The 55,917-nt window shown below is 74.1% G+C and carries 52 protein-coding genes and 2 pseudogenes (2 of these 54 cut by a window edge); 26 read left to right on the top strand and 28 right to left on the bottom strand.

Annotated elements, in window-relative coordinates; translation table 11 throughout:
- The 6 genes from JAO84_RS04580 to JAO84_RS04555 form a co-directional block, all read left to right on the top strand.
- Window positions 1-201, top strand: partial view of a DUF3037 domain-containing protein gene (locus JAO84_RS04580; protein ID WP_265866846.1) — the 3' portion only. The gene continues 183 nt to the left of window position 1, outside the view; 201 of the gene's 384 nt are visible here — the last part of the coding sequence; its start codon lies off the left edge, out of view; it ends in the stop codon at window positions 199-201.
- 220 nt (window positions 202-421) lie between these two features.
- On the top strand, window positions 422-1,183 hold the full coding sequence (fabG, locus tag JAO84_RS04575; RefSeq protein ID WP_265866845.1) for a 3-oxoacyl-ACP reductase FabG: 762 nt from the start codon (window positions 422-424) through the stop codon (window positions 1,181-1,183).
- Window positions 1,184-1,220: 37 nt separating this feature from the next.
- A complete protein-coding gene (locus tag JAO84_RS04570) occupies window positions 1,221-1,988 on the top strand; it encodes an SDR family oxidoreductase (protein WP_370410636.1) in 768 nt (255 codons plus the stop codon).
- Window positions 1,989-2,136: 148 nt separating this feature from the next.
- Entirely contained in the window at window positions 2,137-3,717 is a 1,581-nt protein-coding gene (locus JAO84_RS04565; RefSeq protein ID WP_370410634.1) for an ABC transporter substrate-binding protein, read from the top strand.
- A gap of 105 nt (window positions 3,718-3,822) precedes the next feature.
- A complete protein-coding gene (gene ung, locus JAO84_RS04560) occupies window positions 3,823-4,509 on the top strand; it encodes a uracil-DNA glycosylase (RefSeq protein ID WP_370410632.1) in 687 nt (228 codons plus the stop codon).
- Window positions 4,510-4,615: 106 nt separating this feature from the next.
- A complete protein-coding gene (locus JAO84_RS04555) occupies window positions 4,616-5,101 on the top strand; it encodes a hypothetical protein (protein WP_370410630.1) in 486 nt (161 codons plus the stop codon).
- Between the two features lie 13 nt (window positions 5,102-5,114).
- Here JAO84_RS04555 and JAO84_RS04550 read toward each other — a convergent pair whose 3' ends face one another.
- The 3 genes from JAO84_RS04550 to JAO84_RS04540 all read right to left on the bottom strand — a co-directional run bounded on the left by JAO84_RS04550 (window position 5,115) and on the right by JAO84_RS04540 (window position 6,906).
- Entirely contained in the window at window positions 5,115-5,603 is a 489-nt protein-coding gene (locus JAO84_RS04550) for a hypothetical protein (protein ID WP_370410628.1), read from the bottom strand.
- Between the two features lie 112 nt (window positions 5,604-5,715).
- Complete coding sequence (locus JAO84_RS04545; RefSeq protein ID WP_370410626.1) at window positions 5,716-6,255, bottom strand: DinB family protein; 540 nt, start codon at window positions 6,253-6,255, stop codon at window positions 5,716-5,718.
- Window positions 6,256-6,288: 33 nt separating this feature from the next.
- Window positions 6,289-6,906 (bottom strand): TetR/AcrR family transcriptional regulator, encoded by a 618-nt coding sequence (locus tag JAO84_RS04540; RefSeq protein ID WP_370410624.1) that lies wholly within the window; start codon window positions 6,904-6,906, stop codon window positions 6,289-6,291.
- A 146-nt stretch (window positions 6,907-7,052) separates the two neighbouring features.
- Between JAO84_RS04540 and JAO84_RS04535 the strand changes: the two genes are divergently transcribed.
- The gene (locus tag JAO84_RS04535) at window positions 7,053-8,321 is read left to right on the top strand and encodes an FAD-dependent monooxygenase (RefSeq protein ID WP_370410622.1); all 1,269 of its coding nucleotides are present in this window, start codon (window positions 7,053-7,055) and stop codon (window positions 8,319-8,321) included.
- A 72-nt stretch (window positions 8,322-8,393) separates the two neighbouring features.
- Window positions 8,394-9,299 carry a Gfo/Idh/MocA family protein gene (locus JAO84_RS04530; protein ID WP_370410620.1) on the top strand — a complete coding sequence of 302 codons (906 nt, stop codon included), beginning with the start codon at window positions 8,394-8,396 and terminating at the stop codon, window positions 9,297-9,299.
- Here the strand turns inward: JAO84_RS04530 and lnt are convergent.
- The 4 genes from lnt to JAO84_RS04510 all read right to left on the bottom strand — a co-directional run bounded on the left by lnt (window position 9,223) and on the right by JAO84_RS04510 (window position 13,131).
- The gene (gene lnt / locus JAO84_RS04525) at window positions 9,223-11,106 is read right to left on the bottom strand and encodes an apolipoprotein N-acyltransferase (protein ID WP_370410618.1); all 1,884 of its coding nucleotides are present in this window, start codon (window positions 11,104-11,106) and stop codon (window positions 9,223-9,225) included. The genes JAO84_RS04530 and lnt overlap by 77 nt on opposite strands.
- Window positions 11,107-11,158: 52 nt before the next feature.
- Entirely contained in the window at window positions 11,159-11,596 is a 438-nt protein-coding gene (locus tag JAO84_RS04520; protein ID WP_370410616.1) for a nuclear transport factor 2 family protein, read from the bottom strand.
- Window positions 11,597-11,691: 95 nt separating this feature from the next.
- Window positions 11,692-12,567: an undecaprenyl-diphosphate phosphatase gene (locus JAO84_RS04515; protein WP_370410614.1), complete on the bottom strand. Its 876-nt coding sequence runs from the start codon at window positions 12,565-12,567 to the stop codon at window positions 11,692-11,694.
- Window positions 12,568-12,669: 102 nt separating this feature from the next.
- Window positions 12,670-13,131 (bottom strand): helix-turn-helix domain-containing protein, encoded by a 462-nt coding sequence (locus JAO84_RS04510; RefSeq protein WP_265866832.1) that lies wholly within the window; start codon window positions 13,129-13,131, stop codon window positions 12,670-12,672.
- A gap of 114 nt (window positions 13,132-13,245) precedes the next feature.
- On the opposite strand from JAO84_RS04510, the gene JAO84_RS04505 reads away from it, so the two are divergent.
- Complete coding sequence (locus JAO84_RS04505; RefSeq protein ID WP_370410611.1) at window positions 13,246-14,415, top strand: acetyl-CoA C-acyltransferase; 1,170 nt, start codon at window positions 13,246-13,248, stop codon at window positions 14,413-14,415.
- Between the two features lie 17 nt (window positions 14,416-14,432).
- On the opposite strand, the gene JAO84_RS04500 is transcribed toward JAO84_RS04505, so the two are convergent.
- Window positions 14,433-15,152, bottom strand: coding sequence for a TVP38/TMEM64 family protein (locus JAO84_RS04500; RefSeq protein ID WP_370410609.1), 720 nt, complete (start codon window positions 15,150-15,152; stop codon window positions 14,433-14,435).
- Between the two features lie 88 nt (window positions 15,153-15,240).
- Between JAO84_RS04500 and JAO84_RS04495 the strand changes: the two genes are divergently transcribed.
- The 4 genes from JAO84_RS04495 to JAO84_RS04480 all read left to right on the top strand — a co-directional run bounded on the left by JAO84_RS04495 (window position 15,241) and on the right by JAO84_RS04480 (window position 19,310).
- Entirely contained in the window at window positions 15,241-15,942 is a 702-nt protein-coding gene (locus JAO84_RS04495; protein WP_370410607.1) for a DNA alkylation repair protein, read from the top strand.
- A gap of 279 nt (window positions 15,943-16,221) precedes the next feature.
- Window positions 16,222-17,394 carry an elongation factor Tu gene (gene tuf, locus JAO84_RS04490; RefSeq protein WP_370410606.1) on the top strand — a complete coding sequence of 391 codons (1,173 nt, stop codon included), beginning with the start codon at window positions 16,222-16,224 and terminating at the stop codon, window positions 17,392-17,394.
- Window positions 17,395-17,481: 87 nt separating this feature from the next.
- Window positions 17,482-18,342 carry a patatin-like phospholipase family protein gene (locus JAO84_RS04485; RefSeq protein WP_370410604.1) on the top strand — a complete coding sequence of 287 codons (861 nt, stop codon included), beginning with the start codon at window positions 17,482-17,484 and terminating at the stop codon, window positions 18,340-18,342.
- A 122-nt stretch (window positions 18,343-18,464) separates the two neighbouring features.
- Complete coding sequence (locus JAO84_RS04480; protein ID WP_370410602.1) at window positions 18,465-19,310, top strand: spermidine synthase; 846 nt, start codon at window positions 18,465-18,467, stop codon at window positions 19,308-19,310.
- Here the strand turns inward: JAO84_RS04480 and JAO84_RS04475 are convergent.
- Window positions 19,272-20,606, bottom strand: a complete 1,335-nt coding sequence (locus tag JAO84_RS04475) for an MFS transporter (RefSeq protein ID WP_370410600.1) — start codon at window positions 20,604-20,606, stop codon at window positions 19,272-19,274. The two genes, JAO84_RS04480 and JAO84_RS04475, sit on opposite strands and share 39 nt — an antisense overlap.
- Window positions 20,603-21,712 (bottom strand): hypothetical protein, encoded by a 1,110-nt coding sequence (locus JAO84_RS04470; protein ID WP_370410598.1) that lies wholly within the window; start codon window positions 21,710-21,712, stop codon window positions 20,603-20,605. The genes JAO84_RS04475 and JAO84_RS04470 overlap by 4 nt, the downstream gene beginning before the upstream one ends.
- A 94-nt stretch (window positions 21,713-21,806) precedes the next feature.
- Here JAO84_RS04470 and JAO84_RS04465 point away from each other — a divergent pair, with 94 nt between their 5' ends.
- Entirely contained in the window at window positions 21,807-22,268 is a 462-nt protein-coding gene (locus JAO84_RS04465) for a DUF4442 domain-containing protein (RefSeq protein WP_370410597.1), read from the top strand.
- A gap of 47 nt (window positions 22,269-22,315) precedes the next feature.
- Here the strand turns inward: JAO84_RS04465 and JAO84_RS04460 are convergent, their stop codons facing one another.
- Window positions 22,316-23,263 carry a DUF4232 domain-containing protein gene (locus JAO84_RS04460; protein ID WP_370410595.1) on the bottom strand — a complete coding sequence of 316 codons (948 nt, stop codon included), beginning with the start codon at window positions 23,261-23,263 and terminating at the stop codon, window positions 22,316-22,318.
- A gap of 167 nt (window positions 23,264-23,430) precedes the next feature.
- Here JAO84_RS04460 and JAO84_RS04455 point away from each other — a divergent pair, with 167 nt between their 5' ends.
- A complete protein-coding gene (locus JAO84_RS04455; protein WP_370410593.1) occupies window positions 23,431-24,108 on the top strand; it encodes a DedA family protein in 678 nt (225 codons plus the stop codon).
- Window positions 24,109-24,121: 13 nt separating this feature from the next.
- Here the strand turns inward: JAO84_RS04455 and JAO84_RS04450 are convergent, their stop codons facing one another.
- The gene (locus JAO84_RS04450; RefSeq protein ID WP_370410591.1) at window positions 24,122-24,667 is read right to left on the bottom strand and encodes a gamma carbonic anhydrase family protein; all 546 of its coding nucleotides are present in this window, start codon (window positions 24,665-24,667) and stop codon (window positions 24,122-24,124) included.
- A 147-nt stretch (window positions 24,668-24,814) separates the two neighbouring features.
- Between JAO84_RS04450 and JAO84_RS04445 the strand changes: the two genes are divergently transcribed.
- Window positions 24,815-25,588 carry an acyltransferase gene (locus JAO84_RS04445; protein ID WP_370410589.1) on the top strand — a complete coding sequence of 258 codons (774 nt, stop codon included), beginning with the start codon at window positions 24,815-24,817 and terminating at the stop codon, window positions 25,586-25,588.
- Between the two features lie 292 nt (window positions 25,589-25,880).
- On the opposite strand, the gene JAO84_RS04440 is transcribed toward JAO84_RS04445, so the two are convergent.
- Entirely contained in the window at window positions 25,881-26,750 is an 870-nt protein-coding gene (locus tag JAO84_RS04440; RefSeq protein ID WP_370416657.1) for an EamA family transporter, read from the bottom strand.
- 104 nt (window positions 26,751-26,854) lie between these two features.
- Between JAO84_RS04440 and JAO84_RS04435 the strand changes: the two genes are divergently transcribed.
- Both JAO84_RS04435 and JAO84_RS04430 read left to right on the top strand, forming a co-directional pair.
- Window positions 26,855-27,427, top strand: coding sequence for a helix-turn-helix domain-containing protein (locus JAO84_RS04435; protein WP_370410587.1), 573 nt, complete (start codon window positions 26,855-26,857; stop codon window positions 27,425-27,427).
- Between the two features lie 44 nt (window positions 27,428-27,471).
- The gene (locus JAO84_RS04430; protein ID WP_370410585.1) at window positions 27,472-28,032 is read left to right on the top strand and encodes a YbaK/EbsC family protein; all 561 of its coding nucleotides are present in this window, start codon (window positions 27,472-27,474) and stop codon (window positions 28,030-28,032) included.
- Window positions 28,033-28,086: 54 nt separating this feature from the next.
- Here the strand turns inward: JAO84_RS04430 and JAO84_RS04425 are convergent, their stop codons facing one another.
- Together JAO84_RS04425 and JAO84_RS04420 are read right to left on the bottom strand one after the other, a co-directional pair.
- Window positions 28,087-28,488 (bottom strand): nuclear transport factor 2 family protein, encoded by a 402-nt coding sequence (locus tag JAO84_RS04425; RefSeq protein ID WP_370410583.1) that lies wholly within the window; start codon window positions 28,486-28,488, stop codon window positions 28,087-28,089.
- Window positions 28,489-28,551: 63 nt separating this feature from the next.
- Window positions 28,552-28,962 (bottom strand): CoA-binding protein, encoded by a 411-nt coding sequence (locus JAO84_RS04420; RefSeq protein ID WP_265866888.1) that lies wholly within the window; start codon window positions 28,960-28,962, stop codon window positions 28,552-28,554.
- A 155-nt stretch (window positions 28,963-29,117) separates the two neighbouring features.
- On the opposite strand from JAO84_RS04420, the gene JAO84_RS04415 reads away from it, so the two are divergent.
- The 3 genes from JAO84_RS04415 to JAO84_RS04405 all read left to right on the top strand — a co-directional run bounded on the left by JAO84_RS04415 (window position 29,118) and on the right by JAO84_RS04405 (window position 34,081).
- Window positions 29,118-29,744 (top strand): YigZ family protein, encoded by a 627-nt coding sequence (locus JAO84_RS04415; RefSeq protein WP_370410581.1) that lies wholly within the window; start codon window positions 29,118-29,120, stop codon window positions 29,742-29,744.
- 108 nt (window positions 29,745-29,852) lie between these two features.
- Window positions 29,853-31,028, top strand: coding sequence for an exonuclease SbcCD subunit D (locus tag JAO84_RS04410; protein WP_370410579.1), 1,176 nt, complete (start codon window positions 29,853-29,855; stop codon window positions 31,026-31,028).
- A complete protein-coding gene (locus JAO84_RS04405) occupies window positions 31,025-34,081 on the top strand; it encodes an AAA family ATPase (RefSeq protein ID WP_370410578.1) in 3,057 nt (1,018 codons plus the stop codon). The genes JAO84_RS04410 and JAO84_RS04405 overlap by 4 nt, the downstream gene beginning before the upstream one ends.
- Here JAO84_RS04405 and JAO84_RS04400 read toward each other — a convergent pair.
- The 3 genes from JAO84_RS04400 to JAO84_RS04390 form a co-directional block, all read right to left on the bottom strand.
- Complete coding sequence (locus tag JAO84_RS04400) at window positions 34,071-34,520, bottom strand: Lrp/AsnC family transcriptional regulator (protein ID WP_370410576.1); 450 nt, start codon at window positions 34,518-34,520, stop codon at window positions 34,071-34,073. The genes JAO84_RS04405 and JAO84_RS04400 overlap by 11 nt on opposite strands.
- 92 nt (window positions 34,521-34,612) lie before the next feature.
- Entirely contained in the window at window positions 34,613-36,370 is a 1,758-nt protein-coding gene (locus JAO84_RS04395) for a DUF885 domain-containing protein (RefSeq protein WP_370410574.1), read from the bottom strand.
- Window positions 36,371-36,419: 49 nt separating this feature from the next.
- Complete coding sequence (locus tag JAO84_RS04390) at window positions 36,420-36,917, bottom strand: Lrp/AsnC family transcriptional regulator (RefSeq protein WP_265866808.1); 498 nt, start codon at window positions 36,915-36,917, stop codon at window positions 36,420-36,422.
- 66 nt (window positions 36,918-36,983) lie between these two features.
- Here JAO84_RS04390 and JAO84_RS04385 point away from each other — a divergent pair, with 66 nt between their 5' ends.
- On the top strand, window positions 36,984-38,195 hold the full coding sequence (locus tag JAO84_RS04385; RefSeq protein ID WP_370416656.1) for a PLP-dependent aspartate aminotransferase family protein: 1,212 nt from the start codon (window positions 36,984-36,986) through the stop codon (window positions 38,193-38,195).
- Here the strand turns inward: JAO84_RS04385 and JAO84_RS04380 are convergent.
- The 5 genes from JAO84_RS04380 to JAO84_RS04360 all read right to left on the bottom strand — a co-directional run bounded on the left by JAO84_RS04380 (window position 38,131) and on the right by JAO84_RS04360 (window position 47,173).
- Window positions 38,131-39,600 (bottom strand): GNAT family N-acetyltransferase, encoded by a 1,470-nt coding sequence (locus JAO84_RS04380; protein WP_370416655.1) that lies wholly within the window; start codon window positions 39,598-39,600, stop codon window positions 38,131-38,133. The genes JAO84_RS04385 and JAO84_RS04380 overlap by 65 nt on opposite strands.
- A 100-nt stretch (window positions 39,601-39,700) precedes the next feature.
- Window positions 39,701-42,382, bottom strand: coding sequence for a DUF6493 family protein (locus JAO84_RS04375; protein WP_370410572.1), 2,682 nt, complete (start codon window positions 42,380-42,382; stop codon window positions 39,701-39,703).
- Between the two features lie 41 nt (window positions 42,383-42,423).
- Window positions 42,424-43,830, bottom strand: a complete 1,407-nt coding sequence (locus JAO84_RS04370; RefSeq protein ID WP_370410570.1) for an SWIM zinc finger family protein — start codon at window positions 43,828-43,830, stop codon at window positions 42,424-42,426.
- 118 nt (window positions 43,831-43,948) lie between these two features.
- Window positions 43,949-45,559 carry an alkaline phosphatase gene (locus JAO84_RS04365; protein WP_370410568.1) on the bottom strand — a complete coding sequence of 537 codons (1,611 nt, stop codon included), beginning with the start codon at window positions 45,557-45,559 and terminating at the stop codon, window positions 43,949-43,951.
- A gap of 201 nt (window positions 45,560-45,760) precedes the next feature.
- A complete protein-coding gene (locus JAO84_RS04360; RefSeq protein ID WP_370410566.1) occupies window positions 45,761-47,173 on the bottom strand; it encodes a PLP-dependent aminotransferase family protein in 1,413 nt (470 codons plus the stop codon).
- Between the two features lie 90 nt (window positions 47,174-47,263).
- On the opposite strand from JAO84_RS04360, the pseudogene JAO84_RS04355 reads away from it, so the two are divergent.
- Window positions 47,264-48,160 (top strand): annotated as a pseudogene (locus JAO84_RS04355) (DMT family transporter); the annotation flags it as partial.
- Window positions 48,161-48,241: 81 nt separating this feature from the next.
- Here JAO84_RS04355 and JAO84_RS04350 read toward each other — a convergent pair.
- On the bottom strand, window positions 48,242-49,084 hold the full coding sequence (locus JAO84_RS04350) for an alpha/beta fold hydrolase (RefSeq protein WP_370410564.1): 843 nt from the start codon (window positions 49,082-49,084) through the stop codon (window positions 48,242-48,244).
- Window positions 49,085-49,250: 166 nt separating this feature from the next.
- Here JAO84_RS04350 and sigJ point away from each other — a divergent pair, with 166 nt between their 5' ends.
- Both sigJ and JAO84_RS04340 read left to right on the top strand, forming a co-directional pair.
- Window positions 49,251-50,132, top strand: a complete 882-nt coding sequence (gene sigJ, locus JAO84_RS04345; protein ID WP_370416654.1) for an RNA polymerase sigma factor SigJ — start codon at window positions 49,251-49,253, stop codon at window positions 50,130-50,132.
- Window positions 50,133-50,411: 279 nt separating this feature from the next.
- Window positions 50,412-51,152 (top strand): GntR family transcriptional regulator, encoded by a 741-nt coding sequence (locus JAO84_RS04340; protein ID WP_265866802.1) that lies wholly within the window; start codon window positions 50,412-50,414, stop codon window positions 51,150-51,152.
- Window positions 51,153-51,219: 67 nt separating this feature from the next.
- Here JAO84_RS04340 and JAO84_RS04335 read toward each other — a convergent pair whose 3' ends face one another.
- Complete coding sequence (locus JAO84_RS04335; RefSeq protein WP_370410562.1) at window positions 51,220-52,377, bottom strand: ROK family protein; 1,158 nt, start codon at window positions 52,375-52,377, stop codon at window positions 51,220-51,222.
- Window positions 52,378-52,529: 152 nt separating this feature from the next.
- Here JAO84_RS04335 and JAO84_RS04330 point away from each other — a divergent pair, with 152 nt between their 5' ends.
- Window positions 52,530-52,967 (top strand): hypothetical protein, encoded by a 438-nt coding sequence (locus JAO84_RS04330; protein WP_370410560.1) that lies wholly within the window; start codon window positions 52,530-52,532, stop codon window positions 52,965-52,967.
- A gap of 56 nt (window positions 52,968-53,023) precedes the next feature.
- Here JAO84_RS04330 and mug read toward each other — a convergent pair.
- The 3 genes and pseudogenes from mug to JAO84_RS04315 form a co-directional block, all read right to left on the bottom strand.
- Window positions 53,024-53,541, bottom strand: a pseudogene (gene mug, locus JAO84_RS04325) (G/U mismatch-specific DNA glycosylase).
- A 65-nt stretch (window positions 53,542-53,606) separates the two neighbouring features.
- Window positions 53,607-55,049 carry an adenylosuccinate lyase gene (gene purB / locus JAO84_RS04320; RefSeq protein ID WP_370410558.1) on the bottom strand — a complete coding sequence of 481 codons (1,443 nt, stop codon included), beginning with the start codon at window positions 55,047-55,049 and terminating at the stop codon, window positions 53,607-53,609.
- A 158-nt stretch (window positions 55,050-55,207) separates the two neighbouring features.
- On the bottom strand, window positions 55,208-55,917 hold the end of the coding sequence (locus JAO84_RS04315; RefSeq protein ID WP_370410556.1) for an MFS transporter. It continues 790 nt past the right edge of the window; the window shows 710 of its 1,500 coding nt (coding positions 791-1,500); its start codon lies beyond the right edge, outside the window; its stop codon occupies window positions 55,208-55,210.

Genomic DNA, 55,917 nt, shown 5'->3' with positions numbered 1-55,917 from the left:
CGGGCCGCGCTGCACGCCGTCGAGGGCGTCTGCACCGGCGGCGAGGCCGCGGGGCAGGCGTCCCGGGACGACGCGGGCCGGCGGTTCCGCTGGCTCATCGCCCCGCGCTCCACGGTCGTCCAGCCCGGACCCGTGCACACCGGCCTGACCGCCGACCCCGAGGCCGAGGTGGAGCGGCTGCTCGACCTGCTCGTCCGCTGAGCCCGGCCCCGGCCCGCCCCGGCCGGGTCAAGGCGCGCGCCGCGTGATCCGGTGCACCCGGTGGGGCGTTGACACCGGGTGCCAGGGCTTCTAGCGTCTCGTCTGCGGGCAATACTAAGCGGTCGCTCACCTCCCGGCACGAGGGTCACCGGGTGAGAGCGGGCGGGCCGCCGGGTAGGCACCGCATCCAAGGGACGAGCCAAGGGCGAGGAGAACAAGCATGTCCACCACCGAGCAGCGGGTAGCCGTCGTCACCGGTGCGGCGCGGGGCATCGGCGCCGCCACCGCGATCCGGCTGGCGGCCGAGGGCCGCGCCGTCGCCGTACTCGACCTCGACGAGGCGGCCTGCAAGGACACCGTCGAGAAGATCACGGCCGCGGGCGGCACCGCGCTCGCCGTCGGCTGCGACGTCTCCGACGCCGCCCAGGTGGAGGCGGCCGTCGCGCGGGTCGCCGCCGAGCTCGGCGCGCCCACCATCCTCGTCAACAACGCCGGCGTGCTCCGCGACAACCTGCTCTTCAAGATGTCCGAGTCGGACTGGGACATCGTGATGAACGTGCACCTCAAGGGCGCGTTCCTGATGGCCAAGGCCTGCCAGAAGCACATGGTGGACGCGGGCTTCGGCCGGATCGTCTCGCTCTCCTCGTCCTCGGCCCTGGGCAACCGCGGCCAGGCCAACTACTCCGCCGTCAAGGCCGGTCTGCAGGGCCTGACGAAGACCCTGGCCAAGGAGCTCGGCAAGTTCGGCATCACCGCCAACGCCGTCGCCCCCGGCTTCATCGTCACCGAGATGACCGCGCAGACCGCCGAGCGCGTCGGCATGGGCTTCGAGGACTTCCAGGCCGCCGCCGCCTCCATGATCCCGGTGCAGCGGGTCGGCCGCCCCGAGGACGTCGCCAACGCCATCGCGTTCTTCGCGGGCGACGACGCCGGCTTCGTCTCCGGCCAGGTCATGTACGTGGCCGGCGGCCCGCTCAACTGACCCGCGGGGCGAGAGAAGAGGCGGGAGGAACATCCCCATGAGCAGCAAGGAACTGCCCGAGCTGTCGGGCAAGGTCGCGCTCGTCACCGGCGCGAGCCGGGGCATCGGCTACGGCGTCGCCGAGGCCCTGGTCGCCCGCGGCGACCGGGTCTGCATCACCGGCCGCGGCGAGGAGGCCCTGAAGGAGGCCGTGGAGCGGCTCGGCGCCGACCGGGTCATCGCCGTCCCCGGCAAGGCCCACGACGAGGCCCACCAGGCCGCCGCGGTCGAGGCGACCATGGAGGCCTTCGGCCGGGTCGACTTCCTGATCAACAACGCGGGCACCAATCCGGTCTTCGGCGCCATCGCCGATCTCGACCTGAACGTCGCCCGCAAGGTCTTCGAGACGAATGTGGTCTCGGCGCTCGGCTTCGCCCAGCAGACCTACCGCGCCTGGCAGAAGGAGCACGGCGGGGCGATCGTGAACATCGCCTCGATCGCCGGCGTCTCCGCCTCGCCGTTCATCGGCGCGTACGGAATCAGCAAGGCCGCGATGATCAATCTCACCCTCCAGCTGGCGCACGAATTCGCCCCGCTGGTGCGCGTCAACGCGATCGCGCCCGCCGTCGTGAAGACGAAGTTCGCGGCGGCCCTGTACGAGGGCCGGGAGGCCGAGGCGGCCTCCCGCTACGCGCTCGGCCGGCTCGGGCAGCCCGAGGACATCGGCGGCGCCGCCGCCTTCCTCACCTCGTCGCAGTCGGACTGGATCACTGGTCAGACGCTCGTCGTCGACGGCGGACTTTTCCTGAACGCCGGTGTCGAGTGACCGGTATCCGGACACTCTGCTGAATTCTTGACCGGTTTGGCCCCGGTTATCCATCGAATGCCACAAGTGCCCCGCCAGGGTCGAACATTGACCTGGCGGGGCGCTGCGGTATGGTCGGCCGACCCCAGGCTGAACGAGGAGCGTGCACGTGTTCAACCGGACCAGTCTGCAGGCCGCTGCAGCCCTTGCGTCCATATCCCTCCTGTCCGGATGCGGTGTGTTTTCGGACAGTGAATCCGCAGCGGACCAGAGAATCGTCGTGGGGACGACGAGTTCTCCCAGCACCCTCGATCCGGCGGCCGCCTGGGACAATTCCTGGGAGCTTTTCCGGAATGTCTTCCAGACGCTCGTGGCATTTCCCACCGGGAGTACGACTCCGCAGCCGGACGCCGCCGACTGCGCCTTCAAGCAGGGCTCGTCGAGCCGGGTCTACGAGTGCCGGATCCATGACGGCCTCACCTTCTCGAACGGGCACAAGCTGGACGCCGAGACGGTGAAGTACTCGATCGAGCGGATCCGCACGATCAACGTCGAGGGCGGACCGAACGGCATGCTCGGCTCGCTCGACAAGATGGACGTCACCGACCCCCAGACCATCGTCTTCCGGCTCAACAAGCCCGACGCGACCTTCCCCTTCATCCTCGCCACCCCGGCCATGTCGATCGTCGACCCGGCCGAGTACCCCGCGGACAAGCTCCGTGAGGACGGCAAGCTGGTCGGCTCCGGCCCGTACTCCCTCGACTCCTACACCGAGGGCGACAAGGCCGAGCTCACCCGCAACCCCAGCTACAAGGGCTTCGCCGACCGCAAGAACGGCGGCGTGACCATCCGGTACTTCAAGGAGTCCGAGCCGATGGTCGCCGCCCTCAAGAAGAAGGAGATCGACGCCACCTACCGCGGTCTGACCGCCGAGGAGGTGGTCGACCTCCAGGCCGACAAGCCGGAGAACGAGAACCTCCAGCTCGTCGAGTCCACCGGCGCCGACATCCGCTACCTGGTCTTCAACGCCAAGGACCCCTCGGTCGCCAAGCCGGCCGTCCGCCGGGCCATCGCCCAGCTGGTCGACCGCGACGAACTGGTCAACAGGGTCTACCAGGGCACCGCCGAGCCGCTGTACTCGATGGTCCCCAAGGGCATCGCCGGCCACACCACCAAGTTCTTCGACCGCTTCGGCTCGCCCGACGCGGCCAAGGCCAAGAGCATCCTGCGCCAGGCCGGCATCACCGACACCGTGAAGCTGGACTTCTGGTACGCCACCGACCGCTACGGCTCCGCCACCGGGCCCGAGTTCGTCGAGCTCAAGCGCCAGCTGGAGGCCTCCGGGCTGTTCGAGATCACCCTCCACGGCAAGCCGTGGAAGGAGTTCCAGGCCGCCTACCAGAAGGGCCAGTACCCGGTCTTCGGCCGTGGCTGGTTCCCCGACTTCCCGGACGCCGACAACTTCATCGCCCCCTTCGTGGGCAAGAAGAACGTCCTCGGCACGCCGTACGTCAGCCCGCGGATCACCGACGAGCTCCTCCCCAAGTCCCGGCGGGAGAGCGACCGCGGCGCCGTCACGGACGAGTTCACCGAGGCCCAGGAGATCATGGTTCAGGACGTGCGCCTGCTGCCGCTGTGGCAGGGCAAGCTCTACATCGCCGCGAGCGAGGACATCGGGGGCGGCGAGCGGGCCCTCGACCCGCAGACCGTCATGCAGATGTGGGAGCTCAGCCGCCGTACCAGCTGGTAGACGGTGGCCGGAAGTCGCCCGGGACCCGGGCGGCGGACGGTGTTGTCAGTGGGGCCCGGTAGGTTCTCGTGGAGATCAGACGAACGCCCACCGGAGGTTCCCGACGTGACCGACACCGACCTGCTGCCCGAGTCCTGGCGCGGCGTCCTCGGCGAAGAGCTGGCCCAGCCCTACTTCAAGGAGCTGACCGAGTTCGTCGAGGAGGAGCGGGCCAAGGGGCCGGTCTACCCGCCGCGCGAGCAGGTCTTCGCCGCCCTCGACGCCACCCCGTTCGACCAGGTCAAGGTCCTGATCCTGGGCCAGGACCCGTATCACGGCGAGGGCCAGGGCCACGGCCTGTGCTTCTCCGTCCGGCCGGGCGTCAAGACCCCGCCCTCGCTGCGCAACATCTACAAGGAGATGCAGGCCGAGCTCGGCCACCCCATCCCCGACAACGGCTATCTGATGCCGTGGGCCCAGCAGGGCGTCCTGCTGCTCAACGCGGTGCTCACGGTCCGCGCCGGCGAGGCCAACTCGCACAAGGGCAAGGGCTGGGAGAAGTTCACCGACGCGGTCATCCGCGCCGTCGCCGCCCGCCCCGACCCGGCCGTCTTCGTGCTGTGGGGGAACTACGCGCAGAAGAAGCTGCCGCTCATCGACGAGGAGCGGCACGTGGTCGTGAAGGGCGCGCACCCCTCGCCGCTGTCGGCGAAGAAGTTCTTCGGCTCGCAGCCCTTCACCCAGATCGACGCGGCGGTCGCCGCGCAGGGCCACGCGCCGATCGACTGGCGCATCCCGAACCTGGCCGGCTGACCCCTCGGGGCCGGCTCGGAGCCCGCTCGGATCCGGCGCGCCGGAGGCACACCTCGGGCGCCGGATCCGGCAGGCTCGGAGCGGGACCGAACACGGGGAGGCCGTGATGACCGGGCAGCAGGTGGCGGACGACGCCGTCATGACCAGGATCGGGCAGGCGGTCATGCTGCTCCACGGCGGCGACCGGGAGGAGGCCCGCAACCGCTTCGGCGCGATCTGGGACCAGCTCGGCCCCGACGGGGACCCGCTGCACCGCTGCACCCTCGCCCACTACATGGCCGACGCCCAGGACGACCCGGACGTCGAGCTGGCCTGGGACCTGCGCGCCCTGACCGCCGCCGAGAGCCTCGACGAGGACCGGCTCGCCCGCCACGACGCGTCGGTCGCGCTGCGCGCCCTGGCCCCCTCGCTCCATCTCAACCTGGCCGCCGACTATGTGAAGCTGGCCCGCCCCGACGCCGCCCGGATCCATCTGGACCGGGCCCGCGCCGCCGCCGAATCCCTGGACGACGACGGCTACGGCAACGGGGTGCGGGCCGCGATCGACCGCCTCGAACGGCGGCTGCGGGGCGGCTTCCCGGGCCCGGCCTAGCGGGACAGCGGGCTCAGCGCCCGTACGCGCCCTGGCAGATCCGCGCCTGCGGACTGTCCGGGCTCCACCCGCCGTACGACTGCCCGAGGGCGCACACGCCGGCCCGGTCGCGCGGGATGTCCGGCACCTTCGGCCCCTTGGGCCCCTTCGGCAGATGGAGCTCGGGGGTCCGGTGGCGTTGTTGCTGCTGCGGTACGGCGGAGGGGCGCGGGTGTTCGGCGCGGCGCGGCCGGGCGGGGGCCGGCGGGCCGTCGTCGGTGCGCCGCCGCTCCACCGCCGTCTGCGGCTCCGGGGGATCGGGCAGCGCCGCCTCCAGGGCCTCACGGGCGGGCCCCTGCACGATCTGCGGGGCCACGTCCTGGCCGTCGGGCGAGGCGGCGCTGCCGGCGGAGGCGGCGGGCGCGGGGGCCGTGGGCGGCGGGTCGACGGCGACACAGCCCGTCAGGGCGGCGGCCATGGCCACGCCGGCGAGCAGCGTCACTGTGGTTCGGGTTCCATGCACCCGCGCAACTCTGCAGGTCGGGACGGCTTTCGCGTACCCCTACTCGCGGGGAATGCCCCGCACGAGTGATCACCCCGGCCCGGGCTGACCGGCGCTCGGGAACCAGATGCGGTCAGGCGCCGGTGGCGCCGTCGATGCGCTCGCGGATCAGGTCCGCGTGGCCGTTGTGGCGGGCGTACTCCTCGATCATGTGGAGATAGATCCAGCGCAGGTTGATGAGCTCGCCGGTGCGGTGGTGGGTGCCCGCGCAGAGGTCGTCCAGAGCGCGCCCCTCGGCCAGCTTCCGGGCGTGGCCGATCTCCGCCTGCCAGGTGGCGAACGCCTCCGCGTAGCCGTCGCCGTCCGTCGTGTGGATGCCCCGGTCGAAGTCCTCGTCGGTGGCGTAGAGCCACGGGGCCGCCTCGCCGCCGAGGACCTTGCGGAACCAGCCGCGCTCGACGTCGGCCATGTGCCGGACCAGGCCGAGCAGATTGAGCTCGGAGGGCGGCACGGACACGGTGCGGAGCTGCTCGTCGCTGAGGCCCGCGCACTTCGCGGCGAGGGTCGCGCGGTGGAACTCGAGCCACTGCTCCAGGGCCTGGCGCTCACCCGTGGTGGTGTCCGGGTAGACGCGCTCGGGTGCTGCCGTGTGATCGGTCGTCATGAAGGGCATCGTCGCGGACGGCCGGGCCCGAGTGCCAGCGCTTTAGGGCTGCCCGCCGAGCATGCCCCGCAACAGTTCGTCGAAGCCGGTGCGCAGTTCCGCGCGGCTGGGCACGGCGGCGTGGAAGGAGCCGGCCGCGCACGAGAACATCAGCCCCTCGCACCAGGCGATCAGGGAGAGCGCGTGCCGCTCGGGCTCGGCCGAGCCGGCCGCGCGCATCATCGCGGTCACCGGGCCGTGGAAGACGGCGCCTGCGGAGTCGAAGAAGGAGCGCAGTTCGGGCCGCCGGGTCGCCTCCAGGGCCAGTTCGTAGCGGGAGACGAGCAGCGACCGGTGGTCCGTCAGATAGCGGTGCAGCGCCAGCGCGAGCGCGTCGACCAGGGCCTCGGGCGCGGCGCCGGGTCCGGGGAGCTCGTGCGGGGCGAGGACGCCCGACTCCCGCTCCACCTGGCGGCGCACCGCCGTTTCCAGGAGCGCCTGGCGGGTGCGGGCGTGGTTGGACGTGGAGCCCTGGGGGAGACCGGCCCGTTCGTCGACGGCGCGATGGGTGAGCCCGCGCATCCCGCGCTCCACGAGCAGATCGAGCGCGGCGTCGCCGATCCGCTCGGCGCGGGTGGGCGGTGCGTCGGGGGCCGGGGCCGGGGCGGGTGCTGCGGTCATGGGGACAACCTATGCGACCCGTGCCGCCCGCAATGCCCTCGCGACTACAGCTGTAGTACGGTGAAGGAGTGAGCTCACTACACCTGTAGTGCGGCTTGTGCTCTGCCGTCCGCCGTCCTCATCTGCCGTCCCTTCGAGGGGGAGTCATGGAACAGCACCGCGCCGTCGTCGTCGGATCCGGCATCGGCGGTCTCACCACCGCCATCGCCCTCCGCGCCCACGGCTGGGACGTCACCGTCCTGGAACGCGCCGCCGACCTCGCGCCCGTCGGCGCCGGCATCGGCCTCGCCCCCAACGCCCTGCGCGCCCTCGACGTCATCGGCCTCGGCGCACCCGTCCGCGAACTCGCCGCCTGGCAGGGCGACGGCGGCATGCGCCGCCCCGACGGACGCTGGCTCGCTCGTACGGACGCCCGGGCCGCCGCCGCCCGGTTCGGCGACCCCCTGGTCCTGCTGCACCGCGCCACCCTGGTCGGACTGCTCACCGCCGCCCTGCCCGACGGCACCGTCCGCACCGCCACCCCCGCCGCCCTCGCGCACCCCGGCGACGCGACCGTGCCCGCCCGCGTCACCACGCCCGACGGCGAGCTCGAAGCCGAACTCGTCGTCGCCGCCGACGGCATCCGCTCCGCCACCCGCGCCGCCCTCTTCCCCGCCCACCCCGGCCCGCGTTACTCCGGCTTCACCACCTGGCGCACCGTCATCCCCGCCCCCGAACGCCCCTTCGCCCCGCACGAGACCTGGGGACCCGGCCGCCTCTGGGGCAGCCAGCCGCTCAAGGACGGCCGGGTCTACGCCTACGCCATGGCCGCCGCGCCCGAGGGCGCGCACGCGCCGGACGGCGAGAAGGCCGCGCTTGAGCGCCTGTTCGGCAGCTGGCACCACCCCGTGCCCGCGATCCTCGCCGCCACCGAGGAGAGCGCCGTCCTGCGCCACGACGTGCACCACCTCATCGACCCGCTGCCCGCCTTCCACCACGGCCGCACCGCGCTGCTCGGCGACGCCGCCCACGCCATGCAGCCCACCCTCGGCCAGGGCGGCAACCAGGCGATCGAGGACGCGATCGTCCTGGCCCACCACATCGGCGCCGGGCGGCCGGTGCCGGCCGCCCTCGCCGCGTACACGGCCGACCGGCTGCCCCGTACCACCGCGCTCGTCCGCAAGGCCGCCCGCACCGGCCGGCTCGCGCTGCTCTCCGCCCGGCCCGCCGTCGCCCTGCGGAACGCGGCCGTGACCGCCGTCTCCCGCTTCGGCCCCGGCCTCGTCCTGCGCGGCTTCGACGGCATCGCCGACTGGCGCCCGCCCACCGACGGACGCCCGAACACCGGGCGCCCGGAAGGGAGTCCGGCCGGGGGTCCGACCGGCGGCCCCACGGGCGATCCCGCCGGGAGCCAGACCCACAGCCGCCCCGCGTAAGCTGACCCGCGCCGTGCCGGCCCGACCGCCGCGCGCGGCGACGACGAGGCGACAAGGGCAAGGAGACACCCCGTGAAGGTTGGCTGCATCGGACTGGGCGACATCGCGCGCAAGGCCTACCTGCCCGTCCTGACCGCCCTTCCCGGCGTCGAACTCCACCTGCAGACCCGCAGCCGCGCCACCCTCGGCGAACTCGGCGACACCTACCACCTGCCCGCCGCCCGCCGCCACGCCGACCTCGACTCACTGCTCGCCGCCGGACTCGACGCCGCCTTCGTGCACGCCGCCACCTCCGCCCACGCCGAGATCGTCACCCGGCTCCTGGAGGCCGGCGTGCCCACCTACGTCGACAAGCCGCTCGCCTACGAGTACGCCGACTCCGAGGCCCTGGTCGCTCTCGCCGAGAAGCGCGGGGTCGGCCTCGCCGTCGGCTTCAACCGCCGCCTCGCCCCCGGCTACGCCCAGTGCGCGGACCACCCGCGCGAACTGATCCTCATGCAGAAGAACCGCATCGGACTCCCCGAGGACCCGCGCACCTTCGTCCTCGACGACTTCATCCACGTCGTCGACACCCTGCGCTTCCTCGCCCCCGGCGAGATCGAGCACACCGATGTGCGCGCCCGGGTCCGCGACGGACTGCTGCACCACGTGGTGCTCCAGCTCTCCGGCGACGGCTTCACCGCCATCGGCATGATGAACCGCCTCAACGGCTCCACCGAGGAGATCCTGGAGGTCTCCGGACAGGACACCAAGCGCCAGGTCATCAACCTCGCCGAGGTCGTCGACCACAAGGGCCAGCCCAGCGTGCGCCGGCGCGGCGACTGGGTGCCGGTGGCCCGCCAGCGCGGCATCGAACAGTCCGTGACCGGCTTCCTCGACGCCGTGCGAGCGGGCCGGACGCTCAGCGCCCGGGACGCCCTGCGGACCCACGAGCTGTGCGAGTACGTGGTGCGCCAGGTGCTCGCCCAGGCCTCCTGAGCACCGGCGCCCGCCGCCACGGCCGCCCGCCGAGGCAGGCCAGGACGATCACGGCGAACGCCCCGTACACCGCCCAGTCGCCCGTCCGCTCGTACAACGTCGGCCCCCCGCCGAGCGGCAGCGCGTAGACGGCCGTCGTACTGCTGCCGGTGCCGAGCTCGGGCCCGATCCGCCGCCCGTCCGGACCGTACGCGGCGCTGATCCCGGTCAGCGTCGCGTGCACCACGGGGCGGCCCGTCTCCGCCGCCCGCAGCGCGCCCAGCGAGGCGTGCTGCGCCGGAGCCCAGGAGTGCTGGAAGGTCGAGGTCGACGACTGGGCGACAAGCACGTCCGCGCCGTCCCGGGCGAGCCGCCGGCTCATGTCGGGGAAGGCGGTCTCGAAGCAGATCAGCGGCCCGATCCGCAGCCCCGCGGGCCCGGGACCGGCCGCCGCCGGCAGCGTCATCACCACCGGCGCCGTGCCGCGATGCCGGTCCTCGCCGGCCGCCTTGCCCACCGAGGTCGCCCAGCCGAGCACCGGCCGGGCCGGGATGTACTCGCCGAACGGCACGAGCCGCATCTTGTCGTACCGCTCGCCCGTCGGCCCGTCCCGGCCGATCAGGATCGCGCTCTTGAAGATCCCCGGCCGGTCCGAGCGGCGCGCGTCCACGTTCACCAGGATCGGCGCGTCCACGGCCCGGGAGAGCGTGGTCAGCCGCGCCGTGAGGTCCGGCCGGGTCGACAGGTCGGTGCCGACGCTGCTCTCGCCCCACACCACCAGGTCGAGGCGCTGCCCGGCCAGCGTCCTGGTCAGCTCCTCGCTCCGGTCGAAGCGCAGGCCCGGCGGCGGGATCAGCCCGGGCTGCACCACCGCGATCCGCACCGTGCCCGCGCCGCGCGAGGGCGCGCCGGCCCACCACGCCAGGCCCACAAGGAGGGCGCAGCACAGCAGCCCGGCCACGGCGGTACGGCGCAGCGGCGGTACGGCGAGGAACAGGGCGACGGCCGTGTTCACGGCCACCACGAGCAGCGTCACCAGCCACACCCCGCCGACCGAGGCGAGCCGCAGCCCGGCCGGCACCTGCCACTGGCTCGCCCCGAGCAGCCCCCAGGGCCCGCCGAGCCCCTGCCAGGAGCGGACCAGCTCGACGAGCAGCCAGCCGGAGGGCACGACCAGGAGCGCGGCCGCCGCCCGGCGCGGCGACGGAGTCCCGCCCAGCATCGCCCGTACAAGGCGCCCCCAGGGCAGCCAAAGGAGGCCGAGCAGCGCGGCGATCACCAGGAGGAAGACGTGCAGGCTGGGCAGCAGCCAGTGGTGCACGGCCACCATGAACCCGATCCCGCCGCACCAGCCGTCCAGACCGGCCCGGCGCTGGTCGGGCGCCGTGCGGATCAGCAGCAGCCAGGGGACGAGCGCCAGATACGCCCACCACCACAGGCCGGGCTCGGGGAAGGCGAGCGCGGGCAGCGCCCCGAGGAGGAACGCGAGCCCGGACCGCCACAGGCCGTGGAGCCGGCCGCCCGGCGGGGCCCCGGCGTCGGGAGGAGCCGCAGGAGCGGTCCCGGTGTCCGTACCTGGGCCGGTTCCTGTGTCCGGCCCCGTGTCCGTGCCCGGGCCGGTCCCCGCGTCCGGCCCGGTGTCCGTACCCGGGCCGGCGTCCGTACCCGGGCCGGCGTCCGAACCCGGCCCGGATTTCGTGCCCGGGCCGGTCCCCGCGTCCGGCCCGGCGTCCGAACCCGGGCCGAGCCCCGTACCCGGCCCGGTCTCCGTGCCCGCTCCGGGCGCCGTCCCGGCCGCCTCCGGCCGGTGCGCGAACGGGATCCGCATGCCCTGCCTCCAGGTGTCGCCTCCAGTGTGCGCGCGCCGGTCCCGGCGGGCCTCACATGCGGCGCCACCTCTCCTCGACCACCACGCCGCGCAGCCGCCAGCCGGCGTCCGTACGGAGCGCGGTGAAGGCGTACCGCCCGCCGCACACGAAATCCTCGCCCGACTCGAAGCGCATCGGGTTCACGTAGTCGGCGCGCACGCTGGCCGTGTCACCCGGAAAGCCCCCTCCGTCCGCCACCCGGAACCGGCGGTTGACGATGAGGTGCTGTCGTACGGGAAAGAGCCGCATCGTCCCGGCCAGCCAGTCGGCGACCTCCGCCGCCGGCCCCTCGATCCCTCCCGAGCCCCGGTAGTCGGCGCGGCCGCCCGGGGCGAACAGGGCCCGGTACGCGGTCCAGTCGGAGTCGTCCACGGCCACGGCGTAGCCGGTGACCAGGTCGTCGAGGGCGAGCCGGTCCATCACGCCGGCGAGATCCACACGCTGCGTCATCGGCTCAGTGTCGGGCAGCGGACGCGAGACGCCAAGGGCCCGTACGGCTTCAGCTGTACGGGCCCTCGGCGTCGGCGGGGGTGGTTCCGGTGCGGTCAGCCCGCGGACTCACCGGCGTGCGGGCTGAGCACACCGGTGGCGACCAGCACGAGGAGCACGATGCCGAGCAGAATCCGGTAGATCACGAACGGCATGAAGGACTTCGTGGTGATGAACTTCATGAACCACGCGATCACCGCGTAGCCCACCACGAACGCGATGATCGTGGCGAAGACCGTCGGGCCCCAGGAGACATGGCCGCCCTCGGCCGCGTCCTTGAGCTCCAGGCCGCCGGAGGCGACCACCGCGGGGATGGCGAGCAGGAAGGAGTAGCGGGCGGCGGCCTCACGGGTGTAGCCCATGAGCAGACCGCCGGAGATGGTGGCGCCGGAGCGGGAGACGCCCGGGATCAGGGCCATCGCCTGGCAGACGCCGTAGATCAGGCCGTCCTTGATGCCGAGCTCCGCCAGCGTCTTGCGCTCGCGCGCGGCCCGGTGCCGGCCGCCCAGCTCGTCGCGGGCCGCGAGCCGGTCGGCGACGCCGAGCACGATGCCCATGACGATCAGCGTGGCGGCGGTGAGCCGCAGATCACGGAACGGGCCCTCGATCTGGTCCTTGAGCGTGATGCCGAAGACGCCGATCGGGATCGAGCCGACGATGACCAGCCAGCCCATCTGGGCGTCGTGGTCGGAGCGCATCGCCTTGTCGAAGAGCGAGCGGAACCAGCCCGAGATGATCCGCCCGATGTCCTTGCGGAAGTAGATGATGACCGCGGTCTCGGTGCCGATCTGGGTGATGGCCGTGAACGCGGCGCCCGGGTCCTCCCAGCCGGCGAAGGCGGCGGTGAGCCGCAGGTGCGCGCTGGAGGAGATGGGAAGGAACTCCGTGAGCCCCTGGACGAGCCCGAGGATGAACGATTCGAACCAACTCATGGGGCCAGGGCCGTCCCGAATGTACTTGTGCGGTCATAAGGTCGGTGCGCAGCGTACCGTCCCAAGATGACGCGCCGGCCATGGGGCTGGACCCCCCCCGGGTCAGCCCTCCACCGGGCCCGCCGTGGTCCAGCCCGGCGCCTGCATGTGGTGCTTGAGGGTGGTGGGGTCCGGCGCCGCGCCGCAGTGCCCGCACACCACCCGGGGGTCGAGGACCTCGCCGCAGCTGTGCTCCAGGAGCACCGGCCGGGCGTCCGGGTTGAGGTGGCGGTCGCCCCAGGCCATCAGGGTCAGCAGCACCGGCGCCAGTTCCTCGCCGGACGGCGTGGCCCGGTACTCGTAGCGCTTCGGCCGCTCGCTGTACGCCACCTTCTCCAGGACCCCGGCCTCGACGAGGCGCTTGAGGCGGGCGGTGAGGATGTCGCGCGGGGCGCCGGTGTTGCGGGCAATGCGGTCGAAGCGGCGGACGCCGAGCGAGATCTCGCGCAGCACGAGGAACGAGTACTTCTCGCCGACCAGCGCGAGCGTGTCGGCGATGGAGCAGGGGCGGGGGGCGGCCTTCATGGGCCCAAGCCTAAGGCAGCGAGGGGCGAGAGGGTTTGAAAATCCAACCCACTGGGTTATGTTACCGACGAGTGTTGGTCCAGTTATCCAACCCTGCACCCCAGGAGCCGTGTCATGCGCGACGCCGTCATCGTCGAAGCAGTCCGAACGCCCATCGGGAAGGGCAAGCCCGGCGGATCCCTCGCCGACGTCCACCCCGTCGCCCTCCTCTCCCACACCCTGCGCGCCCTGATCGACCGGGCCGGGATCGACCCCGCCCGTGTCGACGACGTCATCGGCGGCACCGTCGACCAGGTCGGCGAGCAGGCCATGAACACCACCCGGTACGCCTGGCTGGGCGCCGGCCTTCCCGAGACCGTGCCCGCCACCACCGTCGACCGGCAGTGCGGCTCCTCCCAGCAGGCCGTGCACTTCGCCGCCCAGGGAGTCATGTCCGGCGCGTACGACATCGTCGTGGCCTGCGGAGTCGAGTCGATGAGCCGCGTCCCGATGTGGTCCAACGTGCCGCCCGGCGCCGACCCGTTCGGCCCCGGAGTCGCCGCCCGCTACCCCGACGGCCTGGTCCCGCAGGGCATCAGCGCCGAGCTCATCGCCGCCAAGTGGTCGCTGAGCCGCGCCGCCATGGACGAGTTCGCCGCCGCCTCGCACACCAAGGCCGCGCGCAGCTGGGCCGACGGACTCTTCGACGACCAGGTCGTGCCGTACGGGGACGTGCGCCGCGACGAGTCCGTGCGGCCCGCCACCACCCCCGAGATCCTCGCCGGACTCCGGCCCTCCTTCGAGGACCCCGGCTTCGCCGAGCGCTTCCCGCAGATCGACTGGTCCGTCACCGCCGGCAACAGCAGCCCGGTCAACGACGGCGCCTCCGCCGTCCTCGTCATGGCCGCCGACACCGCCCGCGCCCTCGGCCTGCGCCCGCTCGCCCGGCTGCACTCCTTCGCCGTCACCGGCTCCGACCCGCTGCTCATGCTCACCGGCGTCATCCCCGCCACCGAGAAGGTGCTGCGCCGCGCCGGCCTCGACCTCGCGGACATCGACCTCTTCGAGATCAACGAGGCCTTCGCGAGCGTCGTCCTCGCCTGGCAGCAGGAGACCGGCGCCGACCCGGCCAAGGTCAACGTGCACGGCGGCGCCATCGCCCTCGGCCACCCGCTCGGCGCCAGCGGCACCCGGCTCACCACCACCCTGGTGCACGCCCTGCGGGCGCGCGGCGGCCGTTACGGCCTGCAGGCGATGTGCGAGGCGGGCGGCCTGGCGAACGCGATGATCGTCGAGGCGCTGTAGGCCGTATTGGGTCGAGCTCAGGCCGACACCGGCTCCCGCTCCTCCTGCGGAGCCGGGGCGGCCGGGTCGGCCGCGCCCCCGCCCGAGGCCGCCGCCCGGAGGTGGTGCCGCTTGCGCCAGCCCACCACCGCGGCGACCGCCGCCGAAAGCACGATGAAGCCCGTCGAGATCAGGAAGGCGGGGGAGGTCGGCGAGGTCGCCTCGCTGCCCGCGATCACGTACGCCACCGTGTTCGGTACGGAGCCGAGCGCGGTCGCGAGCAGGAACGGCAGGCACCGCATCCGGGAGACGGCGGCCGCGTAGTTCGCCACCACGAACGGCATCCCGGGAAAGAGGCGGATCGCCAGCATCGACCGGAACCCGTGCCGGCTCAGCTGGCCGTCCGCCGCCTTCAGCCACCGGCCCCGTACATAGGGGCGCAGCGCCTCCTGACCGAGCGCCCGGCCCAGCGCGAACGACAGCCCCGCGCCCAGGACCGTCCCGCCGAGCGCCGCCGCGAAGCCCGCCTGGGTGCCGAACAGCGCCCCGGCCGCCAGATTCAGGATCGGCCGCGGCACCAGGGCCGCCGTGCACACCCCGTACGCGAGCCCGAAGACCAGCACCGCGCCCGCGCCGCTCAGCTGCGGCGGCCAGCCCGCGGACAGCAGCCGCTGCGGTTCGAACAGCAGCACCGACAGACCCGCGGAGAGCAGGATCAGGGCGAGATACGCCAGCCGGGCCTTGGGCGAGAGCAGCATTCGGGGAGCGTAACCGACACCGGCCCGTGATCGCCGTCCGAGCGCCGACGCCAGGGCTTTCGGAGTCCACGGCTTCTAGAGTGAAACGGTGACCACGACCGCCGTCCCCGAGAGCACCCTCGCCGACACGGTGCTCACCCGCCTCACCGAGGTCTATCCCGCGGCCGGCGACCCCTTCCGGGCGCAGGAGATGATCGCGTACATGAAGGGCGTCGCACCCTTCCTCGGCGTGCGCACCCCCGAGCGGCGGGCCCTTTCCCGCACCGTCCTGGCCGGCCTGCCCGCCCCCGCCGAGTCCGACTGCGCCGCCGTCGCACTGCGCTGCTTCGCACTGCCCGAGCGCGAGTACCACTACTTCGCCGTCGACTACCTCCGCCGCCACGTCAGGCGCTGCTCCTCCGGCTTCCTGCCGGTGGCCCGCACGCTCGTCACCACCGTCTCCTGGTGGGACACCGTCGACCACCTCGCCGCGCACGTGGTCGGCGGCCTGGTCGCCGCCGACCCGGAGCTGGCCGAGACGATGGACGAGTGGATCGCCGACGAGGACCTGTGGGTGGCCCGCACCGCCCTCCTCCACCAGCTCCGCCACAAGGCGGACACCGACGCCGACCGGCTCTTCTCCTACTGCCTGCTCCGCTCCGGCCACCCCGACTTCTTCATTCGCAAGGCGATCGGCTGGGCGCTGCGCGAGTACGCCAAGACGGCGCCGGGCGAGGTCCGGGCGTTCGTCGCGCAGAACGGCTCGCGGCTCTCGCCGTTGTCGGTGCGCGAGGCGCTGAAGAACCTCTGACGATCCGGCGCTCGAGATCTGGTGCTCGAGTTCTGGGGGGCTCGTAATTCGTTCGACGGCGGGATCCTGACCGGCCATCATCGGACGCATGTCCCGGTACGCCTTCCCCGCAGCGCCGTCCGCAGTCGCGGACGCGCCGAAGGCTGCCGTCTGCGCGCTGCCCGGCGGCGACCGAAGCTGACCCTCCCCGGACCGTCCGGCGGACCCCACAGGGGGAGGGTCGGATCGGCCCCCGGGGTCCCCACTCACGCTTCGAGCAGGGAATCGAGCGACATCGTCATGTCCAAGCAGGTCTACGCCCGCACCAAGCCGCACCTCAACATCGGCACCATGGGTCACGTCGACCACGGCAAGACCACTCTCACCGCCGCCATCACCAAGGTCCTCAGCGAGCGCGGGGCCACCCGCTACGTGGCCTTCGACCGGATCGACCGGGCCCCGGAGGAGGCCCGGCGCGGCATCACCATCAACGTGGCGCACGTCGAGTACGAGACGGACACCCGTCACTACGCGCACGTCGACATGCCCGGCCACGCCGACTACGTCAAGAACATGATCACCGGAGCGGCGCAGCTCGACGGGGCGATCCTCGTCGTGTCCGCGCTCGACGGGATCATGCCGCAGACCGCCGAGCACGTCCTGCTGGCCCGTCAGGTCGGCGTCGACCACATCGTGGTGGCGCTCAACAAGGCGGACGGCGCGGACGACGAGCTGACCGACCTGGTCGAGCTGGAGGTACGGGAGCTGCTCACCGCGCACGGCTACGGCGGTGACGCGGTGCCCGTGGTCCGGGTCTCCGGGCTGCGCGCCCTGGAGGGCGACCCGCGCTGGACGGCGTCCGTGGAGGCGCTGCTCGACGCGGTCGACACGTACGTGCCGGTGCCGGTGCGCTATGTGGAGGCGCCCTTCCTGCTGCCGGTGGAGAGCGTGCTCACCATCACCGGGCGCGGCACCGTCGTCACGGGCGCCGTCGAGCGCGGCACGGTCCGGGTCGGCGACCGCGTCATGGTCCACGGCCCGGACACCGAGACCGTGGTCACCGGCGTGGAGACCTTCGGCCGCCCCATGGAGTCGGCCCAGGCCGGCGACAACGTCGCCCTGCTCCTCCGCGGCGTCCCGCGCGGCGCCGTCCGCCGCGGCCACGTCGTCGCCGCGCCCGGCACCCTCGTCCCACGCCGCCGGTTCACGGCGCGCGTGTACGTCCTCTCCACCCGCGAGGGCGGCCGCGCCACCCCGATCACCACCGGCTACCGTCCCCAGTTCTACCTCCGCACCGCCGACGTCGTCGGCACCGTCGACCTCGGCCCCACCACCCCCACCGCCCGCCCCGGCGACACCCTCACCATGACCGTCGAACTCGGCCGCGACCTCCCCCTGGAGCCCGGCCTCGGCTTCGCGATCCGCGAGGGCGGCCGCACGGTGGGCGCGGGCACGGTGACCGAGGTGCTCTGAGGCCGGTACGGCGTCGGCGGGGCCCGGAAGCACTGCTTCCGGGCCCCGCCGGACACCCCGTCCCACCCCCTCCGTAAGACTCCTCCCATGACCGACACAGCGAGGCGGACGGCACTGGTTCTGGGCGCGGGTGGGATGACCGGGGCCGCTTGGGAGATCGGGGTGTTGTGGGGGCTGGCCGAGGCGGGGGTGGGGCTGGGCGGGGCGGATCTGGTGGTCGGGAGTTCGGCCGGGGCGGTGGTCGGGGCGCAGGTGGTGGGCGCGGGGATGGCGCTCGGGGAGCTGTACGAGGGGCAGTTCGGGGAGGCGGGCGGTGAGCTGCCCGCGCGGCTGCGGGCCGGGCAGGTCCTGCGCTACGCGCTCGCCGTGCTCGGGTCCCGTACGCCCGAGGAGTACGGGCGCAAGCTCGGCCGGCTCGCGAGCGCGGCCGACACCGTGGCGCCCGAGGCGCGGCGGGCGGTCGTGGCCGGCCGGCTCGGGGGCGAGGTGGAGTGGCCGGAGGAGCGGCGGCTGCTGATCACCGCCGTGGACGCCGACGGTGGCGCCCTCACCGCGTTCGACCGGGACGCGGGCGTCCCCCTCGTCGACGCCGTCACCGCGAGCTGCGCCATCCCCGGCGCCTGGCCGGTGGTCGAACTCGCCGGGCGCCGCTGGATCGACGGCGGTCTGCACTCCACCGCCAACGCGCACCTCGCCGCCGGCTACGAGCGCGTCGTGATCGTCGCGCCCAGCGCCGCCGGCAACAGGGCGCTGCACTCCCCGGCCCGCCAGGCCGCCGCGCTCGCCGCCGCCGGCGCCCGGGTCGAGGTCATCACGCCCGACGCCGAGTCCAAGCGGGCCTTCGGCCGCGACCGGTTCGACCTGACCCGCCGCGGCCCGGCCGCGCGGGCGGGCCGGGCGCAGGCGGCGGTCCATGCGAACGCGGTCAGCGCGTTGTGGGCGCTGTGAGCGGGTGAGCGTTCGGATTGTTGTCGTCCGCCTGGCTTGTCGCGGCCTGGCCGCGCGGGCGGGCCGGGCGCAGGCGGCGGTCCATGCGAACGCGGTCAGCATGCTGCGGGCACAATGAGCAGGTGAACGACCAGATTCCCGTCATCCGCGATGTCGACGGCGGCACCGCCCGCCTCATGCCCGACGTGGACACCGAGCACGGCTGGCTGCTGACCGTCGACGGCGCGCCCCAGTCGTACGTCGACCTCGACGACCCGGCCCACCTGGAGTTCGAGTACGCCCAGCGGCTCGCCCACGTCCTGGACCTGGCCGCCGACGAGGGCGCCCCGCTCGACGTCGTCCACCTGGGCGGCGGGGCGCTCACCCTGCCCCGCTACGTGGCGGCCACCCGGCCCGGCTCCCGGCAGCGGGTCGCCGAGGCCGACCTGGGGCTGCTCGACCTGGTCGCCGAGCAGCTGCCGCTGCCGCCGGACTCCGGCATCGCCGTGCACGGCGCGGACGCCCGCGCCTGGCTGGCGGACGAGCCGGCGGACTCGGCGGACGTGCTGATCGCCGACGTCTTCGGCGGCTCGCGGGTCCCCGCGCACCTCACCTCCGTCGAGTACGCCCACGAGGCCCGCCGCGTGCTGCGCCCGGGCGGTGTCTACGCCGCGAACCTCGCCGACGGCGCGCCCTTCGACTTCCTGCGCGGCCAGCTCGCCACCTTCGCCGCCGTGTTCCCCGAGCTCGCGCTCGTCGCCGAACCGGCCGTGCTGCGCGGGCGCCGGTTCGGCAACGCCGTCCTGATCGCCTCCGACCGGGAGCCCGACCTCGCGGGCCTGGCCCGCCGTACCGCCGCCGATCCGTTCCCGGCGCGGGTGGAGTCGGGCGAGGACGTCGTCCGGTTCATCAGGGGCGCGAAGCCGGTGCACGACGCGGACGCCGTACCGTCACCCGTCCCGCCGGACGGCACCTTCGGCATCGGCTGAGGGAGGAGAGGACGGAGAGGACGGAGAAGGAGGAGAGGCAGGAGCGGCCGGACCGGCCCCGGCCTCCGCGGCCGTCACCCTTTTCGTACGCCGCGTCAGATTCCGTACGTCCGGCACCAGCAGCACCAGCGCCGTGACGAGGACGATCAGCGCCGCCGACCCCCACAGCGCCGTACCGCGGCCGAGAACGGTCTCCGCCGGCCCCGCGAGGGCCGTGGAGAGCGGCAGCATCGCCGTGGAGCCGAACCAGTCGTAGGCCGAGACCCGGGACAGCTTCTCCTCGGGGATCTCCTGGTGCAGCGTCGTCATCCAGGACACGCCGAACACCTCGATCGCGACCCCGCTGACGAACATCGCCGCCCCGAGCCCGACCACGTCGAGCGGCACCGCGAGCGCCGCCGAGGGCAGGGCGATGGGGAAGACGCACAGGGTGCCGACGAGCAGCATCCGGCGCGGTTTCCAGCGGGCCATCAGGAGCGCGCCGGCCAGCGTGCCGACGCCGAACGCGGCGAGTGCGAGGCCCCAGGGCCGGGCGCCGCCCAGCTCGTCCCGGGCGACCAGCGGCCCGTACACCGACTCGGCCGCGCCGACGAGCGCCACCACGATGGAGAACTGGGCGACGATCGACCACAGCCAGGGGCGGCCCGCGAACTCGTCCCAGCCCTCCCGCAGATCGGCGAGCAGCCCGCCGCCCGGCGCCCGCTCGGGGATGTGCCGCACGTCGAGGAAGGCGCGCAGCGCGCCCGCCACGGCGAAGGCGGCGGCGTCGATGACGAGCACCCAGCCCGGTCCGAAAGCGGCGATCAGCGCGCCGCCGAGCGCGGCGCCGCCGATGCCGGCGCCGTTCATCGCCATCCGGAAGAGGGCGAAGGCGCGGCCGGCCTGCTCGCCGTCCACGCTGGACATCAGCATGGCCTCGGCGGCCGGGTTGAAGAACGCCTGCCCGGTGCCGCACAGCGCGGTCAGCAGCATCATCTGCCACAGGCGTGCCTCGCCGGTGAGGACGAGGACCGCGAACACGGCCTGCGAGACGCAGTTGAGGGCGTTCGCGGCGACCATCACCCGGTGCCGGGGCACCCGGTCGGCGACCGCGCCGCCGATGAGCAGGAAGAGCACGAGCGGGAGGGTGCGGGCCATCGCCACCAGGCCCACGTCGCCGCCGTCGCCGCCGGACTGGAGGACGGCGAACGCCGCCGCGATCAGGGCACCGTGGGTGCCCAGGTTGGTGACGATCGCGGCGGCGGTCAGCAGCAGGTAGTTCCGGCCCGCCCAGCCGGGTATGCGAGCGGGGATCACGACTCCGGCGACTCGGGGGCCAGCCGAACGGTGGAGACGATCTTCTTGATGGTGTCGTCCGACAGCTCGTCCTTCACGCCGTCGGCCCCGTACAGCACGAAGGTGGAGAAGTCGCCCTTCGCGTTCTTGAAGGAGAAGGCGACGGACTTGCCGTCCGACTCGCACTTGTTGCGCTTCTTGATGCCCGGCGCGACGGCGGTCGCCATGCTGCCCTGCAGGCCCGAGGCGGAGGTGAACGGCACGGCCTTGGTGATCTTGATGGTGCCCTTGGGCATGTGCTGCGCGTAGCCCGCCCACACCCAGTTGCCGGCCTCGTTGTACGCCGCCTCCGCGGTGTCCTTGGCGCCCTGGGCGCCCTTCGTGCCGGCCGTGCTGAGGCCCCAGGTCTCCTCGGAGCCGTTCTTGTCGGTGTCGTACGCGCACCAGTTGCTCTTCAGGTGCGCGGGCGCGGACATGACGACGACGGGGGAGCCGTCGCCCTTCTTCTCGTCCTCGAAGCCGGTGACCATGCCGGGCTTCGAGACCTCCCAGTCCGGCGGCACGTCGAACAGGGTGCCGTACTTCGGGTTGTAGGCGACCTTCCAGCCGGGGATCGTCGGCTGGTGCTCGGCGCCGTTGCGCGGGTTGTCGATCGGCGGCGCCGAGGCGCTGCCGCTCGGCGTGCTGCTCGACGACTGCGAGGCCTTCGGGTCGGCCGCCTGGTCCTTCTTGTCGTCGTCCTTGCCGACGACGAGGAAGGCGGTCACGCCGGCGGCCGCGAGGACCGCCACGGCGGCGACGATCGCCACGATCGTCGTCTGCTTCTTCTTCCCGCCGTCACCGCCGCCGGGCTGCGCCGGGCCGGGCATCCCGTACTGCGCCACCGTCGGCTGCTGGTACGGGTTCGGCTGCCCGTAGCCGGGCTGCTGCCCGGGCTGCGCGTACGGGTTGGGCTGCTGGCCGTACGCGGGCTGCGGCACGGTCGGCTGCTGGTACGGATTCGGCTGTCCGTAGCCGGGCTGGGCACCGGGCTGGGCGCCCGGCTGCTGTCCCGGCTGCGCGTACGGGTTCTGACTCTGGTCCTGCGGGTTCTGCTCGCCCCCGGGCGGCTGCTGTCCTGGCCACATGGGCCGTAACGATAGAGGGGTGGCGGGTGCGGGGCTACGGCCGCCCCCGTGCGGGGATGGCGAAGACTACTACTCGTGGGTAACATCACGGCCCATGAGCGCAGACCAGATGACCATCGGCGAGATGCTCGCCGCCACGGTGCCCATGGCCCGGACCCTCAACCTGGAGTTCCTGGAGACCACCCCCGAGCGCGCCGTCGTGCGCCTCCCGGACCAGCCGGACTACCACAACCACGTCGGCGGCCCGCACGCCGGCGCCATGTTCACGCTGGCCGAGTCCGCCAGCGGCGCCATCGTCCTGGCCGCCTTCGGCGACCAGCTGGGCCGCGCCGTCCCGCTCGCCGTGAACGCCGACATCGCCTACAAGAAGCTCGCCATGGGCGTCGTCACCGCCACCGCGACCCTGGGCCGCCCGGCCGCCGAGGTCGTCGCCGAGCTCGACGAGGGCAGCCGTCCCGAGTTCCCCGTCCACATCGCGATCACCCGCGAGGACGGCGCCGTCACCGGCGAGATGACGGTCCTGTGGACCCTGCGGCCCAACGGCCAGGGCAAGTGACCTCCTGACGTCCCCCCCCCGTGGGCCCCGGATCGCCCGGGGGGACGTCACCCGGCGGACGCTCCTGCCGAGCGCTCCGCCTTCTTCCACGGCCGGACCCCGAGCCGGCCCGTCGTGCCGAGATCGAGCTCCGGCGTCACGATCACCGGAGCGGCGCCCGCCTTCGCCCGGACCCGCACATGGGGGACGGTCACCGGCGTGCCCGCCTCCGTCGTGTTGCGCCAGACCAGGCTCGCGGTGGCCGCCTCGGCGGGTCGCAGCACGACCCGCCGCGGCGGCTCGTCCGGACCGGCGCCGGTGGTGATCTTCCCGCTGCCCTTCAGCACCTCGATGCCGCCGACCGGCTTCATGCCGGAGTCGAGCAGCTCCAGGAGCGGATAGCCCTCCACGGTGTAGTCGCGGGTGCCGCAGTTCTCCAGGTGCAGCCCCACGACGCGCAGCCCCATGGCCGCGTCGCCCCGGTCCGCGTAGACCCGGATGCCGGAGGCGGGGCAGGCGCCGTCCTCCGCCGGGGCCTCGCCCGCCGGCACCGTGGTCACCTTGAAGACCTTCGCCCCCGTCACCCGGGGCGTGCTCGGCGGCAGTTCCCCGGCCCGTACCGTGCCGCGCACCGTCTTCCCCGGGCCGACGTCCCGCACGGTCACGGTCTGGTTGGACATCGCCCCGCCGGCCGCGTCCGTGAAGGTGACGATCACCGTGAAGGTCAGGGTCTCGGTGCCGGTGTTGGTGACCTCGTACGTGGCGGAGATCCCGGAGTCCGAGGACGACGGCGAGGACGAAGGCGAGGACGACGGCGAGGGCGAGACCGGCGGCAGGGTCAGCGAGGTGATCCGCACCCCGTCCTTGCCCGGGTCGTCCACCGGCCTGGACGATGGTGCGCCCGGTGCGCGTCCGCCCGCCTCGACGTCCTCGATGCCCGCGGGCTGCGTGCCACAGGCGGTGAGCAGCAGGGCGGCCGCGGCGAGGACCGGCAGGACAGGGGTGCGCGTCGTCATCCGGTCATCCCATCAGCGCGAACGCCCGACGCCTGTGAGGGAAGCCATAGTTCCGGTCACAGGGATGTCACAAGCGGAGCCCGGCTGCCCTCCGGGGTTCAGAACTCGCTCAGTGCCGCCAAGGTAGGCTTCCCTGAATCGCGCCACCCAACGGGAGAGGAACCCGCGTGCACGTCCAGGAATGGCTGGAGACGATCCCCGCGGTCGCCGTCTACGCACTGGTCGGGGTGGTGATCGGGGTCGAGAGCCTGGGCATCCCGCTGCCCGGCGAGATCGTCCTCGTCAGCTCCGCGCTGCTCGCCTCCCAGCACGGCGACATCAACCCGTACGTCCTGGGCGCCTGCGCCAGCGTCGGCGCGATCGTCGGCGACTCCATCGGCTATGCGATCGGCCGCAAGGGCGGCCGGCCGCTGCTCACCAAGCTCGGGAAGAAGTTCCCCAAGCACTTCAGCGAGGCCAACATCGGGCTCGCCGAGCGCTCCTTCGAGAAGTGGGGCATGTGGGCGGTCTTCTTCGGCCGCTTCGTCGCCCTGCTGCGGATCTTCGCCGGCCCGCTCGCGGGCGTCCTGCGCATGCCGTACTGGAAGTTCCTCATCGCCAACGTGCTCGGCGGCATCCTCTGGGCCGGCGGCACCACGGCCGTCATCTACTCCGTGGGCATCGTCGCCGAGGCCTGGCTCAAGCGCTTCTCCTGGCTCGGCCTGGTGCTCGCCGTGCTCATCGGGCTCGCCTCGATGCTGATCATCAAGAACCGGGCCAAGAAGGCCGCCGCGGCCGCCGAGGCCCGGTCGGCGGCGGAAGCGGAAGCGGAGGCGGCTGCGACGGCGACCGCCGCAGCCGAGTAACCCTCCCGCCGGCCTAGTCGCCGAACGCCTCGGCGTGGCCCTTGGCCAGGTGCAGGTACATCTCCGCGTTCAGCCGGATGCCCGCCTGCTCCTCCTCGGTCAGGGGCCGCCGCACCTTCGCGGGCACGCCCGCGACCAGCGAACCCGGCGGCACCTCCATGCCCTGCGGGACGAGCGCCTGCGCGGCGATCAGCGAACCCGCGCCGATCACCGCCCCGTTGAGGACCGTGGCGCCCATGCCGACCAGCACGTCGTCCTCGATGGTGCAGCCGTGCACGGTCGCGTTGTGACCGATCGTCACCCGCGCGCCGATCCGCACCGGGAAGCCCGGGTCGACGTGCACGGTGCAGTTGTCCTGCACGTTCGCCTCCTCGCCGACCTCGATCGGCCCGCAGTCCGCCCGCAGCACCGTGTGGTACCAGACGCTGGCGCGCGGCCCGAGGGTGACCTCGCCGAGCACCACCGAGGTCGGCGCGGTGAAGGCGGTCGGGTCGACCACCGGCTCCTTGCCGCCCACGCCCTTGATCAACGCTCCGGTCACGTCCGTCGCCTCTGCCATCGTCTCGCTCCTGCTTCGCTCTTCGGTCGTTCGATCGGGTCGGCCGATCGGTCGGTCGCGCCTGCCGCGAAGCGTAGCCGCGGCCCATGACGGACATCACAGCGCACCGCACTGATCAGCGACGACACCGCCGACTACGGTGTCCGGGTGCCCCGGAACCGAAACACGTTCTCTTTCTCCTCGCTGACCGCCTGGCGGCGCCGTGCCGTCGCCCGCGCCCTGCAGGGCGGCTGGCGCCGGATCCAGCAGGCGGGCGCGGTCACCGCCGAGCACCCGGGACGGCTGCGGTTCCGCGCGCTCGGCGAGGGCACCCGGCTCGCGTTCCCGCAGGGCACCGTGTTCGGCGAGCAGTGGATCGAGATCGGCGCCTGCTGCATCATCGCCGAGCAGGTCACCCTGACCGCCGGCATGCTGCCGGACCTCGACCTCGGCACGGAGACCGTGCTGACCCTCGGCGACGGCGTCGTCCTCGGCCGCGGCAGCCATGTCATCGCCGACGCGCCGATCAGCATCGGCTCCGACACCTACTGCGGGCCGTACGTCTACATCACCTCGACCAACCACAGTTACGACGACCCCGACGTGCCGGTCGGCCGGCAGTGGCCGCGCTCCGAGCCGGTCCGCATAGGACCGGGCTGCTGGCTCGGCACCGGCGCGGTGATCCTGCCCGGCGCCCGGCTCGGCCGGAACGTCGTGGTCGCCGCCGGTGCGGTCGTACGCGGCGAGGTGCCCGACCACGCGGTGGTGGCCGGCGCCCCGGCCAAGGTGGTCCGCTCCTACGACCCCGAGAAGGGCTGGCAGCCGCCGCTGCGCACCCCCGCGCCCCGACCGCTCCCCGAGGGCATCACGCCCGAACAGCTCGCCGCCCTCGCGGGCCTGGGCCTCGACGAGCTCGACCAGCTGGCGAACCTGGAGAGCTGAAGGGGGCCCAGGCCTCCCCCCAGAGCGGCGCCTGGGTGTGCCCCCCCGGCACGGCACGCCCCCTGGGCCCTGCGGGCCCGGTGGGGGTACCACCGGCGAAGCCGGGTGTCGGACCCCCGCGCCGCTTCCGCTCGGCCCTGGCGGGCCTGGGGAGACCCCATGCACCAGACGCCGAGGCCTGTTCGGCCCTGATCCGAAAGACGCGGCCCAGCCCTCTTGCCGGCCCGTGGCCTCGCGGCCCGGCGCCTGCCGAGGCCGGCCCCGGCGCACGCGCCGACCTGTCTTCGCGCCGTCAGCCCGTTGCGAGCAGCACCGTGCCGACCAGGGCCAGTCCCGCGCCGGCCGCCTGCACCGCGCGCAGCCGTTCCTTGAGCACGCCGCGCGCGGCGAGCGCCGTCACCACCGGGTAGAGGCTCGCGAGCACCGCTGCCACGGTGACCGGGCCGCGCTGCGCGGCCAGCGCGTAGGTGCCGTTGGCGGCGACGTCCGCAAGGCCGATGAAGGCGAGCGCGGGGAGCGAGGCGGCGATCGCCCGCAGGCCGCCGCCGTCCTCGGGCAGCGCCCGGCCGCCGCGCCGTACGGAGACCCACAGGGCCGCCCCGCCGACCGCGACATTGGCGACGCGCTGCACGAACAGCGCGAGGAAGAGGCCGGTCAGGGTGGTGGACGCCTCGGAGATCAGCGCCATCACGGCGCCGAAGCCGAAGGCCGCGACCAGGGTGAGCAGCACCGCCTGCCGCTGCACGGGGGCGCCGCGCAGTTCGGGGCCGCCCGCGAGAACCACGCCGAGGACGGCCACCGCGATGCCCGCGAACTGCAGAAGCCCGGGCCGGTCGCCGAGCATCAGGCCCACGCCGACCGGGACCACCACGCCCAGCGAGCCGAGCGGCGAGACCACGCCCATCGGGCCGAGCGCGAGCGCCTTGTAGAAGGCGAGCATCGCGACGGGACCGACCACGCCGGCCGCCACCGCGTACCAGAGCCGCGGACCGGCCTCGTCGAAGGCGCCGGTGGCGAGCACCACGGCGCCGAGGACGACGACGGCGATCGACTGCGAGACCACGACCACGGTCAGGGCGGGGAGGCGGCGGGTCAGCAGACCGCCGCCGAAGTCGGCGAGCCCCCAGAGCAGACTGGTGCCCAGGGCGAACAGCGCCGTCAGTGCGGTCATCGGGGGTGCCTCGCAGTACAGTGCGGTGAACAATGGGGTGCACCACACGGTAGTACAGCCTGTTGAACTCTGTCATTCAGAATATTGGACGGTACGTGTCGGACCTCGACCAGCTCACCCAGTCGCTCGCCCGCAACCTGAGGCGCTGGCGCAACGAGCGCGGCTTCACCCTGGACGCGCTCGCCGCCCGGGCCGGAGTCAGCCGCGGCATGATCATCCAGATCGAGCAGGCTCGCACCAACCCCAGCGTCGGCACCACGGTCAAGCTCGCCGACGCGCTCGGCGTCTCGATCACCACGCTGCTCGACTACGAACAGGGCCCGCACGTCCGGCTCGTGCCGCCGGAGCAGGCCGTCCGCATGTGGTCCACCTCCACCGGCAGCCACACCACGCTGCTCGCCGGCACCGAGGCCCGCGGCCCGCTGGAGCTCTGGCACTGGACCCTGATGCCCGGCGACGGCAGTGCCTCCGACCCGCACCCCGACGGCACCACCGAACTCCTGCACGTCACGGCCGGCACCCTCACCCTGGAGGTCGACGGCGCGGACCATGTCATCCCGGCCGGCACCTCCGCCGTCTTCGAGAGCAATGTGCCGCACGCCTACCGCAACGAGGGCACCGAGACCGTCGAGATGACCATGGCCGTCTCTATTCCGCCCGTACGCTGAGACGAAGAGCCGTGCCCCGGCGCGGAGTTGTTACGGTGCCGGGCATGCGCGCTCCCATCGGCACCTTCGACGACGTCCGCCCCGCCCCCGACTGCCTCGACCTGCTCACCGACCCCGTCGCCGCGGCGGTCCGCGCCTGGACCGGCGCCGTGCCCGCCGACCAGCTGCTCTACGTGGACACCGACCCGGACGTGGCGGACACCGCGGTGTTCATCGAGCACTACGGCCCGCGCCTCCTGGACGAGTCCGCGAACTGCGTCATCGTCGCCGGCAAGCGCGGCGAGACCACCACCCTGGCCGCCTGCGTGGTCCGCTCCGCGACCCGGATCGACGTCAACGGCGTGGTCCGCAAGGAGCTCGGCTCGCGCAAGGTGCGCTTCGCGCCCATGGAGACCGCCACCGGTGACACCGGCATGGAGTACGGCGGCATCACCCCCATCGGCCTCCCGGCCGACTGGCCCGTCCTGGTCGACGCCACCGTCGTCGACACGCCGTGGGTGCTGATCGGCAGCGGCCGCCGCCGCGGCAAGCTCATCGTCCCCGGCAAGGCCTTCGCCGAGCTCCCCGGCGCCGTCGTCCTCGAAGGCCTCGGCGTCGAGGTCTGAAGACCGATGCCTGACGGCTGACCGCTGACGAGCCGGGGCGGGGCGGAGCGGGGCTCACACCCCGTCCACCGAGTCCCCGTGCCGGTGCGCGACCCGCCACCGCCCGTCCTCGCGGCGGTAGACCTGCGTCACCCGCAGCGTGTAACGGGAGGGCTCGCCCCGGACCGAGACGGCGGTCTGCTCGAAGCCGACCGTCCAGGCCGCGTCGCCCACCACGTCGTACGCCTTCAGCTCGAAGGCGTACGACGTGCAGTCCGAGAAGCTCTCCGCCAGATGGGCGAAGAGCTCATCGACCTCCCGCTGCCCGAACGCGTTGCGCCAAGCGCCCAGCACCGTCACCGGCTCATCGCGCGACCACAGGGCCCGACGCGGGCCGGCGTCCCCGTTGTGGATCGCCAGCTCCGCCTCGTACAACTCGGTCCGGACCCAGGCCAGGAAGTCTTCGCGCTCGCTCATACCGGCCATCGAACCGCCGGAGCGTGGTGCCCGCCTCCCGGCGCGGGCCGGCCGGGTCAGCGGTCAGCGGCTCAGCTTCGGGATCTCTATCGCCGGGCAGCGGTGCATCACCATGTCGAGACCGGCCGCCCGGGTCCGCTCGTAGGCCGCCTCGTCGATCACGTCCAGCTGGAACCACACCGCCTTGGCGCCGATCTCGACGGCCTGGTCCGCGACGGCGCCCGCGAGCTCGCTGTTCACGAACACGTCGACGACGTCGACCGGGAACGGGATGTCCGCCAGCGACGCGTACCCCTGCTCCCCGTGCACCGTCTCCGCCTTCGGGTGCACCGGCACAATCCGCTTGCCGAAGCGCTGGAGGGTCTGGGCCACCCCGTACGCCGCGCGCATCCGGTTGTTGGACAGGCCCACCACCGCCCACGTGTCGCCGCTCTCGGTGAGGATGCGGCGCACGGTCTCCGCCTCGGTGGTCATGGACTCGACGCTCATCACACACTGCCCTTTCCGTGAAACGATCCGGTCTACGAGGGTGAACACGCCGTGACCCTCGGTCATTCCCGCCCGCCCCGGAGATCCGCGCGGACCGGGGCGGGCGCGGGCGGCGCCCGCCGGGCGCATAGGCTGGCGTGATGCAGGAGCAGTACCGCACGCTCGCCGGCGAGGGCGTCCACGAGTCCGAGATCAACCGATCGCGCTTCATCTGCGCGCTCGCGCCCGCCGCCACCGAGGCGGAGGCGCAGGAGTTCGTCGCCCGGATCCGCCGCGAGCACCCCACCGCCACGCACAACTGCTTCGCATACGTCATCGGCGCCGACGCCTCCCTACAGAAGGCCTCCGACGACGGCGAGCCCGGCGGCACCGCGGGCGTGCCCATGCTCCAGATGCTGCTGCGCCGTGAGATGCGCTACGTCGTCGCCGTCGTCACCCGCTACTACGGCGGCGTCAAACTTGGCGCCGGCGGCCTCATCCGCGCCTACGGCGGCGTGGTCGGCGAGGCCCTCGACGCCCTCGGCACCATCACCCGGCGCCGCTACCGGCTCGCCACCGTGACCGTCGACCACCAGCGCGCCGGCAAACTGCAGAACGACCTGCGCTCCACCGGCCGCTCGGTGCGCGAGGTCAGCTACGGCGCCGCCGTCACCATCGAGATCGGCCTCCCCGACGCGGACGTGACGGACTTCACGGCCTGGCTCGCCGACGCGACCGCCGGCGAGGCGAGCCTCGAACTCGGCGGCGAGGCGTACGGCGATGCCTGACCGGCACCCGTACGGGCACCCGGGCCGAGGCGTGCGCCCGTACCCGCTCCGTACCCCTTTCGCCGTTCCGGCCGGGTCTGTCACACCCCACCGATACGCTCAGGGATCATGAGGCTTCTGCACACGTCGGACTGGCACCTGGGACGCTCGTTCCACCGGGTCGCCCTGCTCGACGCCCAGGCCGCGTTCCTCGACCACCTGGTGGCGACCGTGCGCGAGCGCGAGGTGGACGCGGTGCTCGTCGCCGGCGACGTCTACGACCGCGCCGTGCCGCCGCTCGCCGCCGTCGAGCTCTTCGACGCCGCCCTGCACCGCCTCGCCGAGGCGGGCGTGCCCACCGTGATGATCTCCGGCAACCACGACTCGGCCCGCCGCCTCGGCGTCGCCGCCGGCCTCATCCAGCGCGCCGGCATCCATCTGCGCACCGACCCCGCCGGCGCCGGCACCCCCGTGCTGCTCGCCGACGCCCACGGCGACGTCGCCCTCTACGGCCTGCCCTACCTCGAACCGGCCCTGGTGCGCGAGCAGTTCGGCGCCGCCAAGGCCGGACACGAGGCGGTCCTCGGCGCCGCCATGGACCGGGTCCGCGCCGACCTCGCCACCCGCCCCGACGGCACCCGCTCCGTCGTCCTCGCGCACGCCTTCGTGGCCGGCGGCGAGGCCAGCGACAGCGAGCGCGACATCACTGTCGGCGGCGTCGCCGCCGTCCCCGCCGGAGTCTTCGACGGCGTCGACTACGTGGCCCTCGGCCACCTCCACGGCAGCCAGACCCTCACCGAGCGGGTGCGCTATTCCGGCTCCCCGCTCGCCTACTCCTTCTCCGAGACCGACCACCGCAAGACCATGTGGCTGATCGACCTCGGCCCGGACGGCGCCGTGGACACCGCCGAGCGGATCGACTGCCCCGTGCCGCGCCCGCTCGCCCGGATCCGCGGCCGCCTCGACGACCTGCTCGCCGACCCCGGCCTCGCCCGCCACGAGGACTCCTGGATCGAGGCCACCCTCACCGACCCGGTGCGCCCCGCCGAACCCATGGCCCGGCTCGCCGAGCGCTTCCCGCACGCCCTCCACCTGGTCTTCGACCCCGAGCGCACGGACGACGACCCCGCCCTCTCCTACGCCACCCGGCTGCGCGACCGCAGCGACCAGCAGATCGCGGAGGACTTCGTGGCCCACGTACGCGGCGGCGCCGGCCCCGACAGCGCCGAACGCGGCGTGCTGTACGGCGCCTTCGACGACGTCCGGGTCGACTCGGCCCGCCGCGAGCGCGAGGTGGGCCGGTGAGACTCCACCGCCTCGTCGTCACCGCCTTCGGCCCGTTCGGCACCGCCCAGGAGATCGACTTCGACACCCTGTCGTCGGCCGGCCTCTTCCTGCTCCACGGACCCACCGGCGCCGGCAAGACCTCCGTCCTCGACGCGGTCTGCTTCGCGCTGTACGGCTCCGTCCCCGGCGCCCGCCAGAGCCCCGGGTCCGTGCTGCGCAGCGACCACGCGCCGAGCGGCACCCCCACCGAGGTCACCCTCGAACTCACCGTGGGGGAGCGGCGCCTGGAGATCACCAGGAGCCCGGCGCAGCCGCGCCCCAAGAAGCGCGGCGGCGGCTTCACCACGGAGAAGGCCCAGAGCACGCTGCGCGAGTACGACGCCGGGACCGGCACCTGGAAGGGGCTCAGCAAGTCCCACCAGGAGATCGGCGAGGAGATCACCCAGCTCCTCGGCATGAGCCGCGACCAGTTCTGCCAGGTCGTGCTGCTGCCCCAGGGCGACTTCGCACGCTTCCTGCGCGCCGACGCCGAGGCCCGCGGAAAGCTCCTCGGCCGGCTCTTCGACACCCGCCGCTTCGCCGCCGTCGAGGACCGGCTCGCCGAGCTCCGCAAGGCCGCCGAGCGGGAGGTCGGCGCCGGCGACGAGCGGCTGCTCGCCCTCGCCCACCGGATGGCCGAGGCCGCCGGCCCCGGATCGCCCGCCGCCGCCCCCGTAGAGGAGCGCCCCGGCGAACCCGGCCTCGCCGAGGCCGTCCAGACCCGCGCCGCGCTCGCCCGCAGCGAGGCCCGCGAAGCCCTCGACATCGCCCGGATCCGGCTCGCCGCCGCCGAGGAGCGCCAGGCCGGCGCGCGCGCCGCGTTCGACGCGGCCCGAGAGCTCGCCGACCGGCAGGCCCGGCACGCCGACGCGCTCCGCCGCCAGGACGAGCTCGCCGCCCGCCGACCCGAGTGCGAGCGATGGCAGCAGGCCCTCGACCGCTCCCTCAAGGCCGACCGGGTCGCCCCCGCGCTCGCCCTGCGCGAGGACGCCGAGCGCGCCCACCGCACCGCCGACGCCGCCCGCGACCGTGCCCGCGCCATACTGCCGCCCGACCTCGGCGACGCCGGCACCGAACAGCTCTCCGCCGTCGAGCGCCGGCTGCGCGAGGAGCTCGGCGGCCTGGAGGCGGCCCGCCGCGCCGAGCAGCGTGGCGCCGAACTCGCCGCCGAGCGCGCCGTCCTGGACCGCGAGGCCCGCGCCGACGAGGAGTTCCTCCAGGACGCCGCCGCCTGGCTCGCCGGCTGGGACGCCCGCCGCGAGGGCCTCAAGCGGCACGCCGAGGCCGCCCAGGACGCCACCGCCCGCGCCGAACAGCTCGCCGGCCGCCTCGAACCGGCCCGCCGCCGTCTCGCCGCCGCCCGCCGCCGCGACGCCCTCGCCGCCGAACTCACCACCGCCCGCGACCGGCTGACCGCCGCCCGCGAGCACCGCAACGACGCCCACGAACACTGGCTCGACGTCAAGTCCCGCCGCCTGCACGGCATCGCGGCCGAACTCGCCGCCGCCCTCACCCCCGGCGCCCCCTGCCAGGTCTGCGGCTCCGCCACCCACCCCGCCCCGGCCCGCACCACCGCCGACCACGTCGACCGCACCGCCGAAGACGCCGCCTACGCCGCCTACACCCGGGCCGACGAGGCCCGCACGGCGGCGGAGACGGGCGCGGCGGCGACGGCGGAGGCCTGGGAGGCGGCACGGAAGGAGGCGCTGGCGGGGACGGACGACGCCGATGCCGACGGCGGCTCCGCCGCCGAGCCCGCCGTCGCCGACCTCACCCGGCTCGTGGACGAGCTCTCCCGCGCCCACGCCGAGGCGCACGCGCTCGCCGGGCAGACGCATGCCGCGCGGGAGGCACTGGGCGGGGCCGAGCGGGAGCACGAGGAGCGGGTCGCCGCGCAGCGGGAGGCCGAGCGGCGGGTGGCGGCGCGGGCGGCGCGGCGGGAGGCGCTGGAGCAGCAGCAGGCGGATCTGGAGGCCGAAGTGGCGGCCTCGCGAGGGGAGTCGGGCAGCGTCGCCGAGTACGCCACGCTCCTGGAGCGGCGGATCGGACTGCTGACCGGGGCCGCCGAGGCGGTGCGCAGCGCCGAGGTCGCCGCGCGCGGCCTGAAGGACGCCGACGACCGGCTGGCCGACGCCGCGTTCCGGGCCGGGTTCGCGACCCCGGCGGAGGCGGCCGCGGCGCTCCTCGACGAGCCCGCCCGGCGCAGCTTCCAACAGCGCGTCGACGCCTGGCGGTCGGAGGCCGCGGTCGTCGCCGACCGGCTCGGTGACGAGGCCACCGCGGCCGCCGCCGCGCTCCCGCCGGCCGACCCGGCCGCCGCCGGCGCCGCGCACAGCCACGCCGAGCGGGCGCTGCGCGAGGCCGCCACCGTGCTCTCCGCCGTAACGGAGCGGTGCGAGGCGCTTGACCGGCTGTCCGGGCGGGCCGACGAGGAGGTGCGGCGGCTCGGGCCGCTGCGCGAGGAGTACGAGCGAGTGGCGCGGCTCGCCGGACTCGCCGCCGGGACCTCCGCCGAGAACGAGCGCAAGATGCGCCTGGAGTCCTACGTGCTCGCGGCCCGCCTGGAGCAGGTCGCGGCCGCCGCCACGGCCCGGCTGCAGCGGATGTCCTCCGGGCGCTACACCCTGGTCCACTCCGACGCCCGCAGCGGCGGCCGGCGGGCCGGACTCGGCCTGCACGTGGTCGACGCCTGGACCGGCAACGAGCGGGACACCGCGACCCTGTCCGGCGGCGAGACCTTCTTCGCCTCTCTCGCGCTGGCGCTCGGCCTCGCCGACGTCGTCACCGACGAGGCCGGCGGCGTCCGCCTCGACACCCTCTTCATCGACGAGGGCTTCGGCAGCCTCGACGACCAGACCCTCGACGAGGTCCTGGACGTGCTGGACTCCCTGCGCGAACGGGACCGCAGCGTCGGCATCGTCAGCCACGTCGGCGACCTGCGCCGCCGCATCCCGGCCCAGCTGGAGGTCACCAAGGCCCGGGACGGCTCGGCCGTGCGCCTGCGCACGGGCGGCGACGCGCTCAGCGGCTGATCGGGCGTTGGGGGAGCGGCGAGGAGTAGACGACGCTCGTCGTGACCGAGCCGAGCGCGCCGATCTTCCCGGAGACCTCCTCCAGATGCCGCATGGAGCGGGCGGCGACCTTCAGGACGAAGCAGTCGTCGCCCGTCACATGGTGCGCCTCAAGCACCTCGGGGGTGGCGGCGATCAGGTCGTGGAAGGGCTTGTAGTTGCCGTTGGGGTAGCGCAGCCGGACGAAGGCGAGGATCGGAAGCCCGAGCCGCTCCTGGTCGACGATCGCCGTGTACCCGGCGATCACCCCCGCCTCCTCCAGGCGCCGCACGCGTTCGGTCACCGCCGACGCGGACATGGACACGGCCCGCGCGAGCTCGGCGAAGCTGGCCCGGCCCTGGGCCTGGAGGGCGTCGAGGATCCGCCAGTCCGTGGCGTCCGGGATGTATCCGCTGGTCATGGGCGTGACCTTGCAGGGAAACCCCCGGGAGTTCAAGTCCTCCCGGGGGTATCTCACAGTCCGGCCGCCCGGCTTCCGCGCCCGCGCCGCGCTCAGAGCCGGGAGATCTCGTCCACCAGGTCGTCGAGCCCCAGCGGGCCCTGCGACAGGGCCGCCATGTGCCAGGCCTTCGCGTCGAACGCGTCGCCGTGCTTGGCGCGGGCGTTGGCGCGGCCGAGCAGCCAGGCCCGCTCGCCCAGCTTGTAGCCGATGGCCTGGGCCGGCACTGACAGATAGCGGGTCATCTCGCTCTCCACGAAGGCCGGCGGCCGGCTGCTGTGCCGCTGGAAGAACTCCTGCGCGAGCGCCGGCGTCCACCGCTCGCCCGGGTGGAACGTCGAGTCCGCCGGGATCTCCAGGCCCAGGTGCATGCCGATGTCCACGATCACCCGGCAGGCCCGCATCATCTGCGCGTCCAGATAGCCGAGCCGCTTCTCCGCGTCGCCCAGGAAGCCCAGCTCGTCCATCAGCCGCTCCGCGTAGAGCGCCCAGCCCTCGGTGTTGGCGCTGACCTTGCCGATCGTCGCCTGGTAGCGGGAGAGCCGGTCGGCCACGTGCACCCACTGGGCGATCTGCAGGTGATGGCCCGGCACGCCCTCGTGGTACCAGGTCGACACCAGGTCGTACACCGGGAAGCGGTGCTGTCCGTCCACCGGCAGCCAGGTGCGACCGGGGCGCGAGAAGTCCTCCGACGGGCCGGTGTAGTACGGGGCGGCGGCGCCGCCGGGCGGAGCGATCCGGGACTCCACCCGCCGCACCCGGTCGGCGAGTTCGAAGTGCGTGCCGTCCAGCGCGTCGATCGCCTCGTCCATCAGGCCCTGCAACCAGTCCTGCACCGCGTCCACGCCCTCGATGTGCGCACCGTGCACGTCGAGGTGGGCCAGCGCCTCCCACGGGTCGGAGCCGGGCAGGATCCGGTCGGCCTCGTGCCGCATCTCGCCGAGCAGGCGGTGGTATTCGGACCAGCCGTACGCGTAGGCCTGGTCGAGGTCCAGGTCGGTGCCGTTGAAGAAGCGGGCCCAGCGGCGGTAGCGCTCGCGGCCCACGGTGTCCGGGGCGTCGGCGACCGCCGGCGCGTACACGTCGCGCATCCAGTCCCGCAGCGCGAGCACGGCCGCGTCGGCCGCCGCGCCCGCCGCCGTCAGCTCGGCCCGCAGTCCGTCCGGCAGCCCGCCGTCACCGTCGCCGTCCGGCCCGGTCGCCCGGATCGCCGTGTCGGCGCCGGCCGCGAAGCCCGAGAACCAGCCGCGCGGCGCGCCGTCCGGGCCGGTGCCGCCGCCGGCCGACCACTCGGTGAGCTGCCCGACGAAGGTGGCCGTGGCCCGCGGCCCGCCCCGCATGCCGCGTTCGAGCCCCAGGGTGAGCGAGGCGCGATAGCCCTCCAGAGCCGCCGGCACGGCTCGCAGCCGGGCGGCGGCGGCCGTCCAGTCGGCCTCGGTCGCCGTCGGCAGCATGGTGAAGGAGAGGCGCACGCTGTGCGCGGGCGAGCGCAGGTTGCTCACCGCGCACAGGCCCTCGTCCGCCTCGTGCACCTGGAGCTGGGCGGTCAGCCGCTCGCGCAGCAGCCGGCCGCAGCGCTGCTCCGCCTCGTCCTGGGCGCCGTCCTGCCGCTCCGCCGTGTCGAGCCGTTCGAGCGTGCGCCGCGCCAGGTCGGCGAGGGCTTCCTGACCGGCGGGGGAGAAGTCGGGGAGGCGCCCGGCGCTCTCGCGGACTCCCAGGAACGTGCCGGTGATCGGGTCGAGTTCGATGAGCGCGTCGACGTAGTCGTCGGCGACCTGGCGGGGAAGAGCGGTGCTGGAAGACTCTGGCATGGAGCCAATCCTGGCCCGTGCACGGGGCCCGCGTCACCCTCAATCGATCTCAGTCGGCTGACAAATGAGCGCCGGGGACGGGCGGGAGCAGCGGTCCGCACTCCCACTGCTGGAAGATCAGCCGGGTCTCCACGCGGGCCACCTCGCGCCGTGAGGTGAAGGCGTCCAGGACGAGTCGTTGCAGGTCGGCGGGGTCCGCCACGGCCACGTGGACCAAGTAGTCGTCGGGGCCGGTGAGATGGAACAGCGCCCGGGACTCCGGCAGCGCGCGCACCCGTTCGACGAACGGCCCGATGAGTTCCCGGCGGTGCGGGCGCACCTGGACGAGCAGCAGCGCTTCCAGGCCCCGGCCGAGTTTGGCCGGATTCAGCTGTAGCCGGTGTCCGAGGATCACGCCGGTGCGGCGCAGCCGTGCCACTCGGTCGAGACAGGTGGACGGAGCCACCCCCACCTCGGCGGCGAGCTCCCGGTAGGTGGTCCGGGCGTCGTTCTGCAGCAGGCGAAGAATGTGCAGATCGACCGGGTCCAGTACGACAGAATCAGCCATTGGCCGAACGTAGCACGGCGATTTCCCGCTACCCGGCGGTATCCGTTCAGAGTGCGCCGCATGGACATGACCAGGAACGCCCATGCGTCCTCCGCCGAGTCCGCCCCCACCCGGGCACTCGCCACCGAAGCCGTGCACGCCGGCCGCGACGACCTCGCCGAGCTCGGTCTGCACGCCCCGCCGCTCGACCTGTCCACCACCTACCCGTCCCGCGACGCCCGGGCGGAGGCGGCCCGCATCGACGCGTTCGCCACCACCGGCGTCCTCCCGGACGGCCCGCCGGTCTACGCCCGCCTGGACAACCCCACCACCGGGCGCTTCGAGACCGCCCTTGCCCGCCTGGAGGGCACCGACGCCGCGGTCGCCTTCGCCAGCGGCATGGCGGCGCTCAGCGCCGTGCTGCTCGCCCGCGCGAGTCAGGGTCTGCGGCACGTGGTGGCGGTCCGCCCGCTGTACGGCTGCAGCGACCACCTGCTGAACGCCGGACTGCTCGGCACCGAGGTCACCTGGACCGACCCGGCCGGCGTCGCGGACGCCATCCGGCCCGACACCGGCCTGGTCATGGTCGAGACCCCGGCCAACCCGACCCTCGCCGAGGTGGACATCCGGGCCCTGGCCCACTCCTGCGGCGAGGTGCCGCTCCTGGTCGACAACACCTTCGCCACCCCGGTGCTCCAGCGGCCCGCCGAGCTCGGCGCGCGGATCGTGCTGCACAGCGCCACCAAGTACCTCGGGGGTCACGGCGACGTCATGGGCGGTGTCGTCGCCTGCGACGAGGAGTTCGCCCGTACCCTGCGCCAGGTGCGCTTCGCCACCGGCGGCGTGCTGCACCCGCTGGCCGGCTATCTGCTGCTGCGCGGCCTGTCCACGCTTCCGGTACGGGTACGGGCCGCCTCGGCGACCGCCGCCGACCTGGTCCGGCGGCTGGCCGGCGACCCGCGGATCGCGCGCGTGCACTATCCGCGGATCGGCGGGGCGATGATCGCCTTCGAGGTGTACGGCGACCCGCACGACGTGATCGGCGCGGTACGGCTCATCACGCCGGCGGTCAGCCTCGGCAGCGTCGACTCGCTCATCCAGCACCCCGCCTCGATCAGCCACCGCATCGTCGATCCCTCGGACCGGCGCACCGGCGGCATCAGCGACCGGCTGCTGCGCATGTCCGTGGGCCTGGAGGACGTCGAGGACCTGTGGCGGGACCTCACACAGGCGCTCAGCGCCGGGTCCGCCACCCCGTCGGAGAGCCGGCGGAGTCCGGAGCGGGCCGCGCGGGCGTAGCCACGTCGGACTCCGCCCGGGGGCCGGCGGCGCTCGCCGGGCGGCCGGCCAGGCGGGCGGTGATGACCAGGGTGCCCTCCTCGATCTGGTAGTCGAGGGGCAGGTTCAGCGCCCGCATGGCGGCCACCATGCCGGTGTTGGAGGACTGGGTCACCGCGTAGACGCTGTCGCAGCCGGCCTCCTCCGCGAGCGCCACCAGACGGCCGAGGAGTTCGGAGCCGATGCCGCGCCGCTGCCACTCGTCCTCGACGAGCAGGGCGACCTCGGTCTCGTCGCCGTCCCACAGCAGATGGCCCAGGGCGACGACCCGGCCGGAGGCCGTCTGCACGGCGAGCGTCCGGCCGAACCGGGGGCTGAGCAGGTGGTCGAGGTAGCGGTCGGCGTCGCCGACCGGGCCGTGGTAGCGCAGCGCCAGGGTCCGCTCGGAGCAGCGGTCGTGCATGGCCCGCGCGGCGGCCAGGTCGCGCTGGTCGGCGCGGCGCACGGTGATGTCGTTGCCCTCGGGCAGCGTCAGCACGTCCAGGCCGCGCGGCAGCCGCGGCCCGAGCCGGGCGTCGAGCTCCACCAGGGCGCGGGCCCGGGCGAACTCGGTGGGCGTGAACGGCAGATACGGCCGCTCGATCACCAGCGTCCCGCCGTTCGGGTCGCGCAGCCGCATCGCGGTCTCCTCCAGGACCCCCTCCACCGGGGCGTGGTCTCCGGTCGGGCGGCCGGAGAGGGAGACCGGCGGTACGGAGCGCAGGGTGCAGCGGCCGAGCAGCTGGCGCAGCGCCAGGGGCAGTTCGGCCGCGTCGAGCGCGGTGCGGGTGGCCAGGCCGAGCACCCGGGTCGGGGTGTCGACCAGGTCATGGGCGTCGGCGCGCTCGGTCCAGGTGTCGGTGCCGCCGGCCGCGGCGATCTCCCGCGTGAGCACGCCCGCCTCGAGACCGGCGGGCGCGCGGAGCAGGAACTCGTCCACCGTGCCCTCGGCCAGCGGGTGCGTCTGCAGGGTCAGGATGTCGACCCCGTGCCGGGCGAGCACCGCGCACAGCGCGGCCAGGCTGCCCGGGGCGTCGCGGACCGTGGTCCGCAGCCGCCACAGGCTGGTGGCCGTTCCGGCGGAGTCCCCCACGGGGGTGGGGGCCTCGCCGGAAACCGCGTCCGGCGGCAGCGGGGACGTCACCCCGCTGCCGCCGGGATCGTCGGCGGGCGGCGCATGACTGTGCCGCCGGGCCCACCACGTGTGGAAGGCGGCCGTGGCGACCAGCGCGATCGCCGAGAACACCAGCAGGTAAGGGCCGTCGGGGCCCTTCACCACGGTCTTGGCGATCGAGTCGGCCACCACCACGGCGGTGAACAGGGCCGCCAGCTCGATCAGGTCGTGCCGCCAGTGGTGGAGCCGGCGGGCGTTCTTCCGGTGCGTCATATCGGGCGTCATGACCTCACTGTGACCCAGTGGTGTTGCGTGATCACGAACGCCTTGTGACTGACGGGTTAAGCGCCGATCCGGGGCATTGGTGGCGATTTCAAGCACTTTCCGATCGGGTCTGACCGGCCCGCTGACCGAGCGCGACCGCGAGTCGGCGCGCCTGCGTCACCAGCTGCGTCGTGCCCTTGCGCGCCGCGAGCTCCGCGAGCCCCGGCACCTCCTCCCCGGACCCGCCGGCCCGCTCCGCGCACTCCGCCGCCACCGCGAGCAGCTCCCCGCTCCCGCGGGCCGGCTTCGCGTCGCCGAGCACCGACGGCAGCAGCGCGAGCAGCACGTCGCGCACCGTCCCGTACGCCCCGGTCGCCGCCGCCGTACGAGCCGCGTCCGCCAGCCGGTTCGGCTTCACCGACCCCTCGGCCAGCAACTCCGCGAGCCGCGCCCCGAGCAGCGCCGCGTCCAGCTCGCCGCGCGACGCCAGCACGAGCAGCGCGTCGACGGCGGTCAGCCGGTCCTCGGCGTGGAAGCAGCCGAGCCCGACGGCGAGCGCCAGGTGGACGGCGGGGCCGACGGGGCCGTCGGACTCGGCGAGGGCGGTGAGCGCCCAGGTCGCCCCGCGCTCCTCCCGCTCGACTCCGCCGGCCAGAGTGGGCAGCAACCAGGCGGCCAGGGTCTCCCGGTCGTCGGGGAGGACGGCCGGCCAGAGGGAGCGCTGACCGGACCAGTGGTACGAGCCGCAGCCGCGCGGGGACTCGGTCGGCTCGGTGCCGAGCCATCGGAACGCCGGCGGGAACTCCTCACGGATCACGCGGCGCTCGCGCACCGCGAGCACCACCCGGTCTGCCAGCCACCACTGGCCGCCCCGCTTGTCGCGGCTCCGGGACTGCAGCCGCACCCCGGGCGCGAGCGAGGCGTCCGCCGTCAGCCACTCCGCGAGCCGCTCACCCGCCCGTGTGCCGAGCGCCGCCGCCTCGACTGCCGCCTCGGCCGCCGCCGGACCGCCCTTCCGCACCCGGAGCAGCGCCTGCGCCAGGTCCAGGGGCAAGGGCTGCACCCCAGTGTCTCGGTACTCCCGCAGCCGCTCCACCAGCACGGGTGCGTCGATGGACCCGGTGTGCCAGCTCGGTGCGGCCAGCAGGAACGGCACGCGCTTGCCCTGGGCGAGCTGCCAGGCCGCCTCACGAACCCGCGACTGGAGCACCCAGGCCAGCGACTCGTGCGCACAGGACGGGCGGTGGCCGGCATCGGTGCGGGTGACCCGCGCGGTGCCCACCACGGTGGCGAGCATGTCCGTCAGGCCCCGCGTACCGTCGCCGAGGCGACTCCCCGCCTCCAGCCAGTACGCCCCCGCGAACGCCTCCCGCACCGCCGCCCGCAGCGCCTCACGGTCCCGGTGCGCATGCCGTACGAGACCGTCAAGCGCCCGCTCGAACTCCTCCGGCACCACGTCGTGCGGCCGTCGCTCCAGGGAGACCAGGTCCTCCACGAGTTCCGCCAGCTCGGCCGGAGGCGCCACCGGGCGGCGCTCCGGCGCGGGCGGCAGGACCTCCTCGTACGGCGCGTCGTCGGACACGGCGGCCACGCCGAAGAGCTCGGCCGCGGCCTGCCGGTGCACCGGGCTCAACAGCTCGACGGCGCCGGACAGTTCCGTCCGGGCGGACTCGTCCACGTGCTTCAGATGGCGGCCCACCAGAGCGAGCGCCCGCTCCTGGAGGGAGGTGTCCTCGTGCCCGAAGGCGTCCGTGACCACCGGAAGGAGCTCCGCCGCCGCGCCCGGCTCGCTTCGCAGCACCTTGCCGAGCAGCGTCAACTGCGCCCGTACCAGCTTCTTCTCGCTGCGGAACAGCACCGAGCCCGACATCTCCGCCAGCTCGGTGACCGTGAGGCCGCCGTCCAGCGCGAGCTCGGTCAGGATGGTCTGGGCGTGGCCGGCCACCGGGGACGGTCCGTCCGCCGCCATGCCCAGCCAGTCCGGGATCCGCGCCCGCCGCTCCTCGTCCGTGGTGCCGAGGGTCTGGAGCAGGGCCAGCGGGAAGCGCAGGTCGCGGGCCCGGCCGCCGCGCAGCAGCCGGGACACGCAGCCGTCGACCAGGACCGCGCGGTCGAGCACGCCCTCGTCGGCGAGGGTCTTCAGGGCCGTCGGCCAGTGCGTGGGCGCGTCCGGTCCGACCGACCAGGTCAGCCGGTCCGGGGTCTCGGTCAGCGCCAGGACGTGCGGCAGCAGCACCGGCGTCTGCGGGTCCTCGCGCAGCCGGGCCACCAGCCGGTGGTCCGTCACCGTCCGGGTCCAGCCGCGCAGATAGCTCTCGGTGGTCGGCACCGGACGGCCGGAGCGCAGCACCAGGGTGTGCACCAGGTGGTAGTCGTCGTCGGCGACGCCCGGGCGGTCGGCGAGCCGGCCCGCCACGTCCCCGAGCCACGCGGGGTCCCGGTCCGCCAGGACCTCCAGGACGCCGTCCACGGTGTGCTGGCCCCAGCCGGTCAGATCGCGCGAGGCGATCCAGGCCGCCGCCGCGGCCGCGCCCGTGTGGCAGCCGGCGCCCGCGACCCTCAGCGCCCGGCGGGCCTCCGTCTGCGCGTTCCACTGCTGCCAGTCCCAGCCGCGCACCTCGGTGCGCAGCTCCTTCAGGCGCGGCAGCGCCTTCTTGCGCGCGGCGGCGTCCAGGGGTTCCAGGAGCGCGGGCACCTCGCGGTGCCGCCCCTCCCGTACCGCCGTCAGCAGCGCTTCCGTCGCGGTCTCGACCGTGGTCATGGCCGTGGTCATGGCCGTCGTCCCCGTCATGGTCCCCGTCCCCTTGTCCGTCCCCGTGTCCGTCGCCGTCGTCATCGCGCGCCCTCCGCGACCGCCTCGGCCGTCCCCGCCGACTCGACCGTCATCGCTCCGCGTCGTGCCATCCGTACCGCCAGCGCGTGCTTGCAGGGGCCGCGCCGCCCCCGGTAGTCCGCCCACCAGGTACAGGTGCAGGTCAGACGTCCGTGCGCGGTCTCCCGTACCTGATAGCGGCGCTCGCCGGACGCCACCGTCGCGAGCTCGCCGTCCAGCGTGACCGCGCCCTCCGCGAGCAGGGCCCGGGCGGAGAGCAGCCGCGGGTTGTGGCGCTCGGCGCGATCGGCGTCGTAGGGGAGCTCGCGGTGGAAGTACGCCGCCTCGGCGACGTCGTAACCCACCCGGCCGGCCGTGCCGAGCCGGGTCAGCGCCGCCCGCACCCGGTCCACGGGCAGCCCCGACTGCTCGGCCAGGTCCGCGAGGTCGATGCGCGGCTCCCAGGCGAGCAGCACCGAGACCAGCTCGGCGTCCTGCGCCGCCTCCTCCGTGGCCAGCGCCTCCAGGACGCCGCCCTCGCCGGAGAAGCCGCGCGCCGGGTCGGGGGAGAGGGTGAGAGTGAGCCGCATGCCCGGCAGCTCCACCTCCCAGGCGCTCGGCGCGGCCGCCGCGCCGTCCGGCACCGGCCCGTACACCCGCAGCGCCGTCGCGTGCCGCAGCACCCGCTCCAGCGCGATCAGTCGATCCGGGCCCGCGAGGCAGACGGCGCCCGGCACCGGGCGGGTGGTCGGACGCAGCGTCCGGCCCTGCTGCACCACCCACATGGGGCCCCGGCCGCGCGCCTGGGAGCGCGGCAGCGAACGCAGGAAGCGCACCGCCTCCGCCCCGGACAGCTCGGCCCGCAGGTCGAAACCGGCGGACGAGACCTGGGCCTCGGCGAAGCCGCGCAGCCAGCGGTCCGGCAGCGGCACCTTCTTCTCGACGACCGGCCCGTCCAGGGTGGTCACCGCCAACTCCTCGGGACCGACCCGCAGATGCAGCGGGTCGCCGCCGGTCAGCCGCGACAGGGCCTCCCGCAGCGGGTTGTTCACATCGACGTTCGTCGTTCCGTGCCCGGTCTCCGCCCCGTCGAGACCCGCGCTCAGCACGTCCAGACGCGCGTACACCCCGCCGCACCCCGAGAACGACTCGAACCGCAGCCGGTCCCCGTTGCCCGTCACCACCGGGTCCAGCGAACCCGGTCTCATCCGCTGGTAGTAGCGCGCCGCCGCCACGTCGGCCACGGCGAGCAGCCCGCGCGCGGCGACCTGCGGTGAGGTGAGGAACCCGGAGAAGAACCGGGGCCGGGCCTCGGCGCCGTGCGGCGTGAGGCCCCCCGAGGTCTCCAGTCCGAGCAGCCGCCCGGAGCCGGTGGGCTCGAGGGCGGACGGGCGTGCGTAGGCCAGCGCCTGTACGGATCGCGTCATGTGAAAGACCGTAGGACCCGCCACTGACAATCGCCCGGACGGCGGAGGCGGCCCCGCGCCCGGACTCGTTCCCCGCCGACGCCCGGACCCTCAGGCTCCGCCGCCCCGATTCCGGGACCTACTGCCCCACCCGCCCCGGCTGCAGCGTCCGGCTGAACAGCACCAGACCGCCCTCGGCCCGCAGACGCACCGTCAGTTCGCCGCTGTCGCCGTCGATGGCGACCTCGCCGAAGTACTGCGGGGTCTCCATCGGCGAGAGGTTCGCGCGGTCCGGGGCGCGGACGAAGACGCGGTCCGGGCCGAAGGTGGCGTCCAGCTGGTTGGCCGGGAAGCCGCCCGCAGCCAGGGGGCCCGAGACGAACTCCCAGAAGGGGGCGAAGTCCTTGAAGGCCGCGCGCTCGGGCACGTAGTGCTGGGCCGAGGTGTAGTGCACGTCGGCGGTGAGCCACAGGGTGCCGGTGATGCGCCGGTGCTTGATGAAGCGCAGCAGCTCGGCGATCTGCAGCTCGCGGCCGAGCGGCGCGCCCGGGTCGCCCTGGGCGACGGCCTCGAAGTCGGTCGCGCCGTCGGTGACGACCAGGCCCAGCGGCATGTCGGCGGCCAGCACCTTCCACACCGCGCGGGACCGGGACAGCTCCCGCTTCAGCCATTCCAGCTGCTCGGTGCCGAGGATGCCGGTGGTGTCGTCGGCCTGCCGGCCCGGCGAGTTGGCGTTGCGGTACGAGCGCATGTCCAGCACGAACACGTCGAGCAGGGGGCCGTGGCGCACCACCCGGTGCATCCGGCCCTCGGCGCGGGTCTCGCCCACGCGCGCGTGCAGCGTGGAGACGGGGAAGTACTCGGCGAAGGCGCGCGAGGCACGGGAGGCGAGGACGTCGGCGTCCTTCTCCGTGTAGCGGACGTCGTCGAGGAGCTGCCCCGGGTACCAGTTGTTGCGCACCTCGTGGTCGTCCCACTGCACGATCGACGGGACCTGGGCGTTGAAGGCCCGCACGTTGTGGTCGAGCAGGTTGTAGCGGAAGTTGCCCCGGTACTCGGCCAGCGTCTCGGCGACCTTGGACTTCTCCGGCGTCGTCACGTTCCGCCAGATCCGCCCGTCGGGCAGCGTCACGGACGGCTGGATGACCCCGTCCGCGTAGATGGTGTCGCCGCTGCACAGGAAGAAGTCCGGGTCGAGCCGGCGCATCTCCTCGTACGCGCGGAAGCCGCCGATGTCCGGGTTGATGCCCCAGCCCTGCCCGGCGATGTCACCGGACCACAGGAACCGCACCCCGTCCCGGCGCCGCTCGGGCGCGGTGCGGAAGGTGCCGGTGACCGGCTCGCCGGTGCGGCGCGGGTCGTCCGGGTCGGCGAGGGTGACCCGGTAGTGGATCTGCTCGCCGGCCGGCAGGCCGCGCAGCGCGGTGGTGCCGGTGAAGTCCGTGCCCGGGCCGAGCAGCGGGCCGTGGTGCCGGTGCACCCGGCGGAACGATTCGCTCGCCGAGGTCTCCACGATCATGCGGGCGGGCCGGTCCGAGCGGACCCACACCAGGCCCGCGTGCGCGGTGACATCACCGGTCTGCACGCCCCACGCGGCCGACGGACGCCCCGACACGGCGAACGCCGGGCTCGCGAACGCGCCGCCGCCGACGGTGAGGGCGGCTGCCGAAGCGGCGAGCGAACCGCGCAGGACGGTACGGCGGGCGGGCGCCGGGCCGCCGGCCGCCGGACCGGGGGTGGGCTGGGACATCGAACGCCTCCAAGGGGTGGGCGGAGCGGGACCGTCGTCTCGCGTACGTACGGCTCCGAGGCCCGCGCCCCGGTGCCGCGCCCCATGCCTAGCGCCCGGGAACGGCGCCCAGCCGAACCCCGCGTGAACAACCCCCCGCGTGAACAACCCCCCGCGTGAACAACCCAGGGCGTGAACAACCCACCGCCCCCGCAGGCAGGTTCAGCCCACGCCGTCCCCCGGGCCGGCCGCCGCCACCAGCGCCACCCCGCGCCCGATCTCCGCCGGCGTCAGATGCGCGTAGCCGATCACCAGCCGTACCGCCCCGTCCGCCGGGCGCCCCGTCCCGTACTCCTCCAGGGGCCGCAGGGCCACCCCCGCCGCCTCCGCCGCCGTGAGGAAGGCCGGCGTCGGCCCGTACGCGGCGGGAAGGCGCGCGATGACGTGCAGACCGGCCGCGATGCCGCTGGTCACCGTGCCGGGGAAGTGCCGCTCCAGGGCGGCCACCAGGGCGTCCCGGCGCTCCCGGTAGGCCCGCTGGCAGCGCCGCAGCTGCCGGTCGTAGCCGCCGCCCGACACGTAACGGGCGAGCACCGCCTGGTCGATCACCGGATTGCCGAGGTCCATCGTGCGCTTGCGCTCCACGACCTCCTCGACCAGCTCGCCGGGCAGCAGCAGCCAGCCCAGACGCAGCCCCGGCGCGAGGGACTTGCTCACCGAGCCCGTATACACCACCCGCTCGGGATCGAGCCCCTGGAGCGCGCCGACCGGCGCCCGGTCGTAGCGGAAGTCCCCGTCGTAGTCGTCCTCGAACACGAACCCGTCCACCGACCGGGCCCAGTCGAGCAGTTCGGCCCGCCGGCCGGCCGCGTAGGAGATCCCGGACGGGAACTGGTGCGAGGGCGTCACCACCACCGCCCGCACCCCGGACGCCGCCAGCCGCCCCGGCACCAGACCCTCCTCGTCGACCGGCAGCCACACCGTGTCCAGGCCGGTCGCGGCGAACAGCCGGCCGTGCTCCGGGCTGCCCGGATCCTCCACGCCCACCGCGCCGTGCCCACGCGCGCGTAGCGCAAGGCCGAGCAGCGTGGCGGCCTGCGCCACCCCCGAACACACCACCAGGCGCTCCGGATCCGCCACCACCCCGCGCCGGCGCGCGAGCAGCGCCGCGACCGCCGCCCGCAACTCGGGAAGACCGCGCGGATCCGGGTAGCCGAGCCTCCGATGGGCCAGCTCGGACAGGACGGCCCGCTGCGCCGCGCCCCACGCGGCCCGCGGGAACAGCGACAGGTCCGGCGTCCCGGGCCGGAAGTCCACGCGTACGCCCGGGGCGCGCGGCGCGAGGTCCCGCACACCGGGCGCGGCGGCCCGCGCCGCCCCGCCCACCCAGGTGCCCGACCCCCGGTCGCTGCGCAGATAGCCCTCGGCCGTGAGCTGTTCGTACGCCTCCGTCACCAGGCCCCGGGACACCCCGAGGTCGGCGGCGAGCGCCCGGCTCGACGGCAGCCGCGTCCCGACCGCGAGCCGGCCCGTGCGCACGGCCTCCCGCAGCGCCTCCTGGAGCGAGCGCCCCCGCTGCCGCGCCGGAGCCGCCGCCGCGGGCAGCAGCAGCTCCCAGGCCGGTTGGCCGCGCATCCCCGTACCCCCTTCGTCCCGACGTCCGTCGTCCCGACGTCCTTCGTGCCTGGTCGCCGTGTCCCGGGCCAGCGCGAGAAGTGGTCCCCGATGACGTACGACAAGTGGACCTCAAAAGAAGCCGCTCCGGTTCCTAGCGTCGACACCATGAACGCGAACTCCCTGCGCGGCGTGCTCCTCGTCACCGTCGCCTACGCCCTCGTCGGCGCCTCCTTCACCGCCAACAGCCTGCTCGGCTCCTACCCGTACGCGGGCGGGCAGGCGCTGCGCTACGGCGCCGCCTGTCTGCTCCTGCTCCCGCTGCTCGGCGGCCGGGCCGTGCTGCGGCCGCTGCGCGCCCTGACCGTGCGCCTGTGGCTGCGGATCGCGCTGCTCGCGGCGGTCGGCATGGTCGGCTTCAACCTGGCGGTCCTCGCCGCCGAGCGCACCGCCGAGCCGGCCGTCCCCGGCGTCCTGGTCGGCTGCGCGCCCGTCGTGGTCGCCGTCCTGGTGCCGCTCACCGAGGGCCGGCGGCCGACCAGGCCGGTGCTGTACGGGGCGGTGCTCGTCGCCGCCGGGGCCTTCACCGTGCAGGGCTGGGGCCGCACCGACCTGGCCGGGCTCGGCTGGTCGGCGGCGGCCCTCGCGGGTGAGGTGGGCTTCACGGTGCTCGCGGTGCCGGTGCTGCGGCTGCTCGGGCCCAAGCTCCTGACGGCGGTGGTGTGCGGGGTCGGCGCCGTCGAGGCGGCGCTCCTCGGGTTCGCCGTCGACGGCACGGCGGCACTGCGGATGCCGACGGGTGTGGAGGCCGCAGCGTTGGTGTGGCAGGCGGCGCTCGCAACCGTCGTCGGTTTCGTGCTCTTCTACATGGGCGCCCAGCGGATCGGTATGGAACGCGCCACTCTCTATACCGGTGCCATCCCGGTGGCCGCCGCGCTGACCGCCGTGCTCGTCGGCGAGGGCACCTTCGGTCCGGCGCAGGCCGCCGGCGGCCTCCTGGTGGGGGCCGGGGCGGCGCTCGGTACCGGACTGTTCGGGCTCGGCGTCCGTCGCGGCCGTGCCGCTCGCACCGTTCGCGCCGACGCGCCGTCAGGCCGCGGCGGCGGCGCTGCCGTCCAGGATGACCCGGGCCACCAGGGCGGGGTCGTCGTTCATCGGCACATGACCGCAGCCGGGCAACCGGATCAGCCGGGCACCCGGGATGGCCTGCTTGGCGCGGATGCCCTGGCGGCGAAGCAGCAGCCGGTCGCGGCTGCCCCAGGCGATCGTCACGGGCAGCGCGGTGACGTCCTCGCGGAACAGCACGGAGCGGCCCGCCGCGAGGGTCTGCTCGAAGCCGGTGGCCGCGCGCAGGGACAGCGTCTCGGCGACCGCCGACTCGGGTGAGAGCCGGGCCGGGCGGGCGTAGATGGTGCTGGTGAGGACGGTGCGGCCGGCCGCGCTGCGGGACAGGCGCTCGATCAGCGGCAGCGGCATCGCCCGCGCGGCGCCCCGCATCGCACGCAGGGTGGTGAAGGCGTAGCGGCGCTCGGCCTCCGACCAGAAGCCGGCGGGGGAGAGCGCGGTGACCGACCGCACCAGCTTCTCCCGGCCCAGCTCCAGGGCGAGGAGCCCGCCGAGCGAATTGCCCGCCACGTGCGGCCGTTCCACCCCGAGCGCGGCGCAGAAGGCGTCGAGCACCGGCACCACCGTGGTCAGGTCGTACGCGAGCGGCGCCGGTAGTGCCGGGGAGGCGCCGAAGCCCGGGAGGTCGACGGCGATCACGTCCCGCTCGGTGGCGAGCACGTCGATGACCGGCTCCCAGGCCTGCCAGAGGTGGCCGATCCCGTGGAGCAGCAGCAGGGGTTCGCCCGTGCCCCGCCGCTCGTACGTCACGGTGACCGTGCGCGGCCCGGCCGCGGACTTCACGGGGAACGAGATCTGTGCGGACATGGCTGCTCCCTGTCGTACCGACACGCCCTGCAGGACACCTGCGAGACACCCTGTCAGCAAGAATTACCGGTGAGTAGAGTCGAGTTCAAGAGGTACGGGCGGACCGGTCCGGACCGAACTGGACACGGCTGACGCCGTGGGCTGGGATGGGGACGTGCCGACCGAGATGCTCACCGACCCCACCGACGTCTTCGAGGAGCACCGCGCGCTGCTCACCGGCGTCGCCTACCGCATGCTCGGCCGCGCCGCCGACGCCGAGGACGTGGTGCAGGAGGCCTGGCTCCGCTGGACCGCCGACGACCGCGCCGGGGTCCGCGAGCCCCGCGCCTTCCTCGTCCGGATCACCACCCGGCTCGCCATCGACCGGCTCCGCCATGTCCAGTCCCGCCGCGAGTCCTACGTCGGCCCCTGGCTGCCCGAGCCGATCGTCACCGACTTCGGGCCCGCCGTGCCCGACACCGCCGAACGCGCCCTGCTCGCCGACTCCGTCTCCCTCGCCCTGCTCGTCGTCCTGGAGTCCCTCTCCCCGCTGGAGCGCGCGGTGTTCGTGCTGCGCGAGGCCTTCGGCTTCCCCTTCGCCGAGATCGCCACCGCCCTCGACCGCAGCGAGGCCGCCGTGCGCCAGCTCGCCGGCCGGGCCCGCAGACACGTCGACGAGGGCCGCCCGCGCTACGACGTCGACCCGGCCCAACGCCGCGACCTCACCGAGCGGTTCCTCGCCGCGGCCGCCGACGGCGACCTGACGGGACTGCTCGCCCTGCTCGCGCCCGACGTGCGCCTGGTCGGCGACAGCGGCGGCAAGACCAAGGGCCCGCTGCGGATCATCGAGAGCGCCGACAAGGTCGGGCGCTTCCTGCTCGCCGTCGCCCAGGGCGTGCGCGACTCCTACGAGTTCCGCTTCGAGGAGATCAACGGCCGGTCCGCGCTCGTCGCCCTCGTCGGCGGAAAGACCGACGCGATCTTCCAGATCGAGGTCAGGGACGGCCGGATCGCCTGTCTGTACATCATGCGCAATCCGGACAAGCTCCAGGGCCTCGACCTCGGCTGAGGATCGGCCGTCCGCCGCCCGCGCGACCACCCCGCTCGACCCGCCCCGCCCCGGAACCTCGTGTTCCGCGGCGGGGCACTTTGCTGCGCCGGCATCGCGCGCACGCGAACGTCCTGTGAACGATCTAGGTCAGAGGGTCACATTCAGGGCCCTCTGACGCAGGATTGGTCTTGACCAAGGGTGTGCCGCGCCTTATGGTCGCAGAGTTAGTGCAGGAACCTTTAATAAACAAGGGCGCGGAAAACGCCGCGGGACACGGCGAATGTGCGGAGGATCAGGGTGGGGACCACGCAGCTCGAAGCAGCACCGGAGCCGAAGTACTGGCACCTCAAGACCGTGATCAGCGAAGCCCTCGACACGGACTTCGCGGTCGGCGAGATCCTGCCCAACGAGCGCGAGCTGGCCGCCCGCTTCGGCGTCGCCCGCGCGACCCTCCGGCAGGCCCTGGAGCAGCTCGAACTCGAAGGCCGGCTGCAGCGCCGCCGCGGCGTCGGCACCACCGTCGCCCCGCCGCGCGTCGGCGTCGACGTCTCCACCACCCAGCACGCCTGGCCCGGCGCCGGCGAGGAGAGCTGGCAGGCCGTGGACTCGGCCGCCGACACCACCCCGGCCGCCGTCCTGCGCCTCCTCGACGCCAAGCCCGGCGAGACCGTGCACGCCGTGCGCCGGCTGCGCGTCACCGACGGGACCCCCGTCGCCGCCGAACTCCTCTACGTGCCCGCCGGTTCCGTGCCCGGCCTCGACCCGGCCGCCGCCCCCGAGGGACCCGCCCGCGCCCGCGCCGTACTGCGCGAACTGCGGCAGCTCGCCCTGGACGGCCAGGACCGCTCCGTCGAACTCGGCTCGGCCCGCGCCGACGACGCCAAGGAGCTGGACCGGCTGCCCGGCTCCCCGGTCCTCGTCGTCACCACCCGCTACCTCTCCGGAGGCCGCACCGCCGCCGTCTCCGTGGCCACCTACCGCGCCGACACCTGCCGCCTCACCTTCGGCGACTCCGGCGACCTGGCCATGGCCTCCTGACGACGCCTCGCTCGTACGACGACGGCCCCGGGCTCACCGCCCGGGGCCGTCCTCGTGCCGGAGCCGCTCAACGCCGGGCGGCCACCGTGCCGTCCACCGCGAACAACTGCTCCTCCACATGGTCCAGGGCGCGCCGCAGCGCACCCGTGGCCACCGCCGCCTCGCCGAGCAGCGAGAGCACCACCCGCGGCGGCCGCAGGCAGAACCGGGCCAGCTCCTCGCGCAGCGGCTGCAGCACCCCGTCCAGACCGGCCGCCCAGCCGCCGATCACCACCAGCTCCGGATCGAGCGCGAGCACCAGCGCCGCCACGTCGTGCACCAGCCGCTGAATGAACCGCTCCACCGCCGCCTGGGCCCGCGCGTCGCCCTGCCGGGCCAGCGTGAAGACCTCCGCCACCGCCTGCTCGTCCAGCGGGTGCAGCGGCTCGTCCGTCGTGGACAGCAGGTGTTCCGGCGTGACGCCCCGCCCCAGCAGGTGCAGCGCGCCGATCTCGCCGGCCGCGCCGCCGTAACCCCGGTGCAGCCGCCCGCCGATCAGCGAACCGGCGCCCGGGCTCAGCCCCGCGAGCACGAACACGATGTCGTCGGAGTCGGTGGCCGCGCCCTTCCAGTGCTCGGCGACCGCCGCCGCATTGGCGTCGTTCTCCACGATCACCGGGCAGCGGAAGGAGCGGCGCAGCCGCTCGCCGAGCGCGAGGCCCGTCCAGCCGGGCAGCGCCGTGCCGAGCCGGACCGTGCCGTCCGCCTCGACGATCCCCGGAGTGCCGACGCCGACCGCCCGCAGATTGGACCGGGGCACCCCGGTCCTGCGCAGCACGTCCGCCACCACGGCCCGCACCTTGTCCAGGCGCTCGTCCTCGGGGGCGGTCTCCGCCACCTCGCGCGAACCGGCGCCGATGATCCGCCCGTCGAGGCCCGAGATCAGCGCCGCGACCCGGTGCGGACCGATCTCGATGCCGAGCAGATGCCCCGCCTCCGCCCGGAAGCGGAACCTCCGGGCCGGCCGGCCCTGGCGCCGGGTCTCGCCCTCCTCGGGCGCCGCCTCGACGACCAGACCGCCCCCGATCAGGCCCTCGGTCACCCCCTCGACCGTCGGCCGGGAGAGGCCGGTGATCCGGGTCAGGTCCGTGAGCGTGAGCGCGTCGGAGCCCCGCAGCGCATGGAGTACCACCGCGGAGTTGATCCGCCGCAGCAGCGACGGATCCCCGCCGGTCAGCCGCCCCACCGTGTGTCCTCCCAGCTCGTACGCCTCTTTGGCCGGATGTTACTCAATGGACCCGGGCCCGGCGAGCGCCGCCCGCGGGCCGGTCCGGGCGCCGCCGCCCGGCGGGGGCTGACGGGCCGCCAACTGTCAGTGGGGCGCGCTTTACTGGCTCCATGGACAGGGCACAGCATCTCGTGGCCGTCGACGAGCTGGTGGGCCGGGCCTTCCCGGCGCGCGCCGAGCGCTCCGGGTTCCGCGACAGCGGCCCGGACCACCACGTCGTCGCGCTCGCCACGAGCGAGGAATTCTGGGAGGACGACGGCACCCGCCGGTTAGCCGTCGAGGAGCAGTACGAAGCGGAGCGGGACGGGCTCTCCACGCTGCTCGGCGCCCGCTGGGGCCCGCCGCAGGTGTTCAGCCTGTGGTCGGTCCTCGACCGGAGCATGTCCGGCGAGCACATACCCGAGCCCTGGGGCGTCCTCAGCAACCACACACCCGACGTGCATCTGTGGCGGGCGGGGGAGCGGTGGGTCGCCCTCGGGGTCTCCCAGTGGGACAAGGAGCTGCCGTTCCAGCTCCTCGCCGTCGTCACCACCGTCGACCCGCCCTGAGCGCCGCGGCCGAACCGCTGACGGCCGTCCCTCCGACCGCCTCCGGCCGTACGGAGTCAGCCCGCGCGCCGGTCCGGCACGCCCGCCGCCTCCCGCAGCCGGGCGAACTCCTCGGCCATCGTCTCCGCCGTCCAGTGCGCGTTGAGTCCGCTCGGATTGGGCAGCGCCCAGATCCGCGTCGAGCCCGCCGGGCGTCGATCGTGCGCTCCTGCGGCCCGATCGCGGCACGCTTCTCGCCGAAGGCCGTGCGGTACGCGGTGACCCCGACGACCGCGAGCCAGCGCGGGGCGAGCCGCGCCACCTTCTCGGTGAGGATCCGGCCGCCCTCCCGGTACTCCTCGGCGGTCAGCTCGTCGGCCCGCGCCGTCGCCCGCGCCACCACGTTGGTGATCCCCAGGCCGTACGACAGGAGCTCGCCCTGCTCCGCCGGCGCGAGGCGGCGCGGGGTGAACCCGGACAGATGCAGCACCGGCCAGAACCGGTTGCCGGGGCGGGCGAAGTGGTGGCCGGTCGCCGCCGTCATCAGACCCGGGTTGATCCCGCAGAGCAGCACCGAAAGGCCGCCCGCGGCCACATCGGGCACGATGCGGTCGCGGGCGGCCTGAAGCTCCTCGGCGGAGAACCGGGGGGACCGGGTGGTCAGAGGATCGCCCCGGGGGTGTAGCCGGCGGCCTCCGGGTGCTGCTTGACGATCTCCTCGACCCGGGACACCACGGCGGCGACCTGGTCGGCGGCGGCACCGGTGAAGGACAGCTTGTCGGCCATCAGCACGTCGAGCTGCGCCCGGTCCAGCGGGATCCGCTCGTCGGCGGCCAGCTTGTCCAGGAGCTCGTTGCGCTCGGCGCCCTGCTCGCGCATGGCGAGCGCGGAGGCCACCGCGTTCTCCTTGATGGCCTCGTGGGCGACCTCGCGGCCGACACCGGCGCGGACCGCGCCCATGAGGACCTTGGTGGTGGCCAGGAAGGGCAGGTAGCGGTCGAGCTCGCGGGCGATGACGGCCGGGAAGGCGCCGAACTCGTCGAGCACGGTGAGGAAGGTCTCCAGGAGGCCGTCGAGCGCGAAGAACGCGTCCGGCAGGGCCACCCGGCGGACCACCGAGCAGGACACGTCGCCCTCGTTCCACTGGTCGCCGGACAGCTCGCCGGTCATCGACGCGTAGCCGCGCAGGATGACCATCAGGCCGTTGACGCGCTCGCAGGAGCGGGTGTTCATCTTGTGCGGCATCGCCGAGGAGCCGACCTGGCCGGGCTTGAAGCCCTCGGTGACCAGCTCGTGGCCCGCCATCAGCCGGATCGTCTTGGCCAGCGAGGACGGCGCGGCGGCCAGCTGCACCAGGGCGGTGACCACGTCGTAGTCGAGCGAGCGCGGGTAGACCTGGCCGACCGAGGTGAAGGCGTGCGCGAAGCCGAGGTGCCCGGCGATCCGCTGCTCCAGCTCCGCGAGCTTGCCGGCGTCGCCGCCGAGCAGGTCCAGCATGTCCTGCGCGGTGCCGACCGGGCCCTTGATCCCGCGCAGCGGGTAGCGGCCGAGCAGTTCCTCCAGGCGCCCGTACGCCACGAGCAGCTCGTCGGTGGCGGTCGCGAAGCGCTTGCCGAGGGTGGTGGCCTGGGCGGCCACGTTGTGCGAGCGGCCGGCCATGACCAGCTCCGCGTACTCACCGGACAGCTTGCCGAGGCGCGCGAGGACGGCGACCGTGCGGTCCCGCACCAGCTCCAGGGAGAGCCGGATCTGCAGCTGCTCGACGTTCTCGGTGAGGTCGCGCGAGGTCATGCCCTTGTGCACGTGCTCGTGGCCGGCGAGGGCGTTGAACTCCTCGATCCGGGCCTTCACATCGTGCCGGGTGACCTTCTCGCGCTCGGCGATCGACGCCAGGTCGACCTGGTCGATCACGCGCTCGTAGTCGGTGAGCGCCGCGTCCGGCACCTCGATCCCGAGGTCCTTCTGGGCACGCAGCACCGCGAGCCACAGCCGGCGCTCCAGCTTCACCTTCTGCTCGGGGGACCAGAGGACGGCGAGCTCCGCGGAGGCGTAGCGGCCGGCCAGGACGTTGGGGATGCGGGGCTTCGCAGTCACAGCAGTCACGTGTCCAGAGCATACCGGCTGGCCACGGCGCCCTTACCGCGTCCATACCGCCCACGGAACCCGCAGTCCAGGGCCGTGCGATCCGGCCCGGGTCGTCGGGCCCTCGGTGGCGGTACGGAAGAGGGGCGGGCCCGTCGTTCGACGGCCCGCCCCTCTCGTCATGCCGCGGCTGCCGTCGCCTTCTCGGCTTCCTTCGCGGCGGCCGGTGCGCTCACCCGCTGGGTACGGGGCGCCTGGCCGGCCTGCAGGCCGAGGCGGGCGATGACCGCGACGAGTGCGAAGGCGGCGGCGCCGATCCCGAAGGTGAGGGTGAAGCCGGACTCCGCGGGCAGGGCCGGGACGCCTGCGGGCAGGTGCTCGATCGTCTGCGAGGCCAGGATCGTGGTGACCACGGCGCTGCCGATCGCGCTGCCGGTGGAGCGGGAGATGGAGTTGATGCCGTTGGCGATGCCGCTCTGGTGGTGCGGGACGCTCGACATGATGACGGCGGGCATCGCCGCGTAACCGAAGCTGACGGCCGCGCCGACGATCACGCCCGCGCCGATCACCGAGGCGGTGTGGCCGTGGTCGAGGGCGAGCCAGCCGAAGCCCACGGCGCCGAGGGCGGCGGCCAGGGCCAGCGCCGTGCGCGGGCCGCGGTGGCGGACGAGCCGGCCGCCGATCGGCGAGGCGAGCAGGGAGACGATCGCGCCGGGCAGCAGGAACTCGACGGAGGCGCGCAGGATGGACGCGCCGAAGCCGTAGCCGGTGAGGGCCTCGGGCATCTGGACCAGGTACGAGACGCCCAGGAAGTTCGCGAACATGCCGAAGCCGACGAGCAGGCCGGCCAGGTTGGCCATGAGTACCGGCCGGTGCACGAACATCCGCA

This window comes from Streptomyces fradiae, from assembly GCF_041270065.1.
Lineage (GTDB): Bacteria > Actinomycetota > Actinomycetes > Streptomycetales > Streptomycetaceae > Streptomyces.
The sequence above is the reverse complement of the archived record's forward strand: the minus strand, read 5'-3'. Positions and strand labels throughout refer to the sequence as shown.

Coding starts and splice junctions, on each gene's coding strand:
- JAO84_RS04535 (WP_370410622.1), top strand. CDS start 7,053: ATGGAACAGCACCGCGCCGTCGTCGTCGGATCCGGCATCGGCGGTCTC.
- JAO84_RS04420 (WP_265866888.1), bottom strand. CDS start 28,962: ATGACCACCGAGGCGGAGACCGTGCGCCGCATCCTCACCGAGAGCGGC.
- JAO84_RS04370 (WP_370410570.1), bottom strand. CDS start 43,830: ATGACGCGATCCGTACAGGCGCTGGCCTACGCACGCCCGTCCGCCCTC.
- JAO84_RS04555 (WP_370410630.1), top strand. CDS start 4,616: ATGACCGGGCAGCAGGTGGCGGACGACGCCGTCATGACCAGGATCGGG.
- tuf (WP_370410606.1), top strand. CDS start 16,222: ATGTCCAAGCAGGTCTACGCCCGCACCAAGCCGCACCTCAACATCGGC.
- JAO84_RS04415 (WP_370410581.1), top strand. CDS start 29,118: ATGCAGGAGCAGTACCGCACGCTCGCCGGCGAGGGCGTCCACGAGTCC.
- JAO84_RS04380 (WP_370416655.1), bottom strand. CDS start 39,600: ATGACGCACCGGAAGAACGCCCGCCGGCTCCACCACTGGCGGCACGAC.
- JAO84_RS04460 (WP_370410595.1), bottom strand. CDS start 23,263: ATGACGACGCGCACCCCTGTCCTGCCGGTCCTCGCCGCGGCCGCCCTG.
- JAO84_RS04360 (WP_370410566.1), bottom strand. CDS start 47,173: ATGCGCGGCCAACCGGCCTGGGAGCTGCTGCTGCCCGCGGCGGCGGCT.
- lnt (WP_370410618.1), bottom strand. CDS start 11,106: ATGCGGATCCCGTTCGCGCACCGGCCGGAGGCGGCCGGGACGGCGCCC.
- JAO84_RS04470 (WP_370410598.1), bottom strand. CDS start 21,712: ATGTGGCCAGGACAGCAGCCGCCCGGGGGCGAGCAGAACCCGCAGGAC.
- JAO84_RS04570 (WP_370410636.1), top strand. CDS start 1,221: ATGAGCAGCAAGGAACTGCCCGAGCTGTCGGGCAAGGTCGCGCTCGTC.
- JAO84_RS04395 (WP_370410574.1), bottom strand. CDS start 36,370: ATGCCAGAGTCTTCCAGCACCGCTCTTCCCCGCCAGGTCGCCGACGAC.
- sigJ (WP_370416654.1), top strand. CDS start 49,251: ATGCTCACCGACCCCACCGACGTCTTCGAGGAGCACCGCGCGCTGCTC.
- JAO84_RS04330 (WP_370410560.1), top strand. CDS start 52,530: ATGGACAGGGCACAGCATCTCGTGGCCGTCGACGAGCTGGTGGGCCGG.
- JAO84_RS04520 (WP_370410616.1), bottom strand. CDS start 11,596: ATGACGCAGCGTGTGGATCTCGCCGGCGTGATGGACCGGCTCGCCCTC.
- JAO84_RS04350 (WP_370410564.1), bottom strand. CDS start 49,084: ATGTCCGCACAGATCTCGTTCCCCGTGAAGTCCGCGGCCGGGCCGCGC.
- JAO84_RS04485 (WP_370410604.1), top strand. CDS start 17,482: ATGACCGACACAGCGAGGCGGACGGCACTGGTTCTGGGCGCGGGTGGG.
- JAO84_RS04510 (WP_265866832.1), bottom strand. CDS start 13,131: ATGAAGGCCGCCCCCCGCCCCTGCTCCATCGCCGACACGCTCGCGCTG.
- JAO84_RS04505 (WP_370410611.1), top strand. CDS start 13,246: ATGCGCGACGCCGTCATCGTCGAAGCAGTCCGAACGCCCATCGGGAAG.
- JAO84_RS04425 (WP_370410583.1), bottom strand. CDS start 28,488: ATGAGCGAGCGCGAAGACTTCCTGGCCTGGGTCCGGACCGAGTTGTAC.
- JAO84_RS04450 (WP_370410591.1), bottom strand. CDS start 24,667: ATGGCAGAGGCGACGGACGTGACCGGAGCGTTGATCAAGGGCGTGGGC.
- JAO84_RS04515 (WP_370410614.1), bottom strand. CDS start 12,567: ATGAGTTGGTTCGAATCGTTCATCCTCGGGCTCGTCCAGGGGCTCACG.
- JAO84_RS04375 (WP_370410572.1), bottom strand. CDS start 42,382: ATGACGGGGACGACGGCCATGACCACGGCCATGACCACGGTCGAGACC.
- JAO84_RS04410 (WP_370410579.1), top strand. CDS start 29,853: ATGAGGCTTCTGCACACGTCGGACTGGCACCTGGGACGCTCGTTCCAC.
- JAO84_RS04500 (WP_370410609.1), bottom strand. CDS start 15,152: ATGCTGCTCTCGCCCAAGGCCCGGCTGGCGTATCTCGCCCTGATCCTG.
- fabG (WP_265866845.1), top strand. CDS start 422: ATGTCCACCACCGAGCAGCGGGTAGCCGTCGTCACCGGTGCGGCGCGG.
- JAO84_RS04385 (WP_370416656.1), top strand. CDS start 36,984: ATGACCAGGAACGCCCATGCGTCCTCCGCCGAGTCCGCCCCCACCCGG.
- JAO84_RS04465 (WP_370410597.1), top strand. CDS start 21,807: ATGAGCGCAGACCAGATGACCATCGGCGAGATGCTCGCCGCCACGGTG.
- JAO84_RS04365 (WP_370410568.1), bottom strand. CDS start 45,559: ATGTCCCAGCCCACCCCCGGTCCGGCGGCCGGCGGCCCGGCGCCCGCC.
- JAO84_RS04400 (WP_370410576.1), bottom strand. CDS start 34,520: ATGACCAGCGGATACATCCCGGACGCCACGGACTGGCGGATCCTCGAC.
- JAO84_RS04430 (WP_370410585.1), top strand. CDS start 27,472: ATGCGCGCTCCCATCGGCACCTTCGACGACGTCCGCCCCGCCCCCGAC.
- JAO84_RS04540 (WP_370410624.1), bottom strand. CDS start 6,906: ATGACCGCAGCACCCGCCCCGGCCCCGGCCCCCGACGCACCGCCCACC.
- JAO84_RS04545 (WP_370410626.1), bottom strand. CDS start 6,255: ATGCCCTTCATGACGACCGATCACACGGCAGCACCCGAGCGCGTCTAC.
- JAO84_RS04390 (WP_265866808.1), bottom strand. CDS start 36,917: ATGGCTGATTCTGTCGTACTGGACCCGGTCGATCTGCACATTCTTCGC.